This is a genomic window from Edaphobacter sp. HDX4 (assembly GCF_036877565.1).
Lineage (GTDB): Bacteria > Acidobacteriota > Terriglobia > Terriglobales > Acidobacteriaceae > Edaphobacter.
Genome location: NZ_JAEDXW010000022.1, coordinates 1 through 57,671 on the forward strand (window position 1 = coordinate 1; position 57,671 = coordinate 57,671).

At 59.4% G+C, this 57,671-nt stretch carries 46 protein-coding genes (1 of these 46 running past the window's edge); 18 read left to right on the forward strand and 28 right to left on the reverse strand.

Annotation, left to right across the window (positions count from 1 at the left end):
- Positions 1–235: hypothetical protein (locus JAO29_RS18380; RefSeq protein WP_334269722.1), on the forward strand; the 235-nt coding region annotated here is incomplete at its 5' end.
- Here JAO29_RS18380 and JAO29_RS18385 read toward each other — a convergent pair.
- The 5 genes from JAO29_RS18385 to lpxC form a co-directional block, all read right to left on the reverse strand.
- The gene (locus JAO29_RS18385) at positions 214–2,100 is read right to left on the reverse strand and encodes a tetratricopeptide repeat protein (RefSeq protein ID WP_334269723.1); all 1,887 of its coding nucleotides are present in this window, start codon (positions 2,098–2,100) and stop codon (positions 214–216) included. The two genes, JAO29_RS18380 and JAO29_RS18385, sit on opposite strands and share 22 nt — an antisense overlap.
- 92 nt (positions 2,101–2,192) lie before the next feature.
- On the reverse strand, positions 2,193–5,633 hold the full coding sequence (locus tag JAO29_RS18390) for an Ig-like domain repeat protein (protein WP_334269724.1): 3,441 nt from the start codon (positions 5,631–5,633) through the stop codon (positions 2,193–2,195).
- Positions 5,634–5,816: 183 nt separating this feature from the next.
- Entirely contained in the window at positions 5,817–7,058 is a 1,242-nt protein-coding gene (locus tag JAO29_RS18395) for a lipase family protein (protein ID WP_334269725.1), read from the reverse strand.
- Positions 7,059–7,301: 243 nt separating this feature from the next.
- Positions 7,302–7,766, reverse strand: coding sequence for a 2-amino-4-hydroxy-6-hydroxymethyldihydropteridine diphosphokinase (gene folK / locus JAO29_RS18400; protein WP_334269726.1), 465 nt, complete (start codon positions 7,764–7,766; stop codon positions 7,302–7,304).
- Positions 7,767–7,783: 17 nt separating this feature from the next.
- The gene (gene lpxC, locus JAO29_RS18405) at positions 7,784–8,704 is read right to left on the reverse strand and encodes a UDP-3-O-acyl-N-acetylglucosamine deacetylase (protein ID WP_334269727.1); all 921 of its coding nucleotides are present in this window, start codon (positions 8,702–8,704) and stop codon (positions 7,784–7,786) included.
- 135 nt (positions 8,705–8,839) lie between these two features.
- Between lpxC and JAO29_RS18410 the strand changes: the two genes are divergently transcribed.
- From JAO29_RS18410 to JAO29_RS18435, 6 genes are all read left to right on the forward strand, one after another.
- Entirely contained in the window at positions 8,840–9,976 is a 1,137-nt protein-coding gene (locus JAO29_RS18410; RefSeq protein ID WP_334269728.1) for a M20 family metallopeptidase, read from the forward strand.
- 496 nt (positions 9,977–10,472) lie between these two features.
- Positions 10,473–11,405 carry an energy transducer TonB gene (locus tag JAO29_RS18415; RefSeq protein WP_334269729.1) on the forward strand — a complete coding sequence of 311 codons (933 nt, stop codon included), beginning with the start codon at positions 10,473–10,475 and terminating at the stop codon, positions 11,403–11,405.
- A gap of 348 nt (positions 11,406–11,753) precedes the next feature.
- Positions 11,754–12,548, forward strand: coding sequence for a DUF3050 domain-containing protein (locus JAO29_RS18420; RefSeq protein ID WP_334269730.1), 795 nt, complete (start codon positions 11,754–11,756; stop codon positions 12,546–12,548).
- A gap of 356 nt (positions 12,549–12,904) precedes the next feature.
- Positions 12,905–13,459 carry an RNA polymerase sigma factor gene (locus JAO29_RS18425; protein ID WP_334269731.1) on the forward strand — a complete coding sequence of 185 codons (555 nt, stop codon included), beginning with the start codon at positions 12,905–12,907 and terminating at the stop codon, positions 13,457–13,459.
- Positions 13,456–14,142 carry a hypothetical protein gene (locus JAO29_RS18430; RefSeq protein WP_334269732.1) on the forward strand — a complete coding sequence of 229 codons (687 nt, stop codon included), beginning with the start codon at positions 13,456–13,458 and terminating at the stop codon, positions 14,140–14,142. Before JAO29_RS18425 ends, JAO29_RS18430 begins: the two co-directional genes overlap by 4 nt.
- A complete protein-coding gene (locus JAO29_RS18435) occupies positions 14,139–14,891 on the forward strand; it encodes a secretin N-terminal domain-containing protein (protein WP_334269733.1) in 753 nt (250 codons plus the stop codon). Before JAO29_RS18430 ends, JAO29_RS18435 begins: the two co-directional genes overlap by 4 nt.
- A 258-nt stretch (positions 14,892–15,149) precedes the next feature.
- On the opposite strand, the gene JAO29_RS18440 is transcribed toward JAO29_RS18435, so the two are convergent.
- Both JAO29_RS18440 and JAO29_RS18445 read right to left on the reverse strand, forming a co-directional pair.
- Positions 15,150–19,652 carry an NHL domain-containing protein gene (locus tag JAO29_RS18440; protein ID WP_334269734.1) on the reverse strand — a complete coding sequence of 1,501 codons (4,503 nt, stop codon included), beginning with the start codon at positions 19,650–19,652 and terminating at the stop codon, positions 15,150–15,152.
- 310 nt (positions 19,653–19,962) lie between these two features.
- The gene (locus JAO29_RS18445; RefSeq protein ID WP_334269735.1) at positions 19,963–21,039 is read right to left on the reverse strand and encodes a Rieske 2Fe-2S domain-containing protein; all 1,077 of its coding nucleotides are present in this window, start codon (positions 21,037–21,039) and stop codon (positions 19,963–19,965) included.
- 142 nt (positions 21,040–21,181) lie between these two features.
- Here JAO29_RS18445 and JAO29_RS18450 point away from each other — a divergent pair, with 142 nt between their 5' ends.
- Together JAO29_RS18450 and JAO29_RS18455 are read left to right on the forward strand one after the other, a co-directional pair.
- A complete protein-coding gene (locus tag JAO29_RS18450) occupies positions 21,182–22,411 on the forward strand; it encodes an acyltransferase family protein (RefSeq protein ID WP_334269736.1) in 1,230 nt (409 codons plus the stop codon).
- A gap of 15 nt (positions 22,412–22,426) precedes the next feature.
- Positions 22,427–24,364, forward strand: coding sequence for a phospholipid carrier-dependent glycosyltransferase (locus tag JAO29_RS18455; RefSeq protein ID WP_334269737.1), 1,938 nt, complete (start codon positions 22,427–22,429; stop codon positions 24,362–24,364).
- Between the two features lie 69 nt (positions 24,365–24,433).
- Here JAO29_RS18455 and JAO29_RS18460 read toward each other — a convergent pair whose 3' ends face one another.
- From JAO29_RS18460 to JAO29_RS18515, 12 genes are all read right to left on the reverse strand, one after another.
- Entirely contained in the window at positions 24,434–24,772 is a 339-nt protein-coding gene (locus JAO29_RS18460) for a cytochrome C oxidase subunit IV family protein (protein WP_334269738.1), read from the reverse strand.
- A 21-nt stretch (positions 24,773–24,793) separates the two neighbouring features.
- Positions 24,794–25,555: a cytochrome c oxidase subunit 3 family protein gene (locus JAO29_RS18465; RefSeq protein ID WP_334269739.1), complete on the reverse strand. Its 762-nt coding sequence runs from the start codon at positions 25,553–25,555 to the stop codon at positions 24,794–24,796.
- Complete coding sequence (locus tag JAO29_RS18470) at positions 25,548–27,221, reverse strand: cytochrome c oxidase subunit I (protein ID WP_334269740.1); 1,674 nt, start codon at positions 27,219–27,221, stop codon at positions 25,548–25,550. The genes JAO29_RS18465 and JAO29_RS18470 overlap by 8 nt, the downstream gene beginning before the upstream one ends.
- Positions 27,218–28,261, reverse strand: coding sequence for a cytochrome c oxidase subunit II (gene coxB, locus JAO29_RS18475; RefSeq protein WP_334269741.1), 1,044 nt, complete (start codon positions 28,259–28,261; stop codon positions 27,218–27,220). The genes JAO29_RS18470 and coxB overlap by 4 nt, the downstream gene beginning before the upstream one ends.
- A gap of 9 nt (positions 28,262–28,270) precedes the next feature.
- Complete coding sequence (locus JAO29_RS18480) at positions 28,271–29,179, reverse strand: SCO family protein (protein WP_334269742.1); 909 nt, start codon at positions 29,177–29,179, stop codon at positions 28,271–28,273.
- An 85-nt stretch (positions 29,180–29,264) separates the two neighbouring features.
- On the reverse strand, positions 29,265–29,966 hold the full coding sequence (locus JAO29_RS18485) for a hypothetical protein (protein WP_334269743.1): 702 nt from the start codon (positions 29,964–29,966) through the stop codon (positions 29,265–29,267).
- Positions 29,956–31,290 carry a hypothetical protein gene (locus JAO29_RS18490; protein ID WP_334269744.1) on the reverse strand — a complete coding sequence of 445 codons (1,335 nt, stop codon included), beginning with the start codon at positions 31,288–31,290 and terminating at the stop codon, positions 29,956–29,958. Before JAO29_RS18490 ends, JAO29_RS18485 begins: the two co-directional genes overlap by 11 nt.
- 34 nt (positions 31,291–31,324) lie before the next feature.
- On the reverse strand, positions 31,325–32,017 hold the full coding sequence (locus JAO29_RS18495) for a c-type cytochrome (protein ID WP_334269745.1): 693 nt from the start codon (positions 32,015–32,017) through the stop codon (positions 31,325–31,327).
- 82 nt (positions 32,018–32,099) lie between these two features.
- A complete protein-coding gene (locus JAO29_RS18500) occupies positions 32,100–32,642 on the reverse strand; it encodes a DUF3341 domain-containing protein (protein WP_334269746.1) in 543 nt (180 codons plus the stop codon).
- Positions 32,642–34,072: an NrfD/PsrC family molybdoenzyme membrane anchor subunit gene (gene nrfD, locus JAO29_RS18505; protein WP_334269747.1), complete on the reverse strand. Its 1,431-nt coding sequence runs from the start codon at positions 34,070–34,072 to the stop codon at positions 32,642–32,644. Before nrfD ends, JAO29_RS18500 begins: the two co-directional genes overlap by 1 nt.
- Positions 34,073–37,300, reverse strand: coding sequence for a TAT-variant-translocated molybdopterin oxidoreductase (locus JAO29_RS18510; RefSeq protein ID WP_334269748.1), 3,228 nt, complete (start codon positions 37,298–37,300; stop codon positions 34,073–34,075).
- The gene (locus tag JAO29_RS18515; RefSeq protein ID WP_334269749.1) at positions 37,297–38,223 is read right to left on the reverse strand and encodes a cytochrome c3 family protein; all 927 of its coding nucleotides are present in this window, start codon (positions 38,221–38,223) and stop codon (positions 37,297–37,299) included. The genes JAO29_RS18510 and JAO29_RS18515 overlap by 4 nt, the downstream gene beginning before the upstream one ends.
- Before the next feature lie 452 nt (positions 38,224–38,675).
- Here JAO29_RS18515 and JAO29_RS18520 point away from each other — a divergent pair, with 452 nt between their 5' ends.
- From JAO29_RS18520 to accD, 6 genes are all read left to right on the forward strand, one after another.
- The gene (locus JAO29_RS18520; RefSeq protein ID WP_334269750.1) at positions 38,676–39,401 is read left to right on the forward strand and encodes a DNA-3-methyladenine glycosylase family protein; all 726 of its coding nucleotides are present in this window, start codon (positions 38,676–38,678) and stop codon (positions 39,399–39,401) included.
- Positions 39,402–39,546: 145 nt separating this feature from the next.
- Complete coding sequence (locus JAO29_RS18525) at positions 39,547–42,117, forward strand: DUF3536 domain-containing protein (protein WP_334269751.1); 2,571 nt, start codon at positions 39,547–39,549, stop codon at positions 42,115–42,117.
- A 23-nt stretch (positions 42,118–42,140) separates the two neighbouring features.
- Positions 42,141–43,121: an alpha/beta hydrolase gene (locus JAO29_RS18530; protein WP_334269752.1), complete on the forward strand. Its 981-nt coding sequence runs from the start codon at positions 42,141–42,143 to the stop codon at positions 43,119–43,121.
- Between the two features lie 146 nt (positions 43,122–43,267).
- Positions 43,268–44,545 carry a serine hydroxymethyltransferase gene (glyA, locus tag JAO29_RS18535; RefSeq protein WP_334269753.1) on the forward strand — a complete coding sequence of 426 codons (1,278 nt, stop codon included), beginning with the start codon at positions 43,268–43,270 and terminating at the stop codon, positions 44,543–44,545.
- Between the two features lie 171 nt (positions 44,546–44,716).
- Positions 44,717–45,202, forward strand: coding sequence for a DUF4126 family protein (locus tag JAO29_RS18540; protein ID WP_334269754.1), 486 nt, complete (start codon positions 44,717–44,719; stop codon positions 45,200–45,202).
- A 54-nt stretch (positions 45,203–45,256) separates the two neighbouring features.
- Entirely contained in the window at positions 45,257–46,099 is an 843-nt protein-coding gene (accD, locus tag JAO29_RS18545) for an acetyl-CoA carboxylase, carboxyltransferase subunit beta (protein WP_334269755.1), read from the forward strand.
- Between the two features lie 3 nt (positions 46,100–46,102).
- Here the strand turns inward: accD and JAO29_RS18550 are convergent, their stop codons facing one another.
- The 3 genes from JAO29_RS18550 to JAO29_RS18560 form a co-directional block, all read right to left on the reverse strand.
- Entirely contained in the window at positions 46,103–46,603 is a 501-nt protein-coding gene (locus JAO29_RS18550) for a hypothetical protein (protein ID WP_334269756.1), read from the reverse strand.
- A gap of 87 nt (positions 46,604–46,690) precedes the next feature.
- Positions 46,691–47,392, reverse strand: coding sequence for a lipid II flippase MurJ (locus tag JAO29_RS18555; protein ID WP_334269757.1), 702 nt, complete (start codon positions 47,390–47,392; stop codon positions 46,691–46,693).
- Positions 47,302–48,216, reverse strand: a complete 915-nt coding sequence (locus JAO29_RS18560) for a lipid II flippase MurJ (protein ID WP_334269791.1) — start codon at positions 48,214–48,216, stop codon at positions 47,302–47,304. Before JAO29_RS18560 ends, JAO29_RS18555 begins: the two co-directional genes overlap by 91 nt.
- A 200-nt stretch (positions 48,217–48,416) precedes the next feature.
- Here JAO29_RS18560 and JAO29_RS18565 point away from each other — a divergent pair, with 200 nt between their 5' ends.
- Entirely contained in the window at positions 48,417–49,262 is an 846-nt protein-coding gene (locus tag JAO29_RS18565) for a class I SAM-dependent methyltransferase (protein ID WP_334269758.1), read from the forward strand.
- 27 nt (positions 49,263–49,289) lie between these two features.
- Positions 49,290–50,393, forward strand: coding sequence for an ATP-dependent DNA ligase (locus JAO29_RS18570; RefSeq protein ID WP_334269759.1), 1,104 nt, complete (start codon positions 49,290–49,292; stop codon positions 50,391–50,393).
- Between the two features lie 31 nt (positions 50,394–50,424).
- Here JAO29_RS18570 and JAO29_RS18575 read toward each other — a convergent pair whose 3' ends face one another.
- From JAO29_RS18575 to JAO29_RS18585, 3 genes are all read right to left on the reverse strand, one after another.
- Positions 50,425–51,366 (reverse strand): isoaspartyl peptidase/L-asparaginase family protein, encoded by a 942-nt coding sequence (locus JAO29_RS18575; RefSeq protein ID WP_334269760.1) that lies wholly within the window; start codon positions 51,364–51,366, stop codon positions 50,425–50,427.
- A 113-nt stretch (positions 51,367–51,479) separates the two neighbouring features.
- The gene (locus JAO29_RS18580) at positions 51,480–53,981 is read right to left on the reverse strand and encodes a TonB-dependent receptor (protein WP_334269761.1); all 2,502 of its coding nucleotides are present in this window, start codon (positions 53,979–53,981) and stop codon (positions 51,480–51,482) included.
- A gap of 61 nt (positions 53,982–54,042) precedes the next feature.
- Entirely contained in the window at positions 54,043–54,792 is a 750-nt protein-coding gene (locus JAO29_RS18585; protein ID WP_334269762.1) for a phosphatase PAP2 family protein, read from the reverse strand.
- A gap of 203 nt (positions 54,793–54,995) precedes the next feature.
- Between JAO29_RS18585 and JAO29_RS18590 the strand changes: the two genes are divergently transcribed.
- Complete coding sequence (locus tag JAO29_RS18590; protein WP_334269763.1) at positions 54,996–55,286, forward strand: KTSC domain-containing protein; 291 nt, start codon at positions 54,996–54,998, stop codon at positions 55,284–55,286.
- Positions 55,287–55,312: 26 nt separating this feature from the next.
- Here the strand turns inward: JAO29_RS18590 and JAO29_RS18595 are convergent, their stop codons facing one another.
- The 3 genes from JAO29_RS18595 to JAO29_RS18605 form a co-directional block, all read right to left on the reverse strand.
- Entirely contained in the window at positions 55,313–56,452 is a 1,140-nt protein-coding gene (locus JAO29_RS18595) for a hypothetical protein (protein ID WP_334269764.1), read from the reverse strand.
- 177 nt (positions 56,453–56,629) lie between these two features.
- Positions 56,630–57,280, reverse strand: coding sequence for a CDP-alcohol phosphatidyltransferase family protein (locus JAO29_RS18600; protein ID WP_334269765.1), 651 nt, complete (start codon positions 57,278–57,280; stop codon positions 56,630–56,632).
- Positions 57,281–57,336: 56 nt separating this feature from the next.
- Positions 57,337–57,671, reverse strand: the 3' portion of a protein-coding gene (locus JAO29_RS18605) for a GreA/GreB family elongation factor (protein ID WP_334269766.1). It continues 139 nt past the right edge of the window; only the last 335 of its 474 coding nucleotides appear in the window; its start codon lies beyond the right edge, outside the window; its stop codon occupies positions 57,337–57,339.

The following is a 57,671-nucleotide window of genomic DNA, read 5'->3' on the forward strand; positions in this document are numbered from 1 at the left end:
AGCGAAGCGGCACAGCCGCGCAGTCGAAGGATCTGCGGTTCCACCCATCACCGAGCCGTCACCCGATCACCAGTCACACGCTCCCAAAAAAGAAGAGGCACCAAGGGCGCCTCCGGAGAGCGTTACATCATGTGGATTCTTTATAGGCCCGCCACCACAACCTGTCATGGTCACGATGACCCATCTTTTTCTCCACCTTTCGATTGAGTTCCGCTACTCCCCATCCGCCGCCTGACCGGCCATCCATGCGCGTGCCGCCTTCAGTTGCGGCAGGTCGGCATCTGCCTTGGCCCATGCCCGCAGCAATCGTGCATAGTCCGCCGTCGCGTCGCTCCGCCGATCCGCCGCCACATCGGCCTGCGCCACTCCATAAAGCGCGAAACCCGATTCGGGGCGCTGCTTCAAGGCCGCCTCATACGCCTGCTTCGCTTCGTCGTTACGCTTTGCCCGCAGCAGCGCATCCCCACGAGCCTCTTGTACCGGACGAATGTAAAACGGCGGCTCGCGATACCCCAGCTCCTGCTCAGCATCAGCTGCCTTCGTGAACATCCGATCGGACTCCACCCCGCGCCCCTCCCCTAGCAGAACGCTCGCACGCAACTCCATCGCCGCGACATCCAGATAGCTGTACACCGGCATCGTCATCGCATCCTTCGACATCGACATCACAGCCATCCCGGGCATCTCCTCCGGAACCGGAACCGGCTTCTGCTTCACCATGGCGTCCATCGCGTCGCTCATCGCCATGGCCGTCTTCTCATCTCCCCGGTTAAGAGCTTCCATGCCTCTCGTGTAGTTCAGCATCGCCTCCCGCAGCTCCGCCAGGTTCTTCAGCGCCGCGTCCGGTGAGCTTCGCTCCAGAGCTTCCGTAGCACTCCCCCACGCTCCCGCCCGCAACAGCACCGGAAGCGCCACGCTCAGCCGCGTCATCCCATCTCGCGGAGTCTGCCGGTAGAGCGTAGGCCCAACCTCGCCTCGCGCATGCGTCAGCTTCTCTGACGTCTCCATCGCCTCGCGAAACCGTCCCGCCTCCATCTCATCCGCAACCAGGTACATCAGGTTGTGCACGTAGTTCCAGTCATTCGCCACGGTTACATGCTGAGTCTGCATGTACGCCTCATCCACTCGCATCGAAGCAACAAACGATTCACGCGCCGACTCATAGTCCCCGGTCCTGTAGAAGATGTGCCCCGGCATGTGCACCATATGCCCGGATGCAGGAGTCAGGACACCCAGCTTCTCCGCACTCTCGAGCGCCAGCTCCGGATGATTCCCGGGCTCTACGGCATGAATCCAGTAGTGGTTTGCCGCCGTATCGTCCGGATGCTCCTTCAGGATCGCCTGAAGAATTCGTTGCCCCTCCGCGGTTCCTGCGCGCGGCTCGCCCTTCCTGTCGAAGCCGTCCCGTAACGACTCCGCCAGAAAGATTCGCGACTGCACATCCTTGGGCTCCAACGCCACCAGCTGGCGATACAGCTTGGTCTCTTCGGAATCCACATGCGGCGCACTCTCCGCCGCCACAGGCTTCTTGGCTGCATCGGGCTTGGCGCGCATCTGCTTCAACGCCTCTTTCTGCTCCGCTACCGCAGCCACAGGCTTCTTGGCTGCATCGGGCTTGGCGCGCATCTGCTCCAGCGCCTCTTTCTGCTCCGCTACCGCCGCTTCAATGTAGAGCTTCTCCGCCTTACTCGCATGCTTTTCAATCGCAACCGCACGACTCAGCGCACTCTGCGCCGCTGGAACAGCAGCGCTCCGAAAGGACTCTGCCTTGTAGAGGCCCCAGTAACACATCGCGCACTTCGGATCGACCCGCACCGCCTGCTCAAATGCCCGCGCCGCCTCGTAGTCCCAGAAGTCGTGCAGAAGATTCAGCCCTTGCGTGAACCACGCTCGAGCCTCCTCGTTCGCCGCCGTAATCTTCATCGAGCTGTTCCCTATGCCGGTCATCTTCACCGGCACAGGCAGCTGCTCCGGCGTCACGACTTCCGCAGCCGTCTCGCCGCCATGGCACATCGGCACCTGCTGCGCTCCGGCGCTCCCTACCCATACCCCGGCAGCCAACCCGCCCAGCAGAAACACTCTTCCGATCCAACACCCCATAAGTCCTCTCGCCCCCAAGCCATGCCTGACCCACCAGCATAGACCCCGAACGGCGCTCTACGAAATTCGCGCGACGAGAGGAACGCCGCGAGTTATTTCACCGTCAGGTGCAGCGTCGTCGTATGCGACAGCGCACCCGAGGTCGCCGTGACGGTAAAGTCATACGTCTGCCCCGACGATTGCCCTCCAGAACCCGCATCCTTACCGCTGCTGCAGCCGGTCAACCCTGCCATCCCGATCATCGACGCAATGACCATGACGATCAAAACGGCGGTGGTAGCCACGCGGGACCGCGATCGTCGAAGCCTGCCCCCGAATGGCAGCAGGATCAGCCCAACAACCACCGGCGAGGCCTCCCAGTTCAAAGGAGCGAACCGTGGCTGCATCGCCGCCTTCGCTCCCGCGGTCACCGTGATCGTGACATTTGCCGCTCCGGAGCCTGCCGGAATCGTCGTTGGTGAAAACGTCGCTGTCCATCCCGACGGCAATCCCGCTGCGGTAAAGCTGACAGGCGCGGCCAATGCGCCTCCATCGGGCGGCGCAAGCATCAGCGTGTAAACCGCACTCCCACCTGCAGACACCGTAGCCGAGGTCGAACTTCCACCTGTCGGCGCCACGGTGAAATCTTCCATCGTCACCGCCACCGCGCTGCTGGCCTGCGACACAAAATTCGGGTCTCCTGAATAGACTGCCGTGATCGAGTGCACTCCCACGGCCAGCGACGAGGTAGTGTAGCTCGCCGCTCCGGAACTCAGATTTGCTGTGCCCAGCAGTGTGGTCCCGTCATAGAACGAAATCGTCCCTCCCGGTGTCGCCGCAGAAGACGAGACGGTTGCTGTAAACGTCACGGCATTCGATACCAGCGCCCTGTTGGTGGAAGCCACCAACAGGACCCCCGGACTCCCCTTCGTCACCTCTAGCGTGACCGTCTTCGACGCTGTCGTGTAGTCGTCCGGCGAGACAGGAGTGAATGTCGCCGTCAGCGTCTGACTCCCCGGGCCCAACACCGTTCCCGCCGCTGGCATATAGGTGAAGCTTCCCGTCGCAGTCGACTGTGCATTTAGCTGTGCAGAGCCAAGCAGCGTGCCGTACGAGATCGGGGCTGGAATCGCCCAGCTGATCTCCGGCGTAGCCTGCACTCCCGTTCCCGACAGAGACAGCGTCTGCGTCGCATAGCTCGGGCCGGCAGCGTTGAGTGTATCGTCCGTCAGCACCAGCGAGCCCTGAATCGCTCCTATGCTCGACGGCCTGAAATCGATAGAGAGCTGGCATGATGCACCGGCTGCGAGTACTCCCGGGACCGACGAGCTTGCCTCGACCACCGGGCATCCCGACGACGAGTTCGTATTCAGGGTAAAGCTCGAAGAAACGCTTGGATTGTCTCCCGTGTCCGAAATCGGAAAGCTCAGTGCCGCATTTCCGATGTTCTTCAACGTGACCGTCTTGGGGCTGTCTGCGCTGGCTGAGTTAAAGGGGGCAGTCGTAAAGCTCAGACTCGGCGCCGTTGCGGAATCGACCTTCCATACCGCAGTGGTGGAATAGTACAAATTGCCCGCACCGTCGAAAGCTATACCCAGCAGATTTCCTCCATTGATAGAAATCCCACTCTCGACGTAGGAGTTGCCTGAAGGTTCTTCTTTCAGGATGAAAGAACCCGCTGGTAAGTACAGATTTCCGCTGGCGTCGACTGCAATGCGATCCACGGCAGACGACGTGGGAATGATGCTCTCGGTATACCCGCTGCCATTCCAGGTCTCTTTATAGATGCCATAGCCGTTTCGCGGAATGTAAAGAGTTCCGCTCGCGTCCACCGCGATTCCTATAGCTGCAATGTAGCTGAAGATCTGGCTGCGGGAGTAAGAACCTCCCGTGTACGTCTCTTTCTCGACTCCAATTCCTCCGCGTCCTACGTAGACATTTCCTGCACCGTCCACCGCCAGCCCCATCACTGTGCCCAGGGTCCCATCCACGATGCTCTGGGTATACCCGCCGCTCCCTGTCGGCGTCTCCTTGTACACCCTGTAGGCATCCTGATCGCAGATGTAGACGTTCCCCGCACCATCGACCGCTACATTCGTCGGATAACTCAGCCCCGTCGCGACGACCGACTCCGTATAGCCGCTTCCGTTCCATGTCTCCTTGAAGACAGCATTGTTTGGATGGTTTTCAGAGAACGCCTGCACAAGATACACATTCCCCGCTCCGTCCACAGTCATCGTGTAAACCGTGCGATGGAACGGAAGCTCGCTCAGCGCCCCGGGAGGAAAGCTCACCTGCGGTCCAACCCCGCTGCCCTGGAGATAGGTCGTGCCGATTGCATCTCCGGATCCATTCGTCAGAACTACGGCGCCGTATCGCACACCCGGAAATTTTGGCTTGAACGATACCCCCATCGTGCAGGTATCACCGGCATTGTAGGGGTGACCCCAATTGCAGCTGGAGCCGTTGCTTGTAAAATCCAGGTCCGGCGTCCCCTGGGTTACGATCTTCGGCGTACCCGGGCTGCCAGGAGTATCGAAGGTAAAGTACAGCGTGGCTGAAGGCGCGGCAGTTCCGACCTTCGATGAGCCGAAGTTCAAAGCCGAGTTCGGCGGCAGTTCCTTCAGGATAAGATTCGTGTCCGGTATCGTCTGCAGAACATAGACGACTCCACCGCGGTCCACCGCCAGCGAGAGTGCGTTGTTCAGATAGCCCGTCGGGAGGACGCTCTCGACATAGCTTCCACCGGAAAGCGTCTCCTTCAAGATCCGGTTATGTGCGGTGTCGGCGATATACAGATTCCCGGCGCTATCCGCCGCGATGTCCCATGGAGAGGCAAGCCCGGTCGATACAATCACGCTCTCGGTATACGTTCCGCTGGAGAAGGTTTCTTTCAGGATCCGATTGTTACCCGTGTCGGCGACATAAACATTCCCGCTCCCATCCACCGCCACACCGTGTGGAGAATTCAATGCACTCGCGACGGTAACTTCGGTGTAAGTATCCCCGGCGGGTGTCTCCTTCAGGACGCGATTATGCCCGGTATCCACGACATATACGCTCCCGGCGGCGTCCACCGCCAGCGCGCCTATATTTGTCAGTGCGCTGGTTGGAACAGCGCTTTGGGTGTAGCCCGAGCCCGTGGGCGTCTCCTTCAACACGCGGCCCGTGCCGCCATCCCCGAAGTAGACATTCCCGCTCGAATCTACGGCAACCTGCTGCGCCTGCACCGAGGCCGAGGCAATCGTGCTCTCCGTATAGCTTCCATTGGAGTAAGTCTCCTTCAGTACCCGTGCATGATCAGCGTCGGCAACGTAAACATTCCCGCTGCTATCCACGGCGATACCCGCGGGCTGGTCCATGGAGCTGGTTGCAATCGTCGTCTCCGCCCCGATCAGGTGAACCGTCTGGGCAACACCGGCTTCGCATAAGCCGCACAGCACGGCTAGCAGCGCAAATTGGAATACTGGCTTGGCTGGTTGCGACAAACGACCGCGGAAGATGACGGTCACGAGAACATCTGCAAGGCGGATAAAGCGATCAAAGAAAAACAAGGTAGACCTGCTCCTGTAACTTGCTGTCACTGACAACACACACCAATAGAACCGATCGCGTCCTGATGTGGGCGAACGGCTCCCGTCTCCGGATAGCGGCGGATATGGGAAGTCACTGATTTACAACGATGGCCAAAGATACCATCCATCCCGGCACGTCTCTGCATAGATCGGCGACAGTCCTTACTTCATCGCAGCCGAAGGTAACGTTGAACAGTTTCCACTCGCAGGCTTCCCCGCAAACCGCTCTCCCAGCCACTGCTCCGCATCATCCGCACCCGCTACCATCGACCCATTGTGATCGAAACCCGGAAATGCGCGGTAGTCCACCACATTGCCATCGGCGCAAAGCTTCCGCACCGATGCATCCGTATCCACCGGTCGCACAGTCACGTCATCGCCGCCCTGCAAAATCATCGACGGCACCGGGATCTTCAACAACGCCGGCTCATTGCGGGCCGCCACCGTAAGAAACGGACCCAGAACAGGCTGCGGCAGAAACTGATCCTTCGCGATCGCCGTCGACCAGTATCCCGTCGTCAGCGAATGGGTCATGCATCCCACCATCAGATCCGGCAGATGGCTGATCGCCTCCGCCGTCAGGATCTGCTTGAGGTCGATCTCCGGGTTGTACTTTGCGTATGACTCGAGCACATAGAGCAGATACGGCAAACCAATCTCAAACTTGTCCGATTGAACGATCGAGCTCAGGCGAGCCGCGATGTTCGATGCCGGAGCAAACGCAGCATCTCCCACCAGCGTCAGCTCCGGCGCATACTTCGGCCCCTCCATCGCCGTAAATAGATCCGCCTGTCCTCCCTGCGAGTGCCCCATCACGGCATAACGCTTTCCAAGGGACGGCTCAATCCGGCGCGCCGCGCGAATCATGTCGAGCGCATTCTGGCCATTCGGAACCCCCTGCAGGAAGGGATGAAAGCCGCCGACACCAAGACCCTCATAGTCCGTCGCCACCACCGCGTAGCCGCTCGCCACAAACCGGTTCAGCAGCCTCTGAATATCTGCAATGTAAGGATGCTCCGGGCCGTCGACCGTGTCCCGCGAAGGCCCGCAGATCGCTGCCATTCCCGTAGTGCCATGCGTCCACGTGATCACCGGCCAGCCGCCCGCAGGAGCCTTCCCCTTGGGAAGGGACACAGTGCCGGAGACCGCCACCGGGCGGCCCTCCGGATCGACAGACATATAAAGCACCAGCGTATTCTGTGCCGCCGCTGGCAGAGCCATCGTGCCGTCCAGCGGGCGCGCCCAGATCACGGTTCCCCCCGGCCCGGTAGGAAGCTGCGCCGGAGGAACATAAAACGCGTCTCCCGCAGGGCCAGCTTTCACAGGCCGCGCGCACAGCGAAGCCGCGCTCAGCAACAAAGCAACACAGCCTGACAGAAGGAAGTTACGACAAGGTAAAGCCATATTCAGTCCTCTCGGGAGAAGCGCGAACATGCGCGCGCACATACAAACCGCAGTTCAGCGGCAATCATGATCGTTTGTCGGGGTGAACAGTCTAGAGATGAAAACCCTGCATGATCAGGCACTATACCGGCCAGAGCAGGCACAGAAGTATGGCTCTTAAGAGGAATGGATAGGCAAGCCCCGGCCGGATACTCTGATGACGATTACCTTCTCATCAGTCGGCTCGCCCTGGATCCGGCTCACTCATTGCAGTCCCCGCAGCATCTCCTCTACGCTGGCTCCCAGCACCGGATGGGTCCACTCCCCGGCAATCTCCGCCAGCGGCTCCAGCACGAATCTCCTGTGCTGCATCTCCGGGTGCGGTAGCGTAAGCTTTGGGGTATTCACGATTTGGTTTCCGTAGAACAGCAGGTCCAGGTCGATCACCCTCGGCCCCTTCGCGATCACCCGCTCACGCCCCATCTGATGTTCGACCTGCAAAAGCGCCCGCATCAGCTCCGGGGGAGCCAGATCGCTCTCCAGCAGCAGCGCCCCATTCAAAAATCGCGGCTGATCCGTGTATCCCACCGGCTCGGTATCGAAGAAGGACGAGACCGCCTTCACCTCACCCAGATTCCCCAGCCTTCGTATCGCCTCACGAAGGTTCCCTTCCCGGTCTCCAAAGGAGGAGGTCAGGTTAGACCCGAGCGCAATCGCTGCCAGTGCCATTAACCAGTAAAACCCTCTTAAGCGGTTACGGGTTCGAGGCGCCTTGCGGACTTCCCGACCTCGGCTTCCGGCGTCTCGTCATAGCCATGAACCATCTCCCACGAGGAGCGGTCCTGCAGCAGCCGCTGCACCAGGGCAGTGTGCATGGCATGGCCGGCGCGCTCGGCCACGACCCTTCCCTCAATCCGGCGTCCGGCCAGCGCGAGATCTCCAATCAGATCAAGAACCTTGTGACGCACAAACTCGTCTGGAAACCTCAGCGGCCCATTCTCCACACCCTTGCACGAAAGAATAATGGCGCTCTCATCCGAAACCCCGCGAATCAGCCCCATATTCCGCAGCATCGCCTCGTCTTCCTTGAACCCGAAGGTCCTCGCCGGAGCGATCAGCTTCGCGTAATCTCCCTCCGCAAGATCCACCCGCAGCGTCTCATATCCAATCGGCTCAGGAAAGTCGATGGTGTAATCGATCGCGTAGCCCCTGCCCGGGTAGATCCCGATAAACTTGCCGGAGTCCTCCACCTCAACCGGCTTAAGCACTCGCATGTACTCACGCCTGCGTCTCTGCTGCTTCAGGCCCGTCTCTTCAAACGCATGAATATAAGGGAACGAGCTTCCATCCAGGATGGGAACCTCAAGATTGTTGATCTCGACGATCACATTGTCCACGCCGTAGCCAATCAGCGCCGACAGCAGATGTTCCGTCGTTGAGATCAGCACGCTGCCGCGCATCAGGCTGGTCGCGTAGCTGACCTTGGCGACGTTGCGGCCTGTCGCCGCAATCTCAAAGTTGTCCAGATCGGTTCTGCGGAAGACGATGCCCGAACCCGCAGGCGCCGGAACCAATCGCATCGAAACTGGTGCCCCGCTGTGGAGACCAACTCCACAGAACTCAATTGCCGATCTGATCGTTCGCTCGAGATGAGGGGCCGATGCCACGAATAAGGGTCTCCGGTACAATCCGCTAGTTAGGCTACAGCAAGGTTAAACACTTTTAATGTGTCAAAAAAGACACATCTCCACTTCCGCAGCGCAAGCTTAAACTTTCTAAACATATAAAGCTAAAAGAGATACATGAGTATCAGCGACATCGCCGCCAAAACCCAGGGGAAACTTCCATGGTTCCTCCAGCATCTCGAAGAGCTCGTGCGCGTCGAGAGCCCAAGTGAAGATCCTGCTGCAGTTAATGCCGCTCAGCAGCTGACCGCGGGGTGGGCCGCGGCCCTGGGGGGGAAGACGAAGCGTTACCCCCAGAAAAACTTCGGCGATGTCTACGAATTGCGTTTTGGACCGACACGTTCCCGCCAGAGACCCGTCCTCATCCTCGGCCACCTCGATACCGTCTGGCCGCACGGCACCCTCAAATCCATGCCCTGGAGCAACAAGGGCGGCAAGCTCTCCGGCCCCGGAGTCCTCGACATGAAGGCCGGCGTCGTCATGGCCCTCACCGCCGTCTCCGTTCTGAACGAACTCAATCTCCTGCGCCCTGTCACCCTGCTTCTCGTCTCTGAAGAAGAGATCGGCTCCCTTGTCTCGCGCCCCATCACCGAGCGCTTGGCCCAGCAGTCCTCCGCCGTCTTCGTCCTCGAACCCGCCCAGGGTCTCGCCCTCAAGACCGCGCGCAAGGGCGTCGGTCACTACGATCTCCACGTCACGGGCATCGGCTCACACTCCGGAGTCGACTTCGAACGCGGCCACTCCGCCGTCCTCGAGCTCGCCCGGCAGATCGAGCGTATCTCCACCTTCACCGACCTCTCGCGCGGCCTGACCGTCAACCCCGGCGTCATCTCCGGAGGAACGCGCTCCAACGTCATCGCCGCCGAGGCCCACGCCGAGATCGACGTCCGCATCGCCCGCGCCGCCGACGAGAAAAGAGTCGACCGCCTCTTCCGCTCCCTCAATCCCTTCGACAAGGCCTGCAAGCTCACCCTTACTGGCGGTCTCAACCGCCCACCCATGGAGCGCAAGGCCGGGACCATCGCCCTCTTCAAACAGGCCAAGCGACTAGCGGCCGATCTTGGCTTCTCCCTCGAGGAGGCATCGACCGGAGGAGGCTCAGACGGCAACTTCACCGCCGCCCTCGGCGTCCCCACGCTCGACGGCATGGGAGCCATCGGCGCCGGAGCCCACGCCGCCCACGAGCACATCCTCGTCGAGCACATCGTCCCCCGGACCGCGCTGCTCGCCGCGATGCTCGCCACCACCGGCTAGTTCTTCCCTCTGAATTCAAACCTGTATATTGCGTATCGAGGCTAACGATGAAGCGGCGCCAGGGCGGAGAAGCCATCTCCACGCCTCCTGTTGCGATTCAGCGCGTGCTTTCGGCCAGGAGTGCGAGGGCTCGCATCACACCTCACGTCCTTCGCGCGGTGATACCGCCACATATATCGCATTGCATGCCGGTTCCGTGAAGTTCTCTGAGAGATTACCGTCTGACTCACCTAAAACACGGTAGTTCTGGAGTAAGGTGCGATCCTATGGTTTCCGCCTGGTCCTTTAGGGTTATTCCTAACCCTCAGTCAGAGTAGATAGCCTTTTTAGAGTTACTTAGTGAACATAGGGGTCTATCTTGAGGCGTGCTCTTTGCCTACTTCCATTGCTGCTACAGCTCTATATTTCGCATGGCATCGGCCAGACAAACCCACCTGGTGCAGAAAATCCGCTGTCGGCTGCTAATGCCCTTCCGCCAGCAAAATCCTCCGAAGCGGTGGACAGTCTATTAGGTGCTGCGTATCGCAGAAATGTGCTCGCATCGTCTCCCGGTCCCTACCACTTTGTAGCCTCTCTCGAGACCTTCGATCCTGAAGGAAAGCCGGAAGGGGACGGCACAATTGAACGTTGGGTGACTTCTGATGGCCGCTCGAAGACCGTCACCCATTTTGGCAACCACATGATGACGAGTTTCGAGGATCACGGTAAGAACCTCTATACCGATGATGGTTATGTCGGGTCCATCATGTCCTACTATGCGCGTGGGTTTCTCGACCAGCCAGCACTGCCATGGTTTGGCACTAACCGCCGAAAACTGCAAACTAGCACGGCTTCCATGCAGGGCGAAGTGCTGGATTGCGGCGCATATCGGTTTTGGATCGAGCCACCGGGATATCCGCCGATGCCGATGGATGACTTTTGCGTCTCACAAACCACGGGCAACATGGCTTTACGTCAAATGCAGAACTTCAACATCCGGTACGAGGACTACAGTTCATTTCTCAAACAAGCGATCGCCCGAAGAATCACAGCCTCCAAAGGTGCACACGTTCGTTGCCGGATCAAGATCGATCTACTCGATCAGGCGGCTCTGGATGAGGCGCAGATCACCCCACCTCCTGATGCTTCACACACCTCTCTCGAGCCGAATATCTGGGCCACGGAGCCTGCCGAGACAACTCCGGTATCCACTCCTAGAATTTTCCCGCCAAATCACCTGGCAGTATCGCATGCAAAGGGTTTGGCTGAGCTATTTGTCTTAATTTCTCGAACAGGTACAGTCATCGACGTAGAGCCTCTCTTCGCGTCCTCGGTCGATATAGAGAAGTTTGCAACCCAGATGGTGAGGACCTGGCGTTATAAACCTGTACTGCGAGGTGGGAAGCCACTCGAAGTGATTACGCTTACACACTTGCCACTTCAATTCTGATCGATTCGTCTCAAATCTATGGCTGGGCAATACAGGCTAAAACGTCAAAAAATATCGTGGAGACACACTTGCCGGGTGCCCCATTCATGGCGCAGCCTCATCGCGGCATGAGTGGGACATTCGGGCGAAGCGCGAAGCCATTCCACCCCACCAAACATCAGTCATTTCGACCGAAGCGCAGCGCACTGGGAAGAATCCGCTTCTCCACCCATACCGCTCCTCAGCCGCGCCCGCCAGCGAAAGGTGTCACCCTGAGCGAAGCGGCGCAGCGGAGCAGCCGCGCAGTCGAAGGATCTGCGGTTCGTTCGCGCAACCGCACCAACCGGTCCTCCACGCGATAATAAAGACGTGCAGACCACCGAAACATCGCTCTCCGTCGCCGCCATCCAGATCCGCATCGCTCCTCTGCAGCAGCGCCTCCAGACGCATCCTCTCTACGCCTCTATCCGCACCCTCCCGCAGATCCGTCTCTTCATGCAGTCGCACGTCTTCGCGGTCTGGGACTTCATGAGCCTGCTCAAATCCCTCCAGCGCACCCTTACGTCGGTCGACGTCCCTTGGGTTCCCACGTCCTTTCCCGAAAGCCGTCGCTTCATCAACGAGATCGTTCTCGGCGAAGAGACCGACCAGTACCAGGGCCGCACCATCAGCCACTTCGAGCTCTACCTCGACGCCATGGAGCAGGCCCGGGCCGACACTGGCGCCATCCGCCGCGTCGTCGACCTCGCCCGCACCGGCGCCCTTAGCCTCGAGGCCGCCCCACCCGCCGCCCGCGAGTTCGTCGAATCCACCTTCCGGATCATCGGCACTGGGTCACCCGCAGCGCAGGCCGCCGCCTTTGCCTTCGGTCGCGAAGATGCCATCCCGGAGATGTTCCGCGCCTTCGTCCGCCACTTCAGCAGCGAGCTTGGCGGCGAACTCGACCTCCTCGTCTGGTACCTCGAGCGCCACATCGAGGTCGATGGCGACGATCACGGCCCCCTCGCGCTCAGCATGGTCTCCGATCTCTGCGGCGACAATCCCGACCTCTGGGCCGAAGCCACGCAGGCCGCCGAGGACGCCATCCACGCCCGCATCCGCCTGTGGGACGGCGTACTCACCGAGATCACAAACGCACCACCACCTCATCCGGTGTCATCCTGAGCGAAGCCCGAAGGGGCGCGATCGCAGGATCTCGGCCCAAATTGGTACTCAGCGCCCCTGGATCGATCAGCCGCTCCTTCGTCTCAACAGCACCGCTCTCCCACAGAAGTGTCATCCTGAGCGAAGCGGCGTAGCCGCGCAGTCGAAGGATCTGCGGTTTCTTCCTTCCATCCTCTTGTCCCATGACTGCGAGCCTAGTGCCCCCCCTTTGCAGCGCAGCAACCAGGTGGAATCGAGATGAGTGCGGCCTCCTTGCATGAGTGGGCTCCTTAGCGAAGCTCGGGCCGATCGCGGTCCCCTGAAATAATCGTCGAGCGAACAGCGCACCTCTCCGTCTGTTCTGGTAGATGGGACCTATGGCCGCGATCGAGGAATACAGTCTGGTGTTGTCGTCCGCTAAGAGTGCCGGTTCAGAGATCGACCTCACCGCGCTCGTGGAGACCTACTCCGCGCTGCTCTTCCGCGTCGCCTACTCCATCCTGCGCTCCCGCGCCGAGGCAGAAGATGCCGTGCAGGATACCTTCGTTCGCGTCCTCCAGCACCGCCGCTCTCTGCCCGAGGTTCGCGAGATGCGTGTCTGGCTCATCCGCATCGCCTGGAACCTCGCGATCGACCGTCGCCGCCGTACGCGACCCGAGTCCATGGATGCCGCCTTCGCCGAGAGCCTCATTGCTCCTGGCATCTCCGCCGAAAGGGCTCTCGACGAGGCCCAACAGTTTCAGGCCGTCCTGCGCGAGCTTGAACGTCTGCCGAAGAACGAGCGCCACGTCCTCCTGCTCTCCTCGCTCGAAGAGCTCGACAGCCGCGAGATTGCAGCCGTCCTGGGAAGAACCGAATCCGCCGTACGCGCCCTGCTCTTTCGCGCGCGAACTCGCCTGCGCGAACGGCTCGAGAAAGGAGCCAGCCGATGAAATACTCGCCACAAAAACACGTCGGCGATCACGGCATCGACGATGCCATCGATAGAACACTGGCCGGTCTGCGCGACACTCCCGTCCCCGAAGGAATGGAGCGCCGCATCCTCAAAGCATTAGAAGAGAGTGGCAGTGACCGCTCCCGGCCCCGACGGTCTCCGATCTTCCCCTGGAAGATCGCTGGCGCCTGCGCCACAGTCGCTGCCGTGGCGCTCTTCTTCATCCTCATGCCTGGCCGGCAGCACACACCGCGCGGACCTGCAGGATCGCACTCGAATCCGCAGCCCACAGCCAGAACTGCGGTGAACCCACACCGCGCAGCCACCATTCCTTCGACTGCTACCAACCTTGCATCGAACACGCGTCCCCATCCGCCACGAGAGCAGCGGCTCCATCGCACTACAGCTGTCACTTCGACCGGCGCCGAGGCCACAGAACCCGACCACAGCCACGTCAACCTTCCTCCACCACCGCTGCCGCTTACGAGTGAGGAGCGGATGCTTCAGCAGATTGCACACGCTCGTGCGCCGTTTGAGCTCGCCATGCTGACCCCTGATCGAAGAGCAGCTCAACAGCAGCGCGAACGCGCCGAATTCGACCAGTTCTTTGCTCCGTCGGAGGCAGCGATGGAAGCCGAAAAACTCAATAGCTCCCAAACCCCTGAACGAGGCAAACCATGAGACCCGTCCCCGGAATCTGCAAGATCACTCTTATCCTGTTGATCGGCGCAACCGCAGCATGGGCCCAACCCGGCCCTCCTCGTAACGAGCCGACGACCTTCCAGACCTTCTATCTCAGAAATGCACCGCGAATCCAGGATGCCAGCGAGATTCTTGTTGCGGTGCGCAATATCGTCACACCTGCGACGAAGCTCACCATCATTCCGTCGCAAAATGCTCTCCTCGTGGATGGGACCTCCGACCAGGTCACGCTAGTGCGGAAGATTCTCGACGATATCGATCGTCCGCAGCATACTTACCGCATCCTCTACACGCTTATCGATATGGATGGCGCCAAGCGTATCGGAGAGCAGCATTACTCCATGGTGGTTGCGCCCGGTCAAAGAACCATCCTGAAGCAGGGCAGCCGCATGCCCGTCGTGGTCAACAGTCCGAAGAACCCGACCGATTCCGAGATCACCTACCTTGACGTGGGAATGAACTTTGAGGCGACCCTCAGCGAAGTCAGCGGCGGAGTCAGCCTTAAGTCGAAGCTTGAACGATCCAGCATCGCTGAAGAGAGATCTGGCATCGGACCGCAGGATCCCATCGTTCGCCAGTCTCTGGTAGAAGGAACCGCCTTCCTGACGCCGGGCAAACCACTGACCATCGGCTCCATCGATATCCCCGACAGCACCCGCCATCTCGATGTTGAGGTCACAATGGAGCCGCTCACCTCCGATTCCTCGAGAAAGGCCGTCAAGCCCTGATCCCTCGCAATCCCTAGAAAACCAGGCGGATAGACTCTGCCGATTCATTCGGCTCCGCCTGATAGCCTTAAGAAGATCAAAACTATAGGGACCCCGGCTTCTGCCGGGGTTCACCTTTTAGACACTCAGGAACAGAGGTCCAAGGCTAACCCTATATTTTAGAAGACTTTGCACAAAAACCGGGGGAGGGGTGGCAGCCCAAAAGAGATGCCCGGCAGAATGACTTCTGCCGGGCGGTCAGTTCGGACTAACTGTCAGTTAGTTCGTGACATTGAGGGTGAAGCTAGCTGTGTGAGACAACGATCCTCCGTTGCCTCCTGTTGCCTGAGCCGTGACAGTGACTTTTGCCGCGGTGGCATTGGTCTGTGGACCCGAAGATCCGCATCCAACCATTCCAATCATGGCTCCTGCTGCGAGAACCACCATCAGCACATGCGCCTTGCGCAGATTGAACCTTCTACGCTGCCAGAACAGCAGACCGCCAAGCAGAGCTCCCGGAAGGAAGAAGTTGGCCGACACCAGCCGCTGAGTCGTGATGGTCAGCTGCGAGGTCTGAACCTTGTTCGATCCGTCTGCGGTAAGCGTAGCCGGAGCGAACGTGCAGGTGACTCCCACCGGTAGGCTGCCGCAGCCGAAGGTTACGGTTCCGGTGAAGCCACCCACCGGGGTGAAGGTGAAGGTTGCCGTTCCAGTATCGCCAGCCTTGACCGTCAGCGTGCTCGGGTTCGCAGTGAGCGAGAAGTCCGCGGGCACGGTATTGACGACCGAGATCTGGATTGTGGTCGCTGTTGTCGTGGGCTGATAGTTGCTATCGCCCGAGTACGTAGCCTGGACCGAGTAGCTTCCTATGGCCAGGGTTGAGGGAACCTGCAGCGTAGCCTGACCGTTGGACAGCGCAGCCTGCTGCGGGTTTCCGCTGCCAACCTGGTAGCTGATCGTTCCGGTAGGAACGGCCAGACCGGTAGCTCCGCTCTGCGCCGCAACGTTCACGGTGATGGTTCCAGTCTGTCCGGAACCAACCGAGACCGGTTGCGTTGCAGGTCCAGTCAGCGTGGCTGCCGCCTGCCCAACGGTCAGGGCAACAGGAGCCGTCGTCTGGCTGGTGGTGAAGTTGCTGTCACCGGCGTACACAGCGGTGTAGCTGTGGTCGCCCGCAAGAGGAGCTGCGATGTTTAGAGTTGCGGTCGCAGCGACTCCCGCCGATTGCTCTGAATAGTGAGCCTGCAGGCCGCTACGGCTGCTGCCAACGACGATGGGATCACCACCGAGCGCTGCGGTTCCTACGAGCTTGGTTCCGTCGTAGAAGCTGACACTTCCGGTCGCCGGGCCGATGGAAGCGGTAATCGGGGCCCTGGGTTGAGCCGGCGAACGCACGATTGCCGGCCGGTAAGTGGCGTTCGGCGTGACAGTAGCGCTCAGCGTTACTGCCTGACCATACGTCGCACTGGAGGAAGGCGTTGCCGTCAAGGCGGTGGTCGTCGTGCCGGCTGTGTTGGTGAGATGGAAGATCGCAGGAGTATCTACTCCCTGAACGCTGGCAACAATCTGGTAGCTTCCAGCGATGCCATTCGCGGCAGAGAAGAAGTAAGCCGTGCCATCAGACTCTGTCGTGCGAGTACCAGAGCTCGCGGTAACTCCCGCTCCCGAAGGCGGAACTGTGAAGTTGACCGTGGCATTGGGAACCGGATTGCTGTATTGATCCAGTACCTTCGCCTCGAGTTCTTGCTGGAAGTAGCCGCCAATGACGACCGACTGCCCGTCGCCACTAACGACCGTGATAGAGGTGGGCGTACCGGCGTTGACCTGTACTGTTGCCTGCCCCATCACTTCAATGTTGGCCGTGTCGTAGACCGTGATGATCTGCGAGCCCGCGGTCTTCAGCGTCACCGGGAAGGTGTGCACGCCATTGTCCGCGGTAGTAAAGGTGTAGTCCTCCGGCAGGCCTGCGACCGCATCGCTCGACTTGAGATGAACGGTTCCAGTGTAGGAGGTGAAAGCCTCGTTGCTGCTGTCAGCAGCCGTCACCGTCACGTTGAAGGGGGTTCCGGCATCGGAGTTGACCGGAGCACCTGTAACCAGGAAGTGATCCATGCCAGGGAGTGCATTGCCCATGACCAAGATGGCCTGTGGAAATGCTTCACTGCCGGCTGCGCCGCTTATATCGGTCGCCAGCATAATATAACCCTGCTGCATGCCTGCTTGTGTCGGGTGGAACTTCACAGCTACATTGCAGGAGCTTCCGGTGTTCAGCGTAGTCCCACCTGTGCAGAGCTGCGAAGCATTGTCGTCGCCGGGGAATCCGTCAGGATAGCTTGGATTGCTTCCGGTAGAAGGAGTCAAGAAGGTCACCGATGCGTTACCGACGTTCTGCACGGCAACCGTCTTGGCGCCATCACTGCTGTCATGGCCAACCGCAGTTTGGGAGAACGTGAGCGCTGCTCCGCTCACAACGGCCACGGTTACCTTATTGGCGTCCGAATCAGAGGTAGCGAGATAGAGGCCGTTGGTGGCAATGCTATCCACGTTACCCGAGTTGTTGACGATGGAAATGCCACTCACTGGATCAATCGAGAAGTCAGTGGTCTGGACGAGGGAGACAGTTCCATCCGTCGTGATGCGGAGGATTTTCTTGTTTGTGGAGTCGGCGATATAGAGATTTCCGACTGGATCTACAGCGACTCCCTTGGCATGACCCAGCGTGAGGCCACCCGTGCTCATCACCGATGCGGTTCCATCGACGGCAACCTTCACTACATGGTCGGTATCAGCGATAAAGACGTTGCCTTTGGAGTCAACGGCAACTCCCTCGGGGCTATCGAGAGTAATGCTTCCCGTGTTTAGAGCGCTTGCACTACCCGCGGCTGTGATCTTGACGATACGGCTGTTTCCCTTATCGGCAACGTACAGGTCTCCTCTATCAGTCGCAGCGATGCCCGATGCACCACTAAGGCCGTCCCCGAGGGGCACTTGAATCTGCGACGCGGTACCAGAATACGCGACCCCGCTGATGAGGTCCCTGTGAGAGGGAGTGACTTTGACTACATACGAGTCGTATGCATCGACGATATACAGATTTCCCTGAGCGTCCGTCGCCAGTCCCGTCGGCGCCTCTGTTGGAATACTGCCTGTACTGAGCGTTGTAAGCGCATTGAGATTAACAGCTTCCTGAATTCGTCCCTGATCGGCGATGTACCCGTTGCCGTAGTTATCGAAGGCCAGAGCTGTGGGGTGATTCAGACCGGAGGAAAGGGTCAGGTTCGCAGGGTTCGGATAGGTGGGTGAGTACGCGATCTGCGCCCCGGTTGCCTCCCCGGCGAGAGCCAGCGTGTATTGCGTATTGTTCGTGTCGACGAACGCCAGTGGAGCCGTGCGGTGCCCCGGAGAATTGGGATTGAAGGTGACACTGAACATGCAGACTGTTCCCGCCGTAACACCCGAGAATCCGTCCGTAAGACAACCGCCAGTGGGGATGATCTTGAAATCAAGGGTTTGCGCACTGCCATTGTTGCTGGCAAGGCCGACGGACTTGAAGACCATATCCCGGTTCACGACAACGGCGACATCGGCTGTGATGCCTTGACCGACAGGAGTTGCAGCAAGTGTCGCAACCGTCGGATGGCCGCTTATGGCGCGTACAACGTGGTTGGACTCATCGGCAACGTAAATGACTCCTTTGCTATCAATCGCGAGTCCAGCCGGGCTATTGAGCGATGCCGCAAGAGCAAGACCGCCGTCGCCAGAGGAGCCTGCAGTGCCATTTCCCGCGAAGGCTGTGATCACGCCGCCGGTGCCAATCTTGCGGACGCGCTGAAGTGTGGAATCGGAAACATACATGTTTCCCGAGGCGTCGAACTTTATATCGGTGATACTTCCGACCTGGGCATCCAGGGCGCTCCCATTGTCTCCGGCAGAGCCGCTACCTGTGGTGCCATCGCCAACCACTGTCTTGATGTATCCGGTGCTCGCAAAGACTTTGCGTATCCTGTGATTGCCATTATCGCCAATATAGAGGTTTCCAGAAGCATCCAAGGCTATAGCGACGGGTCCCCAGATATTGGCTGAGGTCGCTGCGATTCCATCATTGTTGTATGCAGTCGTACCGGTGCCTGCAACGGTGGTGATTTTGCCATCCGTTCCGATCTTCCGGACACGCTGGTTGCCGTTGTCCGCGAAATAGACGTTGCCGCTCGCATCGACAGCGAGACCGAAAGGAGACTTCAGCATTGCAGCAGTCGCAAGACCACCATCTCCGCTGAAACCGGCCGTTCCGGTCCCGGCGAACGTCGTGATCATACCGTTGGTGTCAACCTTGCGGATACGCTGGTTGCCAAAGTCCGAGATATAAACATTGCCCGCAGCGTCGACCGCCACAGCCTCTGGAGTATCGATTTGTGCCGTAGTAGCGTGACCGTTATCTCCGCTGTAGCCGGCGGTTCCGTTTCCAGCAAACGTCGTGATCTTACCGCTGGTGTCGATCTTACGAACACGATTACCAAATAGATCAGGGACGTAGATATTGCCCGCCGCATCAATAGCGGGCCTGACAGGGTATATAAACTGCGCCGAGGTCGCTGCACCCTCGTCGCCGCTATCACCGGATGTACCGTTGCCAGCGAAACGGTTGATCGTGGCAGCAAACTGCACAACTGGCCCGCTGGCCGAGGCTGCGAAAGCCTGACCAGAGAAGATAGCTAACGCAGAGAGAACCAGAAGAAGAGAACGCCGAGCAAAACCACGACGTATGAATGAAGCAGAAGACATGTAGGCACTCCAAAGATGGACCAACAGTAGACACTGCCAATGCGGCATGGCCGCAAAGGGTCTTGCAAACAAAGAACGCTAGTTGTGGATTCAGGATGGGGCGTACATCAGCCTGAGGAAGGGCCGCTGCGCTAGAAAAGCGCCGTGAGGATCAATGAAGCTGCATTACCACTCCGCAGCGAGCTTCTGGAGATATGTCACCTAGACGACCGAACAGGCTGGATCATTTCATAAAGGACATCGAAGGCCGAATAACCCTTTCGTGCTATCGCACCTTCTTCACCCCTTCGAACCAGGGGTGAGTCCTCACTCAGCTACGCCAGTGGAGCGTCACCGGGCCGGTGAGAGGGTGCTCCCCGGTTCCCTTCAGACGTGCCTGTTTGAGGGCGAAATACCACTTCGCGGGCTTGTCTGCGTCATCGATCAGCATAAGTCCAGGATGAAATCGCAATCCCTGCGACTGCTCGATCATGGTCTGCTGATCCTGTTGCACGAATCGAGCGCCAAAGAAGCGAGCGATAGAAGTCACACCCGGAATGTTGTAGAAGACATTCCATGCGGCGATGACATCGATGCGGCAGGTGGAAGGTGTCACCGGAGTAACCGTCGTGAGGCTTGAGAACCATTTGGCTCCGGCGCGAATGGTCTCGTAACGGCGATTGGGAAGAACGAAGTCGATCGTGGTCGTGATGGGCTCGCCGTAGACGCCCAGCAGCTTGTAGGGAGCCGAGTTGGCGCTCGGAGCATGCGAAGACATGCGGAAACCCTGTGGAATAGGCTCGAAGTGCTTTTCCTTCTCGTGAATGCTCGCGCGGCTGCGCCACCACCACGCCTGATGCACAAAGGGACCGTGCGCAGGATCCATCAACCCGATGATGCCGTGGTCGACGTTGCAAGGGAGATCCGCGACCAGGTGCGCACTGCGATAGCGATCGGAAAACTTGGGAAGCTCTGGAACCGGCGGAAGCGAACCGAAGGTACGTCCGGAGCCGGGCTCCGGGACATACACCCACGCGTAGCCGTCGCGCTCCTCGCATGGATAGGCACCTGCATAGATCTTGCCAGGTTCAAGGCTCTCGAATTTTGTGAGTGAGGGGATCTCGGTGCACTGCCCACTGCAGGGCTCAAACTTCCATCCGTGGTATTTGCACTGAACGTTTTCGCCATCGAACCAGCCTGCGGAGAGAGGAATCCCACGATGCGGGCAGAGATCGCGCATGGCGAACAGTCGGCCATCACGCTTGCGGCCCAATACCAGCGGAACTCCAAGCAGGAGAGCCTGGGTCATCTTGCCTGCCCGCAGTTCTCCGCAGCGCAGAGCCGGGTACCAGTCCCCGAAGATCAGCTCGGCCGCAGGGCCCGGGAGGATGGGAAGCTCCGGGGTCATCCGTGACGTCCGTGTGCACGTCGGCATTCTGGATGTTGGGGAAGTAGCATCGCCACCCCATCATAAAGTCTGGTGATGAGCATGGTGCCGGGATTGTTGAAATGGTTGACCCTCCTGAGGGCCTTCGATAGCCTGAAGCTATATGACAGAGGGAAACCCGGGCCACTCCACCTCAACTGTCGCACTTTTAGAGCCAGTTCCCTCCCACGAATCCTTTGAGCTCCCGCCGCCAGAGAACAGGCTTTACTTCCCTGCGATCGACGGCCTGCGCGCGGTCGCAGCCTTTCTGGTCTTCCTTGAGCACTATTACCTGTATCGGCGCTCGGCGTATCTGCACTGGGGCTGGGTTGGAGTGGATATCTTCTTCGTCCTCTCCGGATTTCTCATCACGGGCATTCTTTACGACACCCGCGATGCCCGTCACCGCGTCCGCAACTTTTACGTGCGCCGTATGCTGCGCATCTTTCCTCTGTACTACGGCGTCTTTCTGGTTGTTCTGCTGCTGACACCATTCTTCCACTGGTCCTGGAGCAGCTATTGGCTGTTATGGCCCGTGTACCTGGGCAACTTCGGCCATCTGCTTTCACCCGCGACCCGGCTATCTTCTGTTGGGGATCTCGAGCACCTCTACTCCCGGTTTCCCAACATCTTCCTCAGTTTTGGACACTTCTGGTCACTCTGTGTCGAAGAGCAGTTCTACCTGATATGGCCTTTCGTCGTCTTCTGGGTTCGCGATCGCAAACGGCTCTTGTATCTGTGTGGCGCAGTCTTTGCTGCAATGCCCTTCATACGATTGGCTGCGAGCTTCCTGCTGCCCCAACGCTGGATTGCAGTCGATGCCCTGTACTTTGGAACCCAGTTCAGAATCGATGCTCTTCTTCTGGGAGGGATGCTGGCGCTGATTCTCCGTGGACCGGCCGCGCAGGCAATGCTCGGCAGGGCACGGCAACTCCTGGTTCTGTCACTGCTGCTTCTGGCTGGTGCATGGGTCACAGCCGCTGTCTTTCTGCATCAGGGCTTCGGTGCCGGACCTGAGACTCCCTGGATCAGGACCTTTGGGTTTAGCCTGATCGATCTAATCGCAGCAGGAATTCTCCTTTTAACGCTGCAACCCGGAAATCTTCTCTACCGCCTCTTTTCGCAGAAGCCTCTGCGCAAGATGGGAAGAATAAGTTACGGGTTCTATATCTTCCACGATCTTCCGCACGCTCTCTATGCACGAATGGCCGCAGCGCTGGTGGGCAGCCACGCCGTCTATATTCCGGCGGTCACGCCCGTGCTTGCGTTCTTCTGTACTCTGGTTGTGGCGGGGGGAAGTTTTCGCTACTTCGAGAGTTTGTTCCTGAATCTCAAAGACCGCTTCACCCTTTAGCGGCCGATCAGTCCTATGCAGGACGTCTCTACTGAACCCGGACCTCGTCAGACTCGGCTCATTCTCGGGCTGCTCTGGTTTGTCTTTTATGCAAGCTTTACCCTGCTTGCGCCTCCCTTGCTCGACGATGCGGACTCCGTTCACTCCGAGGTCGCGAGAGAGATGCTCCTGCGGCACGACTGGGTCACACTCTATGCAAATGGCATTCGCTATCTGGAGAAGGCGCCCCTGCTTTACTGGTCGATTGCGACCAGCTTCAAAACATTCGGAGTAAGTACAGCCGCGGCACGACTGCCGCTCGCTCTGACGGTGCTCGCCTTGGCGTTTGCGCTGGAGGTATTTGCCCGGAGAGCGTTTGGCTCACGGAATTCCTCCACAGGTACTTCAACAGCAGACAGGCTGGGGACGCGAGCCGGACTCTATTGCGGTCTGATCCTGCTCTCGAGCTTCGGAATATTCATCTTCACGCGGATCATCATCCCAGACGTGATGGTGTGTCTCTGGCTCACCCTTGCGATACTCTGCTACTGGCTAAGCGAAGCACAGCTGATCCCGAACGAGTTGCTGTGTTACGGCTTCGCTGCCTGCTGCGCTTTGAACGTGCTGACCAAGGGACTTATTGGAATCGTCTTCCCGGTGGGGATTGTTCTTGTACATCTCGTCACGACACGCGGGTGGCGAGGAGCTTTCGCAAGGGTCGGTCGGCTTCACCCGCTGGGCAGCTCGCTTATCTTTTTACTCATCGCGGTACCCTGGCATGTCCTCGCGGGCCTTGCGAACCCGACGCAGGGAAATCCCGGCAAGATCAGCTTCAGCGGCGGGCACTGGATCGTTCCTCAGCCTACGGACGGGAACGTCCACGGCTGGACGTGGTTCTACTTCATCAACGAGCATCTGCTGCGTTATCTCAACCTGCGAGTGCCCCGAGACTACGATACAGTTCCGTTGCTTCTCTTCTGGGGACTGGTGCTGGTGTGGCTGATGCCCTGGAGTGCCTTTCTCTTCAAGGCTCTCGCGACTGTTCCCTGGCGCCGAGGCTTCAGTCGTGCCTCGCTCGATTCGCACCAGTCCACCCTGGTCCTACTTGGAATATGGGCGGCGTTCCCCATACTCTTCTTCTCGTTCTCGACGAGGCAGGAGTACTACGTTCTGCCTGCGCTTCCCGCAATGATGCTGCTGGTCGCTGGCTGGCTGAGCAGCGAAGCCGATGAGGCAGAGAGCTTTCGGGTTCCCAATCCTCTCGTCACGGCGGGGCAGCAAATCTCATGGGTACTGCTCATCTCCGGCATGGTGGCGACGGTAGCGGCCCTGTTTTTTATCGCGCATAGTGAGGCGACGAGCCCTAACCTCGATCTGGCAAATCTTCTGCAGAAAAATCCCGGAGACTACGCTCTCTCCTTCGGGCACTTTCTTGACCTCAACGCGAAAGCGATGGGAGCCTTCCGGCGCCCTCTGGGCATGACCGCATTTTTTCTTTTTATCGGAACGGTCGCGTCCTTTCTGTTACGCCGGGGCTACCGGCCGCACGCTGCAAATCTATGGCTGGCATTTGGCACCTTCGGGTTCCTTCTTGCAGCTCACCTCGGGCTGCAGATCTTCTCTCCGGTCCTGACCTCGAAACAACTTGCCGATGCGATCGCACCCGTTCTAAAACCTCAGGACATCGTGGTCATCCATGGCGAGTATGAGTCCGGAAGCACGCTCGGCTTCTACCTGGAACGAGATGACATCCACATCCTGGAAGGACGCAGTTCAAACCTCTGGTACGGGAGCTTCTTCCCGGATGCGCCCCACATCTTTGAGACGGAGGCTTCGCTGAATGAGGAATGGAAGGGACCGCATCGCGTCTTCCTGTGGCAGGACACCAGCCAAGCTTTGCCCACACTCTCTGGGAAGAGCTACCTGCTGATTCAGAGCGGCGGCAAGGAGATCCTCAGCAATCATCCCAACTGAGGGAAACGGCAGCGGGAGCAGAAAAAACGCGGCCCGCTGGGCCGCGCTATCGTTTGAAACATTTGACAGCTACCAGAGACCCCATGCGCGGCTCACGTAGTCGCTCAGCGTCATACCGATCAGGATCAGGAAGGTGAAGAATCCTGCAGCGACTGTCATCTTGATCAGCTTGGACTGAAAGATCACGTGCATGAAGAAGAGGATCACGATGGTTCCCTTGATGCAGGCGATGCCAACCGCAAGGATCGGGTTCAGGATGTGCAGGTCGACAAAAGCGGCAGCCACGGTCAGACCCGTGAGGACCAGCAGGGACACATACACCGCAATGTACGTCCCGGGCTGAACGATGCGATGCTCAGCGTGCTCCGGGTTCGTTACATTGGACGGGTCATGGTGTTCAGACGACATGATCTTCTCCTTGCGGTGCGGCTACGTGCCGGGATGTCGGTTGATGAGATAGAGCAACGGGAACAGGAAGATCCACACGATATCGACGAAATGCCAGTACAAGGCAAAGTTCTCGATAGGAGCGACGTATCCTGCCGTAAAGTCTCCTCGATTGGCCCTCGCGGTAAGCCAGAACAGCAGCGCGATCCCGATGATCATATGCAGGGCATGCATTCCCGTCATTGCGAAATAGAGAACGAAGAAGATCTGGGTTTTCCGCGCCATGTCCGGAGACAGAGGCTCTTCGATCGGCTTGCCGGTCTTCGGGTTCACAGGAGGATTAACGAACTCCGAGATGTCGAAGCTTGCCCCAGGGATATGGTGCTTCTCCCACTTTTCCTTGTACTCCACGTACTTGACGCCAAGGAAGACGCAGCCTGAGACAATCGTCAGGATGAGGAATAGAACCAGGAGCCCCTTCTTACGAACCTCGGCAGCCCAGACACCCAGAGCCATAACGAATCCGGACGTGATGAGGACGGCCGTATTCACCGTTCCGAGGGGGATGCTGAGTTGGTTTGAGGCCGCCACGAAGGCAGGGTTATACCAATTGCGATACAGCAGATACGCGAAGAACAGGCCACCGAAGAACATGATTTCGGTGAGCAGGAAGAGCCACATGCCGAACGTGCCGGCCTCCCGTTGCTGCTGCTCCGTCTCGAAGTGATGACGATGCTGAGGCAGCGAGACGTGGTGGTGCTCCTCCGCGTGAATGTCGTGTGTTGCTACGATCGTGTTATCCAACGGTCGTCACCTCTTGTTCCGTCTTTTGAGCGAGCCACTCGTAGTCGTAGGCCTCGTAATCCACGATCGGTGTCTCGATGAAGTTCTCTGTCAGCGGAGGCGACTGGATCTGCCACTCAAGACCAGTTGCCTGCCATGGATTGTTGCCGGCGATCGCGCCGTACTTCAGTGACCAGCCCAGATAGATCAGCGGCATGAGGAAGCCGATACCAAGAACTGTAGCGCCTGCCGTCGACAGCACATTGAGGACCTGATACTCCGCCGGATACGCGTGGTAGCGACGAGGCATTCCGAGGTAGCCGAGGATGAACTGCGGCAGGAAGGTCAGATTGAAGCCGATGAAGCTGGTCACCGCGGAGAGCTTCGAGATCGACTCCGGATACATGCGGCCCGTCATCTTCGGCCACCAGAAGTGGATTCCGCCCAGGAAGGCCATCAACATGCCACCCACCATGACGTAGTGGAAGTGAGCGACGATGAAGTAGGTTTCCGTGAGATGAATGTCCATGCCCAGCGAACCGAGGAACACACCCGTCAATCCGCCGATCGTGAACAGACCGATGAAGGCGAAGGCGTAGAGCATCGGGGTCTCGAAGGTGATCGATCCCTTCTGCAGCGTAAAGGCCCAGTTGAAGACCTTGATCGCCGAGGGAACAGCCACCAGCATGGTCAGCAGCGAGAAGACGAGTGCGGAGTAGTTGGAGACACCCATGATGAACATGTGGTGCTCCCAGACGAAGAAGCCGAAGACGGCGATAGCTACGGAAGAGAACGCAACCGCTGTGTATCCGAAGACGCGCTTGCGGCTGAAGGTGGAGATGATCTCCGAGATCACGCCCATGCCCGGCAGAATCATGATGTACACAGCCGGATGTGAGTAGAACCAGAACAGATGCTGGAAGAGCAGCGGGTCGCCGCCCAGGCTCGGGTCGAAGACGCCGATGTGGATCGTGCGCTCGAGAACGACCAGGACCAGCGTGATCGCGAGAACTGGGGTTCCGAGAACCATCAGGATCGAAGCAGCATAGTTTGACCAGACGAACAACGGCATCCGGAACCAGGTCATGCCCGGTGCGCGCATCCGGTGAATGGTGACGATAAAGTTCAGTCCGGTGAAGATGGACGAGAACCCTGCGATGAAGATCGCCATTCCTGCCGTGACCACGTGGGTGTTCAGATAGTGGGTCGACAGCGGCGTGGTGAAGGTCCATCCCGTATCGACGCCACCCAGAACCAGAGCCGCCAGCGTGAGGGTTCCGCCAATCAGATACAGGTACCAACTGAGCAGATTGATCTTCGGGAAGGCCAGGTCCTTCGCACCGATCATGATCGGGATCACAAAGTTCCCTATGGTCGCCGGCACCGAGGGAACCAGGAACAGGAACACCATGATGATGCCGTGCATCGAGAAGAGCTTGTTGTACGTATCCGATGCGACCAGATCGGGCTGGGGCGTCAGCAGCTCCAGACGGATGAGGCCGGCAAAGGCTCCGCCGATAAAGAAGAAGAACGTGATCGAGATCAGGTACAGCATCGCGATCCGCTTGTGGTCGCCTGTAAGCAGCCAGCTGAGAAGACCATCTTCCGCGTTGAGGTAATTCCTCTTGGGAATGGTCGCCGTCCTCTGATCCGGAAGGTTGACGATGGTTGAACTGGTAGTACTCATGGCTTCACCACCCCTGGCGTCATGGGCGCCGCTTGGTTGGATTCTGACGTGGTCAGCGTCTGCTGAACACGGTAGTTGGTCTTGAGGGATTTCAGATATTCCACCAGATCGATCAGGCCCTCTTCACTGATCTGCCCCTGGTAGGTCGGCATGATGGGCGCATAGCCTGCGGTCACGTGCTGAGATGGGTTGAGGATTGCATCCCGAATGTAAGCGTCGTTGACAAGAACCTCAGATCCGCTTGCCAGCCGAAGCTTGGAACCGTAGACACCCGCCAGGTTGGGGCCGCGAGCCGCAGCATTGCCCGTATGGCAGGCATTGCAGCCCATGCTGGCGAACAGGCGCTCTCCATTTTGTGCGAGCGACATTCCGCTGGTCGAGCTTTCAGTCCACTTCTTGTATTCGTCCGGAGTAAGGACGGTAACCTCACCGATCATTCCCGAGTGTTTGGTTCCGCAGTACTGGGTGCAGAAGATGTGGTACGTTCCGGGCGTGGTCGCCTGGAACCAGACTGTCGAGTAGCGGCCAGGAATGACCTCGCGCTTCACGCGGAAATCAGGAATCGAAAAGCTGTGAAAGACGTCCTGCGAGATCATCGTCAGCTGGATCGGAACACCCTCGGGGATGTGCAGATTGTTAATCTCATGCTGACCGCCCGGATGTTCCGCCTTCCACATCCACTGCTTGCCCACAACATAGATATTCATCGCGTTGGTGGGTGGATTGTAGATACGGAAGTAGAGCAGGGCTCCCCATACAAAGCAGATGAGAAACAGCGCCAGGGGAATGATGGTCCAGGTTGCTTCAAGAAGCGTGGAGCCTTCCACCTGTGTGGCGACGGGACTGCGATCCTTGCGGTAGCGGATGGAGAAGCCGAATACCAGAGCACCCACCAGGGTGAGGCCGACAATCGTAATCAGTAGAAGAAAGAAGTAAAGCGCGTCTGCATAAGGCGCAATCGTCGACGCCTCGCGCGGAAAGAGCGCCGAGTTCGTGAGCCACTTCACCAGAAACTGCCAGAGTACGGGACTGATATGCATCGTTACCCTTTATCCATTCTCTTTCTTCGTCAAATCGTGATCGCGTCCGATCTTCAGGTCCCTGCGGAACATGAGGAACATGAAGCCACCCAGGCCAGCCATCGTCACCACGCCTCCCAGCTGAACCACTCGCGCGACAATCAGCGAATGTTTATTCGTATGCGGATCGTAGTGATAGCAGTAGGTCAGAATGTTCGCGACCGGAGAGCCAATCTTGTTGCCGGAGGCCTCAACCAATCCCAGCAGGATGTCTTTCGGTGAGTACTCGACGCCGAGGTAGTACTGCGCAAGCTTGCCGTCCGTAGTCACCACTTCGATGGCGCTGGCATGCGCAAACTGCGTCAGCCTTCCATCCGGTCCGGGAACACGGACATAGCCGAAGCCAGTCGCGCCGGTGAGCTTGTCGATCGCAGGACGCTGTCCTGTCAAAAAGTGCCAGCCGTTCGCCGTCTCCGGCCTGCCGTACCGCTTGACGTAATACGCCTTCTTCTTCGCCGCAAGCTCCGGGGTCTCACTCGGATCGATGGAGACGACGATCACGTCGAAGTCCTTACCGGGCGTCAGCTTCACCATCTCGAGCGCACCCGCAAGGCCGTCGAGCTCCTCAGAGCACAGCATTGGGCAGTTGTAATAGACCAGGGTCAGGATGGCTGGACGCTTTCCGAAGTAGTCTCCCAGCCGTACGCTCTTACCTGTGTCATCGACAAACTGGGCATCGAGCGGAAGCTGCTGATCCAGCCGCTGTGTCACTCCAACCTTTTCCAACACCTGGGGCAGCTGGTCGCCTGCGTTCTCGCCCATCTGCTTATCGCCATAGCTGGAGACCTGGGCTGCCACCGGCGAGCACAGCAGGGCACATCCAAGCACGGCCATCGCCGCTGCTCGCCATCCGCCTCGTGTTGTGTTCTGCTTCGTCATCCCTGATTTCCTGATAGTGGCTGGGCTTTAGGGCCCTGGTTCTATTTTAGGCCGGTTTTCCCGGCCGATTCTGCGTCGTTTCCGATTACCGGACGGGTGTCAACTGTGCGTGCGCAGCCTCTTCCGCTTTGCCGAAGTCCATCTTCTGCTTCCGAGCTTCGATCTGGTCAAGCTCGTAGCCAGTGCGGGCGAAACCATCCGTCAGCGGCGCGTGAATCTCAGGGTCCGCATCGCCGACCATCTTCATCTCTGTTCCCGGCGGGTTTGCATGGACCGGCAGACCGCGTTGGGCGATCAACTGCATCGCTCGCTCAATCGGAATCCGGATCCCCGGCTGGCCGGGCGTGCTGCTGTAGTAGTCCAGAAGTAGATCTTCGCGCGCGTGCAGATCCGCCGTCGCCTGGTTCCCATCATCGGTATCAACGCGCGGCTCAGGAAAGGCGGAGGTTACAATCTGCAACTCTCGCTGCTCCATCTCGGGATTGCTGGCCAGGTTCTTATGCATGTCCTTTGGAGCCGACTGGCCGCCCGCCAACTGGCCGCCCCCGAGTTGTTGGCTATGCCATTTATCCGCCGGCCCATCTGACTTCTGCAGGGCGCTGTTGATGACCTTACCCATCAGGAAGCAAAAGATGAAGAAGACAAATACCGAGCCCGCGAGACCGGAGAGGAAGACTACGACGCCATTGACATTGACGTCCGTCGTCTCATACCCCGGTTCCTCCTGGGTATGGGGGTGAGGGTCGTGCGTGGCGGGTCTGTGCAGATCGTGATCGTTAGTGGGCATGTTCGGGCTCCAGCATCTCTTCGAGGTGCGGATCGTTGACATTCATCAGCGGCCGCTTCATTAGCTCGGTCAGGTAGTAGGCTCCCCAGATCGAAAGTACGGCGACCGGGACGGTAACGTAGGCTAGGATGCCGAGATTTCCCGAGAGATGGAGGTTGCCGGCAGCATCCGGGAAGTTGGGCTCGATCAGCCAGAACATATCGACACAGCGGGCAAAGATCATCCAGGATGCCAGCCAGATCATCTTCTGCTTGTTGCGCTTCAAATCGCGAGACAGCAACAGCGTGAAGGGAATCAGCCAATGGAAGATGAAGTCGAGCGAACAGATCACCCACCACCCGCCATGGATGCGCGCCAAGTACCACGGGATCTCGTCCGGAACGTTGCCCGACCAGATGATTAGGAACTCTGCAAAGCAGAGGTAGATGTTCAACATCGTAAACGCGAAGGCGAACTTGCCAAGGTCGTGCTGCTCGGTCACTCGCAGCAACGTCTTCATCGGCTGGAAGCGCGAGAGCAGAATAACGATCAGGATGCCGAGGGCAAGAACTTGATAACCCTGACCCACGAGAAACTGTAGACCGTAGATTGACGAGTACCAGGTGACATCGAGCGACTTGATGAGGAGAATCGCAAGATCCGTGAGCAGAATGACGTAGATCAGGATGCTGATACCGGAGAGGTTTTCGAACTTGATGCGCCAGTAGTCGAAGCTGGACTGCGTTCCCGCATGAGGGTCCGCGTCGCGCTGGAGCGACCAGCGGTTCAGCAGGGTCATGATCGTCAGCAGAATGCCGAAGACGATAACCGTCTGGACGATGGCGGATACCGGACTCAGCATCGCGTGCTTGGCGTTAGCCGTCAGCATCTGCTCCTGCGTCATCAGGCCATGCCTGTAAGCCTGAAGCGTAGCCTGTGCATTCGGATAAGCCGCCCACTGGTACAGATGCTTCATAAAGACCAGGACGGGGATCACCATCAAGGCCACCAGCCACAGCGTGCGCGACATGGCTTCGAGGGGGCGACGAAGCACCAGGCCCCACTTACCACCAGAGACGTACTGCAGCATCAGCATCGCCAACCCACCGCCGGCAAAGCCAAACGAGACCATAAAACCCATCAGGTATGCCCGAAGGATATGGCCCGGGCCTCCCTTCACGAGGAGGAAGGCGAGCGAGATCAGCGTTGCGGCGGCGCCGACGATCAGCAGACGGGTCCGCCAGGCCTTGATGGCCTCCTCAGGCGCGGCGAGCGAGGAAGGAAGCACGCGCGGCCCGTGGTCGTGGTGTCCTGCGTCTCCGTGATGTTCGTGTCCAAGTGACATGCGTTTTCAGGCCTTCATTCGGAAGCTTCCGAGGTTATTGCTTGGGTGCTGCTCCAGAGTTTGCCGCGGGCTGTTTCGCTGCGGGCTGATTGGCGGCCGGTTTCCCAGAATCTGCGGCGGGCGCGGGAAGCACCAGGGGTTCGCCGTTCGGCGTTCCCGTAACTGCCGTCTCTGGAACACTCCACTCCTTGAGGAAGCCGGCCGGCAGACCCTCGCGTTCGGCGACCTGCGACAGCGGCTCCACATGAGCACCGGAGGCGACATCCGCCTGTGTCGCATTCTGGCTCAGCTGCAGTGCCCGAATGTAAGCCGCGATCGCCCAGCGGTCGACCGGGGCTACCTGCGCGGCATACTCCGGCATCGCTCCGTAGCCATTCGTAATTACGTGGAAGAAGTGACCAAGAGGTGCAGCTTCCAGGCGGGCGGTATGGAAGTTGCCAGCCTTGGCGTATCCACGCTGCACAATCATCCCTTCGCCGTTTCCGACGCGAGAGTGGCAGGGAGTGCAATAGATGTTGTAGCGCTCCTGTCCGCGCTCAAGGACCTCGCGGGTCACCGGGAAGGGAAGTCCATCACCTTCCTTGCCATCCGCCATTCCCGTGTAAAAGTATGAGTCCTGGTGCAGCTGCTCACGAGCCACCGTGTTGTCCACCTGCGGACGCACGGAGCGTCCGTCAGCATAGAGCGTCGTGCCGCGTTGCGGGAAGAACTTTGGCTGGTCATGCATGTCCTGGCGGCAGCCGATCGTCGCCAGCAGCGCGATCGTTGCAGCAAGGGACAGCTTCAGCCTTCCGTGCGTGCTCTGGGTATTAATGATCCACCTCCACCACGGAGACCGCGTGAAACTGCTCGAGAAAGGCCCGGGTCTCGCCCGGCGAAAACTTCGGATCGTTCGCTTCCAGGCACAGGAAAAACTTGTCGGTCGTCGCGCCGTTGCGGAAGTTCGGCGCATTGAACAAGGGATGATAGAGCTGTGGTAGGCCGTTCAGGGCGATCATGCCAAACCCGGCGGATAGACCGGAGAACAGGATGGTCCACTCGTAGGCCGGGATGATGAACGCCGGCCAGGAGAACAGGGGACGCCCTGCAATATTCAGCGGGTACGCCCAAACGGAGATCCAGGTCTCCATCAGGAAAGCTGTCGTGACTCCGAGCAGACCGCCCAGAAGGCAGACCAGAGGCACACGATTCTTGTGGAAATGCAGGGCCTCGGCAGCTTCTTCCACCGGATAAGGCGTATAGCATTCCATGCGGCGATAGCCGGCGTGGCGCGCCGCTTCGGTCGCAGCCACCAGTTCCCCGGGAGTATTGAACTCCGCGAGCAGGCCGTAGATTCCTTCTCTGCGCGGCATTACGTCGTCTCCTCAATGACCGTCTCGGCGTCGGGTCCGCGGCGGGTAATCTTCGTCTGCGGCAGCATCATCCGGATCTCAGACATCGGAATCATCGGAAGGAAGCGCACGAACAGCAGGAAGAGGCAGGTAAACAGGCCCCAGGTCCCAATGAAGAGCATGTAGTCCCACTTGGTCGCGACATAGGTTCCCCAGCTGGAGGGAAGGTAATCGCGGTAGAGCGAAGTCACAACGATGACAAAGCGCTCGAACCACATACCAATGTTCACGATGAACGAAAGGACAAAGAGGTAACCGACATTGACCCGGAGCTTACGCGACCAGAGCGTGGTCAGCGGGATCGCAATGTTGGTCAGAATCAGTACCCAGTATCCCCACCACATCGGCCCGAACATGCGGTTCCACATCATGAAGAACTCCCAGTGGCTGGCCGAGTACCAGCTCATGAAGACCTCCATGCCGTAGCCGTAGGCGACGATCGATCCGGTCGCCAGCATGACCTTTGCCATGTTGTCCAGGTGGCGGAGAGTAACCAGGTCCTCCATGTGGTAGAACTTGCGGATCGGAATCGCCAGCGTCAGCACCATGGCGAAGCCGGAGTACACGGCGCCTGCAACGAAGTAGGGCGGAAAGATAGTCGTGTGCCATCCCGCCAGGGCCGCCACCGCGAAGTCGAAGCTGATGACTGTGTGCACCGAGAGCACGAGAGGCGTTGAGAGGCCGGCCAGAAGCAGCGAAGCCGTCTCGTAACGGATCCAGTGACGCGTCGAACCGCGCCAGCCGAGCGAGAGCATGCCGTAGAAGTAGCGAGCCAGTGGCAGCGTCGCGCGATCGCGCAGAGTGCCGAAGTCCGGGATCATTCCGATATACCAGAACACCACCGAGATCGTTGCGTAGGTCGAGACCGCGAAGACGTCCCAGGCCAGAGGCGAGCGGAACTGCGGCCAGACGTTCATCGTGTTGGGATACGGAAAGAGCCAGTAACCCAGCCACGGACGGCCGACGTGGAGTAGTGGGAACATACCGGCGCAGACAACGGCGAAGATCGTCATTGCCTCGGCGAACCGGTTGATCGAGTTTCGCCAGGTCTGCTTGAACAGCAGCAGAATGGCCGAGATCAGGGTCCCGGCGTGCCCGATACCGATCCACCAGACGAAGTTGATGATCGCGAATCCCCAGGCTCCGGGCATCGTGATACCCCAGATGCCGACACCCTTGAGGAACAGCCAGGTCACCGCAATGGCCACCAGGGTCGCGACGCCGCCGGCCACCATCAGGCCGAAGAACCAGCCCAGGGGCGTGTTCCCGGTCAGAACCAGACCGGCGATCTTCTGCGTCACCGATTTGAAGTTGTGCCCCGGAGCGATAACCGCATACTCGCCGGTCCGCGGATCAATCATCGGGTCATTGATGGGTTGTTTGGTCGCCATTTATGCCAGCTCCGGGTTCGGGTTGATGACGCCAGCCGTATAGGTTGTGCGTGGACGGTAGTTCAGGTCGCCCAGAACAGCGTAGTCGCGCTCGGCGGCCTTGCGTTTGGAGACCTTGCTCGCCTTATCGTTGATGTTGCCGAAGACGATGGCGTCGGTCGGGCAGGCCTGCTGGCAGGCCGTAACGATCTCGCCGTCGCGAATCTCGCGATTTTCCTTGTCGGCCGTGATCTTGGCCGCCATGATGCGCTGCACGCAGTAGCTGCACTTCTCCATCACGCCACGCGAACGGACCGTCACATCCGGATTGCGCATAAACTTGAGGCTCTCAGTCTCATAGTCCGAGTACAGCAGGAAGTTGAAGCGGCGCACCTTGTACGGGCAGTTGTTCGAGCAGTACCGGGTACCCACGCAGCGGTTGTAGACCATCATATTGAGGCCTTCCGGAGTGTGGACGGTGGCTCCTACCGGGCAGACCTGCTCGCAACCGGCGTTCTCGCAGTGCTGGCAGGCCATCGGCTGGAAGTGCGCCTTGGGGGCATGCAGGTCGCCTTCGAAGTACGTGTCGATGCGCAGCCACTGCATGTTGCGCCCGATCTTTACCTGCTCGCGACCGACTACGGGGATATTGTTCTCCGCGTAGCAGCTGACGATGCATGCATTGCAGCCAACGCAGCTGTTCAGGTCGATCGCCATGCCCCAGGCGTTCTGTATCTTCTGTGACGAGCGATCGATGTGATCGTAGTGCCAGGCATCGGGGAACATGCTCAGGTTGACTTCTTTTTGCGACTTCCAGCCGGGATCGCCGTGCGCCGGGTTCTCGCCTTGCGGACCGTACCCAACTTTATTAACTAGCGTACCGCTGGCGCCTTCTTCGGCGAACTTCGGATTCTTCTCCGCTTCCTCCACCGTGGCGTAGCGGATGATCGATCGCTCCATCGCTTCGTGTCCAGCCAGCGAGAAGGTGCCCTGCGTGTCATACTCAGGCCGCTCAAGGTCGTGCTGAGCAAACGAGCCGCGGTGCTCAGTATTGTGAACCTTGGTGACGCAGAGGTCATAGAAGCTTCCGGCGACCTTCTTGCCTGTGCCTCCGAAGCCGGTAAGCACAGCCGTCGTCGAACGAAGCTTGTAGGCGTTGAACCCGACTCCCGAGCCCACACGACCCGCCTCGACGCCGCGGCCAAAGCCCAGATGAACCGTAATCGTGTCGTCGGGATGGCCCGGAACCATCAGGATAGGCGCCGTCACCTTGCGGCCTGCAAGCTCGAGCTCGATCAGGTCCGTCTCTTCCGCCTTCAGGTCCGCCATGGTCTTCATGCTGACCAGAGCGGCGTTATCCCAGCTCAGGTTCGTTACCTGCTTGGGCAGCTCCTGCAGCCAGCCGACGTTGCCGTAGCGACCGTCATAGAGCGAGCTGTCGGGCCGGAACGAGATCTCATAGCCCGATGTGGAAGTTGTCGGTGCCGGGAACGCCGTCACGCGAGCCGGAACGCCGGCCTTCGGCGTGAAAGCCGTATCTGCAACCCAGCCATCGTGGAGCGCCTTGCGCCAGCCTGCCGCAAAGTCACCCTTGATGTAAGTCTTCGCATTCGCAACCACGGCATCGTAGGCCGAGGCCTGCGGATCTGCCAGCAGCGCCTGCAGGATGTCGTGCGAGCTCTTGCCGCCGTACATCGGATCAATCATCGGCTGAATGATCGTGATCGTTCCGTCATACGCGCGAGCGTCCGACCAGCTCTCAAGATAGTGAGCCTTGTTGACGTGCCAGGTAGAGATCGAACCGGTCTCATCGAGATGAGTTCCAAGATGAACGGTCGTCGGAACCTTGGCCAGTGCGTCCGGGAAGTTGAGGTCTGCGGGAGCCGTATAGACCGGGTTGACACCCAGCATGACCAGCCACTGGACCTTCCCGGAGTTCATGTCGGCCACCAGCGACTTCAACTCAGGCAACTGCTCGGTCGGCATCGGATTGACGGTCTCGGTATAAACGACCGTCTTACCGACGGCGCCGATCAGCGTATTCAGAGCATAGGCCGCGGCGTGTACGGAGGCAGGAGCCTGCTCGCCGGGAACGACGACCGCTTTGCCATTGGACTTCTTAAGATCGCCAAGCAGGGCGGTGAAGAACTTCTGCTGGTCTGGGTTGAAACCCTGGGGGGCCGAACCGAAGACCAGAGCATCTGCGAACTGTGCAATCTGGCTCGGCTTCAGGCCAAGCCTGTGCTCTGCCTTGAAGCCGGTCACCGTCGGCATCGACTCCACTACATAGAGCCGGTTCAGCGTCTTGCCTTCTTCGTAGCGGTGCCGTTCCGCATATGCGGCCGCCATGGGAAGGAAGCCGGGATGTGCGATTCCACCGAGGAAGTCGGCATCCAGCGACAGGATTACATCAGCGTTTTCGAGCTTGTACTGGGCATCGGCATAGCTTCCGAAGGCCGCCTTCGAGGCCGCCCGCGAGGAATCCTGATTGACCGGCTCCCACTGCACCAGCTTCGCTTGAGGGTACTTCGTCTGCAGCTGCTTCCACTGTGCTGCCAGCGTGGGCGAGGTGATCGTCTCGCTCAGGAAGTACAAGCCCTGACCGCCGGAGGTCTTATTCGCTGCCTGCTGGAAGGCAGTCTGAAACTCGCCGAAACTCGAGGTCTGTCCACGCAGACGAACGTGCTGCGAGCGGTCCGGATCATAGAGATCCAGAAGGGTCGCCTGCGTGAGAGCATCAGACCTTCCCTTCGACATCGGGTGCTCCGGATTGCCATCGACCTTGATCGGGCGGAAGGAGTCCGACTTGATCAGGACAGGAATGGCACCGGTCGGGAAGGGGTGAGCCGTAGCGAAGAACATCGGCTTGCCCAGAACCAGGTCTTCCGGCTGCTTGACATAGGGATAGATGGGCTCGTCGGGCTGCTTGGTGCATCCAGCCAGTCCGGCGAGAGCAAACGAAGCGCCCATCACCTTCAGGAAGCCGCGACGGGAGACGGGATCGACCCACTCGCCCGCACCAGCCTGCCGGGGGAACTCCTCGCGCATCAGCTCTTGAAAAGCGGGGGTCTCTGCCAGCTCATCCAGATTCTTCCAGAAGCGCCGTCCCGTCTTGCCGTCAAGCTTCGCCCGAACCTGCTCAATCGTCATCTTTGCCGGAGCGATCTGTGTCACCACCTGCGCTTCGGTCTGCATCGTTGACTTGGTATCAGCCATTGTCTGTTGTGTCCCAATCTCTGTCGTCTTCATCGGTGGCACGTCTCGCAGCTGGAAAGCTCATTCGGCGTGCGAATGTGATACTGCGCCGTCAGATATCTGCCCAGCTCTATCTGGCTGGTGAACTTCTCATAGCTTGCCGGCATTACGATCCCTGGAGGAACATCGCTTACCGTCTGGCCCTCACCCGTGTTTGCGTGGGGCTGCAGCTGGGTTCCGCTCTGCCCATAGCCCGCGGAGGAGTTCTTCTGCGATTGGACAGCGGCTGGATTCTGCATCATCGCCAGCTCCGGAGCAGCCTTGGTCGGATCATCCGTCGTGCAGGTTACAGAGCCTGCCGTTGGTCCGGCCTGACCTGTCGATGCGCACCATACCGGCTTCGTGGTCGAAGGTCCAGCCCACGCCATGTTGTAGATCTCCGAGGTCGGACGAAGGTTGACCGCGGGATTGCGATGGCAGTTGAGGCACCATTCCATCTGCAGCGTGTTCTGTTGATACATCAGCGGCATCTCGTCAACGCGGCCGTGACAGCTGGCGCAACCGATGCCCTTGTTCACGTGAATATCGTGATTGAAGTAAACGTAATCCGGAAGGTCGTGGACGCGGATCCACTGAATGGAAGCTCCGGTCGCCCAACTTTCGCGTACGGGCTCCAGGTAATCCGCATTAGTCCAGATCTGAGAGTGGCAGTTGATGCAGGTCTTCGTAGGAGGAATTCCCGCGTACGCAGCCTTTTCGACCTGGGTGTGGCAGTACTGGCACTGCAGCCCCAGCCCTTCGACGTGGTGCTTGTGGCTGAAGGGAATCGGCTGATCCGGCCGCTGCCCCTGCTTCGTGACCCACGGGGATCGTTGCAACTCGTTCAGGGCAACGCCGAGCGCGATGACGATCAGGCCCGTCAAAACCAGGCTCATGCGAGCCAGCGCGTTCGAACTGCGGTCAAAAACTTGCGCCATGAGTGCTTTCCTGCTTCCTCTCCACTTCGCCTGTCCTCAGGCCAAGAAGGGGTTCAAGGGTGTTGTGTATCTTGCTCACTGCACCGACCATCTCGTGCATCGGATCGTGCGGCATCCGCCTCTAGGGCCTCAGCCAGAAATTTTCTTCTCTCAGAAATTCTGAGTATAGCAGTGGAAAAAGCCGTTCCCAACCCCGATGGCCGATACTCGAAAGCGAAAATTCCGACAGCACTTCGATTATCGAAATCCACGAAACGGCAATCAATATAAAGCTGCACAACATCTCGTGCACTCACTTGCTGGGAGGGCTTTTGACCACAATATCTACCCTGCCCGAAAGGTATCGCCCTTGTAAATGCGTACCAATTCGGTCCTAATTGAAATTCTTTATCTCTTTTCCTTCCCGCCTCAACGCACATCCTCAGCGGCCCTCCTCTGTTACGGTCTTGCGCATGGCTCGAACGATCCACCGTCCCCGCAGACCTCCCTACGACCCCGATGTTGCCATCGCCCAGCTCTCGGCTGCCGATCCGAAGCTCGGCCGCCTCATCGAGCGCGCGGGACCTTTTACGCTTCGTCTGGCAAGCTCGCAATCCCCGTTTGATGCTCTCGTCAAATCGATCGTTTACCAACAGCTTCATGGCAGAGCTGCTGCCACCATTCACCAGCGTATGCTCGACAGCTTCCAACAGATCTGTGGCGTCGGGGTTCATCCTTCTGCACAGCATCTGCTGGACTGCCCAAACGAGCAGCTCCGCTCCGCCGGGCTCTCCAAGAACAAGATGCTCGCCCTGCGCGATCTCGCAGCAAAGACGCTGGATGGGACCGTCCCCACACTTGCGCGGATTCGTCGGATGAGCGACGAAGATGTCATCGAGCGCCTCACCCAGGTCCGCGGCATCGGACGATGGACCGTGGAGATGTTTCTCATGTTCCGGCTCGGCCGCCCAGACGTCCTGCCAGTCTCCGACTATGGCGTTCGCAAAGGATTTGCCCTCACCTTCCTCCGGCTCAAGCCCTCTGCGAAGGTCACCCCTGCCGATCTGCCGTCGCCTGAGGTCATGCGCCGTCGGGCCCGTCGCTGGGAGCCATGGCGATCCGTTGCAAGCTGGTACATGTGGCGGGCCTGCGATCTGGCGAATGGAACCGCTCTATCGCCAGGAGCAACCAACGAGTAACACGGTCGGCTCCGGATCGCGTCGATTCAGTGTCAAAACGATTTAAATCGTTACGTCATCCCTTTTGCTGGGGCGTAATGCCGCTTTCAGGGGAATCCTGGCGCCATACCAACCCGGCCATGCACAATCGTCTCTAAGGTGAAAGATGGCAACCTCCACACAATCTCCGAACGCGGGTGAGATCTCTGCTCCGCTTCAGCGCTATGTATGTATTCATGGCCACTTCTATCAACCGCCACGCGAGAACCCCTGGCTTGAGACGGTAGAGGTCCAGGACTCTGCTGCGCCCTACCACGACTGGAACGACCGCATTACGGCGGAGTGCTATGCGCCCAACGGTGCCTCCCGGATCACCGATGTTGAAAACAAGATCATCCGGATCATGAACAACTACACATGGATCAGCTTCAACTTCGGACCGACGTTGCTAAGCTGGCTCCACGACTTTGCCCCACGCACCTATCGCATGATTCTCGATGCGGACCACACCAGCGCTCAGCACAATGACGGGCATGGCTCGGCGATCGCACAGGTCTACAACCACATCATCATGCCGCTTGCCAACGAGGCGGATGCGCGCACCCAGATTCGCTGGGGAATCTATGACTTCGAGTTCCGTTTTGGACGCAAACCCGAAGGCATGTGGCTGGCTGAGACCGCTGCCAGCCGAGCCGTGCTCGATCTGATGGCGCAGGAAGGTATCCGCTTTACCATCCTCGCTCCGCACCAGTGCGCGCGCGTGCGCAGCCTCGAAGGCGCCCTTCCCACCGATCAGGCCGAGGCAGAAGAAGAGCGACCCTGGACCGAGACACCGAACTCCTCCGTCGATACGCGGCGTGCCTATCGAGTCAATCTGGATGCAGGCCGTTCCATCGACGTCTTCTTCTACAACGGCCCCAACTCACGCGCGATCGCGTTCGAAGGTCTTCTGAACAGCGGCGTGGACTTCGGTCGCAGGCTGCTGACGGGCTTTGGAGACGAATCCCTGGTCAGCGACAACGACTCCGCCCTGCTCTCTCATGTGGCGACCGATGGTGAAAGTTACGGCCACCATCACAAACATGGCGAGATGGCCCTCTCCTACGCGATCCACTGGCTTGAAGACGACCAGCACACCCCGATGATCAACTATGCCGCGTTCCTGGCAAGGCATCCTCCGACCTGGGAGGCCGAGATCTTCGACGACACCTCCTGGAGCTGTGCTCACGGCGTGGAACGCTGGCGCTCCGACTGCGGATGCAACAGCGGCGGACACCCCGGATGGAACCAGCAATGGCGCTCTCCGCTACGTCAGGCTCTCGACGAACTACGCGACGCTACCTGCCCGATGGCCGAGAAGCTCTCCGCGTCTCTCTTCACGGATTTATGGGAAGCTCGCAACGACTACATCCAGGTCATCCTGAATCGCTCCCGGTCTAACATTGACGCCTTCTTCGAACAGCACGCCACCCATCAGCTTACCCAGGCAGAACGCACGCTTGCGCTCGAGCTGATGGAGCTCCAGCGTCATGCCCAGCTTATGTACACGAGCTGCGGCTGGTTCTTCGATGAGGTCTCCGGCATCGAGACTGTCCAGGTGATCGCCTACGCCGCAAGGGTCCTGCAGCTGGCCGCGCAACTCTTCGGCAAAGAGGGTGAGGCCCTGGAGACGAAGTTCCTCGAGACCCTCGGCACCGCCAAAAGCAATCTTCCGGAGCTCGGCAATGGCGCCGAGGTCTACCGCCGTTATGTGACCGGGATGAAGATCGGCCTTGAAGAGGTGGGCGCCCACTACGCAATCAGCTCCATCTTTCGCTCCTATCCGGAGCAGGGAGAGATCTTTTGCTACAACGTCCGCCGCCAGAGCCATAAGGTCTTCAGCTCCGGACGCGGACGCGTCGCGCTGGGAGCGGCATGGGTCGATTCGCGTATCACCGAGGAGACCGAAGAGATCTGCTTTGCCGTGCTGCACCTTGGCGACCAGAATCTCTCCGCTGCGGTCAAACGCTACGACTCCTCCGACCCGCAACAGATCGCAGCCTTTGAAACTTTCTCTCATGAAGTAGCCGAGGCCATGAGGCGCGCCAATCTGCCGGAGGTCATTCGACTGATCGATCACCTCTTTGGCGGGATGGATTACTCACTGCTCTCGCTCTTCGCCGATGAGCAGCACCGGATCCTGCAGGCAATCCTTACGCAAACAGTAGCCGAGATGGAAAACTCGCTCAGCAAGATCTACCTGGACCACACCTCTCTGGTCGACTTCCTGAATGAGTGCGGAATGGCGCCCCCACCGGCACTGGAGGTCGTGGCCAACTACGCCATCGGCTCCATGCTGCGGCGGGCCATCGAGGCTGACAACTTCGAGGCTGACTCAGTACTCTCGCTTGGCCAGCGTGCCAAAGCGGAGCACATTACCCTCAACGCCACCGAGCTCGGGTACGCGGCCGGGCAGCGCATGAAGCGCGCGATGGTCCAGCTGGAAGCGGCCGCCGGGGCAGACAGCACCGTCATGAGCAAGGCGCTGTCCGACGCTCTGGTGATGGCCGAGACCTTCCGGCAGCTGCCCTTTGAGACCAACTTCTGGCAGGCGCAGAACATCTGGAACGACCTGCTGCGCCGCAGCGATCGAAGCTACTGGACGGAAGAGTGGCTCCAGGAGTTCCGCAAGCTGGGCGAAGCCATGAACATTGGCGTAGACCAGCTCGTTACCGAAGAAGGTGTCAGCGTCTTTTAGTCCGAAAGGTAATCTATTCATTCATGCCCACGGTTGATTTAGAGACTCAAGCCCCCCACCCGCAGGTCGCCGATCTGCTGGCCGGTATCCTTCGCCCTGATCCCACCGGTGGCGTTCCCACCGTCGACGGGGTCCGCTACACCACCCAGAGACTCAGCGAGATTCTGGTCGGTCCCGGTGAACCCGTCCTTCGCACCTGGGACAGCAACGCTCCGTCCCCGCACGGATCGGTCCCGCTTCGCTGGTACGAGTCGCCCGATGCCGCCCGGGACTCTCTCCTCGTTTACGTTCACGGCGGTGGCTGGGTCGCTGGAAATCGTGAGACGCATGACACTGCGAGCCGTGCGTTGGCACTGAGAACACGCTTCATCGTCGCGACCGTGGACTATACCCTGTCTCCCGAAGCCCCACACCCCCAGGCCATCCTTGAAGTCGCCGACGTGCTGCATCACGTTCGATCACTGGCCCGCGAGTTCGGCCTCGAGATTCGAAACCTTGCCGTCGCCGGAGACAGCGCCGGCGGTCATCTCCTCGGCGCAGCGCTGCACCACCTTGCTGCGTCCAAGTCATCCCTGCCGGATGCCGCGGTCTTCGTGTACCCGATCACCGACGTATCGCTCGACTATCCCAGCTATACCCGCTTTGGCGAAGGCTTCGCCCTGACCGGCGACCGCATGCGCTGGTACTGGGAGCAGTACCTCGGAGAGGATCTCGGCCAGCTGGGCGATCGCCGCCGCGATCCCTACATCTCGCCGCTGTACTCTCCGCATCTCGATCGCTTCCCGCCGTCGCTCATCATCACCGCGGGCCTCGATGTGCTCCACGATGAAGGCGAAGCCCTTGCCGAACGGCTCCGCCAAAACTCGGTCCCGGTCGAACATATCGACGTTCCAGGGCATATCCACGGCTTCCTTCGTTATCGCAAAGTCCTCACCGACCCCGTCGATGGCCCCGATGCCATCATGGTCCGGATCGGAGATTTTCTAGGAAAGCACAGTACTTAGCTGCAACAGGGTGGTACCGGGCAGGGCGCCCGATCTCTCCGGTACCACCGCCCAGCCCCTCGCCCACTCCCCACCCAGACGGGTAAACCCCGCTCTAGGTCCTATTCCCTAGCACAGCGCCCTGAGGCAGGACATAAAATATCCCTATGCCCATCGACCAGAACGCGCCGCTCGCCTTAGCCGATCCTGAGATCGCCACACAGATTGAGAACGAAGTCATCCGGCAGCACGAAGGTCTCGAGATGATCGCTTCGGAGAACTTCGTCAGCCGGGCTGTGCTCGAGGCGGCAGGAACCGTCTTCACCAATAAGTACGCCGAGGGCTATCCCGGCAAGCGCTACTACGGCGGCTGCGAGTTCGCCGATGTCGTCGAAAACATCGCTCGTGATCGCGCGAAACAGCTCTTCGGCGCAGAACACGCCAACGTGCAGCCGCACTCTGGCTCGCAGGCCAACGCCGCCGCCTACATGTCCATCATCTCGCCGGGCGACACCGTCCTTGGTCTCGACCTCGCCCACGGCGGTCACCTGACTCACGGTCACAAGCTCAACTTCTCCGGCAAGCTCTACCGCATCGTCGGCTACCAAGTCCGCAAGGATACCGAGACCATCGACTACGACGAGCTCGAAGCCCTGGCCCTGCGCGAGAAGCCCAAGGTCATCGTCGGCGGAGGCTCTGCCTACCCACGCATCTTCGACTTCCCGCGCATGCGCGCCATCGCCGACAAGGTCGGAGCCTACCTGATGGTCGACATGGCTCACTTCGCCGGTCTGGTCGCAGGCGGAGCCCATCCTTCGCCCGTCCCGCACGCACACGTCACCACCACCACCACTCACAAGACGCTTCGCGGCCCCCGCGCCGGACTCATCCTTTGCCAGCAGGACCTCGCCGCCAATGTCGACCGCTCCGTCTTCCCCGGCCAGCAGGGTGGACCTCTGGTGCACATCTTGGCCGCCAAGGCAGTCGCCTTCAAAGAGGCGCTTGACCCGGCCTTCTCCACCTACGCTCACCAGATCGTGGCGAATGCAAAGGTTCTGGCCGAGGCTCTCGCGGGTGAAGGCTTCCGTATCGTCTCGGGTGGCACGGACAATCACCTGATGCTTGTGGACGTCTTCCAGAAGGGCATGTTCGGCTCCGAGGCCGAGAATGCGCTGGGAGAGGCGGGTATAACGGTCAACAAGAACGCCATCCCATATGACTCGAATCCGCCCATGAAGCCTTCGGGAATCCGCATCGGAACGCCCGCCCTCACCACCCGCGGCATGAAAGAGGGCGAGATGCGGCAGATCGCTGCCTGGATCGCCCGCGCCCTCGATCAACGCAATGATCCGGCGGCCTTGAGAAAGATTCGCGGTGAGGTCACCGAGCTTGCAGAGCAGTTCCCGCTCTACGAGTTCCTCCGTCAGGCCCAGCCGGTCGCCTAGCGCGGTCTCTAGATCTCACCCGGTCCGCTCCGCGCCCTATGGTGCGGACCGACTCATTTTGACCCTTCTCACGTGCGGTCGAGACTTCATACGCTTCCCGCTCGTCCATCCTCTAAAGACAACAGCCTCGTCCAAGGTAAAGTGTCTACGACCAAAGAAGGAGTTGTCTTCATGACACTCGAGGTCCTCACGTGGCTCCTTGCCGTGCCTCTGCTCGGTTTCATCACCGGCATGCGTACGCTCACGCCCATGACGGTCCTGTGCTGGTTTGCATGGCTTAAGCTGCTTCCCGTCGATCCGTGGGCCTCATGGGCCGCCACCCTGCCCGTCGCCATCGCCTTCACCGTGCTCGCTGCCCTCGAATACACGCTGGACAAGTTCGGAAAGCTGCCCCGGCCGACCCGCCCCTGGGCGCTCTTCGTCCGCCTCTTCTTCGGGGGCCTGCTTGGACTCATCGTCGCCACTTCGCTCGATGCCCCGAACAGCGAGGGCGTCATCCTGGGCGTCCTGGGTGCGCTGGTGGGAGCCTTCGCCGCCTACCAGCTCCGGCATCAGCTCACCGGCAGAATCGGATGCAAAACCTGGCATGTCACCGTTGGCGAAGACGTATTCGCCATCGCCTGCGCAATCCTGTGCATGGGCATTATTACCGGCTGATCCGAACGAACGACTACAATAGTCCAGGCATCCCCGGAAGGCACACAAGAAGGCATGAGCTGGTTCAAACGCGAAGAGAATGAGATCGTCAACGACTCCGAACGGACCGTCCGCACCGAAGGTCTGTGGGTGCGTTGCCCCAAGTGCCACCAGGTCATCTTTAAGGCCGACCTTGAAGCCAATCTCCAGGTCTGTCCAAAGTGCGGATATCACTTCCGGATCGGGGCACGGCCCAGGGTCGAAAGCCTTCTTGAACCGGGCTATCAGCTCGTGGACCTAAGCCTTCGCTCCACCGATCCGCTGGAGTTCACCGACCTGAAGCCCTACAAGGGAAGACTGGCCGAGGCCCAGAAGAAGACCGGCCTCAATGACGCAATCGTTAATGCCATCGGTGATCTCGGACCGCACCCGGTGGTCCTCTCCGTCATGGAGTACAGCTTCATCGGCGGCTCCATGGGCTCCGTCGTCGGCGAAACCATCGCCCGCGCCGTCGACCGTTCGCTCGAGACCGGCCACCCTCTCATCATCATCTCCGCCTCCGGCGGCGCCCGCATGATGGAGGGCATCGCCTCGCTGATGCAGCTGGCCAAGGTCTCTGCCGGCCTCGCAAAGCTGGATGACGCGAAGATCCCTTACATCTCCGTCATGACCGACCCGACTACGGGCGGGGTCACAGCGAGCTTCGCCATGCTGGGCGACCTGAATATCGCGGAGCCCGGGGCTTTGATCGGCTTCGCCGGACCCCGCGTCATCGAGCAGACCATCCGCCAGAAGCTCCCTGAGGGCTTCCAGCGCTCCGAGTTCCTCCTCGAGCACGGCTTCCTCGACGCTATCGTCGGTCGTAAGGAGATGAAGCAGTACCTCAGCCAGGTTCTCTCCTGGATGAAGTCCTCCTAAGAGCTAGGCCAGCCGCTGAAACGGCCGCACGGCAGGAGACTGCCCGCGCGACGCATTCAGGAAGCTCTCCCGTTCGCTTCGGGCTTTGTCGTTAGCCCCCCAAGTGGTCTCTTTAGGCCGAACCGGGCCTGCCCAGGACTCTGCCTCGATCATCGCCACCGTCTCGCGGTCGTAGCCCATGCGTTCCAGAATCGGCGCCTCGTCGCGGTCCTGAGCTGAAGCGACGAAGCTCTCCTTCTTCTCCGCAAGCTTCTCCACAGCGGCTACAACCTCCTTCGTCTGCTTCAGTTGCAGCCCGGCCACCATCGAGGCGGTGAAGTTGTCCATCAGTCGCTGCACGCACTTTTGTCCGCATAGATGTTTCATGTTCTTGCGGGAGCCCTTCGGAGACTCCCACCCTCGCAGCCGCAGCTCGCCCCCGATCTCATCGGCCACAAACCAATGACTCGTGGGCTCAACCCTCTCGGCTCCGCACATATCGCAATTGATCGCCTGCCGGATCATCTCTCCCTCTCCCCGTGTGCCTTAACGACACAGGGCTTTCATCGGCAGGAAAAGAATGGGGATGAGCAACAATGAAACACTTTCTGGTTAGCCCCGCCGAAGTAGGCGTTGCAGACTGCTGGGCACAACGATTCCCATAGCTCTGCAGAAGACCAGGTAGAGAATCGCGTACAGCGGCAGCACTATCGCTCCAGCCAAGAGCGAGGCGTAGTGTTGCGCATGGAGCAGCGGAAGAAAACCCTTCACCCCATAACCTATGAGCGCAGCGATTATCGCCGCGGCCCACAACCGCATCGTGCGCGAATGCTGTGGCGGAACTTCGCCAATTCTCTGATGTAACTTGCGCCGCAATAATGAAAACTCCACCCAGCCAGCCAGCCCCGCAGAGAACGTAAGTCCAGCTACTCCCCACAGGCGATCCACCCCCAGCAGCCTCGGCAGGGGCAGCGCAAACAGATATCCCAGCGCAATGGTGAGAGCTACGCGAACGATGGCAAACTTCAGTGGAGTGCGCGTATCCCTGAGTGCATAGAACGCGGAAGAATAAAGCCTACCGGATGTCGACGCCAGCAGCCCCACCGCCGAACCGGCCAGCACACTCCACACCAGGGTGACATCGCTCTTCCCAAACTGTCCCGTCTTGTAGATGGCGGCGACGATGACATCCCCCAGAATGAGAAAGCCCACGGCCGAAGGCACTACAAAGAATGCGATGTTCTGAAGCCCGTTCGCCAGTCGTTGCCGAAGGATTTCGGCGACCTCATCTGACGTACCCAGAGCGCTCGACATCGCCGCAGCTCAGCTGCTGAGACCGCCATGCCAAACAAACTGACTGGCAGAGTATTCAACGTCTGTGCATAGGTGAATGCAGAAATTGCGCCGGTTGGAAGAAAACTCGCTAGCGTGGAATCAACAAACGAGCTTACCTGAACCACGCCTCGGCTGAAGAACACAGGGAAGAAGTTGCGAATCACAGTCTTGACAGAACCGCTGCGAAGCCTGATCCGAAGCGCTAACGGCCGCAATAATCGCAGAACCGGACCTAGCTGAGCCAGAAACATCAGACCGCTTCCGACCACCGACGCCATGGCAATCACAACGGCCAGATGCTCTTCTCCTGTGCGACCGCGGTCCCACAGATACGCAACGATCATGGCTGCATTCCAGATCACGGGCGCGGCATAGGAGAGCAGAAACTTTCTGTGACTGTTGAGGACTCCCAGGCACCATGCTGAAAGGACTAGCAACGCCGCCCCGGGGAAGAAAATTCGCACCAGACGAATGGCCAGAACGCGTGTTTCGCCCCGAAAGCCAGGCACGATCACATCGATCAGGAGAGGAGTGGCAAAGATCCCGAGCAAAACCAGGATCGACGTGACTGCAAGAAGAAGAACGAAGATCGCTTCGGCAACCTCGGAGGCTTCTTCGTGGCGCTCCTCGGCGCGTAGCCTGGCGTAGACCGGGATAAACGAGGCCGATAGAACCCCTTCACCAAAAAGGTTCTGGAGGAAGTTCGGAATCCGCAACGCCGCTCGAAACGCATCGGCGACATAGGAGTTCCCCAGATAGTGCGCGCAAAGCCGGTCCCTTACCAGCCCCAGTAGGCGGCTCATCAAGATACCCACGGCCACGGCAGCAGCAGATGAGCGAGCCAGAAAGCCTGTGGCACCAGGCGTTATTGATTTAGAGGGAGAAGCAGTCACCGTATCTTCAAGTTTACCGGCCCAAAATCCTTTTTACGCTGCAGGAGAAAGAAGAGTTAACAACGTCTTTGCAGTCCCGTCGCATCCTTACCCGCTAACCTATAGACAGCATGGAAGCCGCACGTCCCTCCCGCACCGCCCTCCGAGTCGCCATGCGCCGAGCCGCGCATCAGATCTACGACGCGCCACCGCTCGTCTTCACCGATCCCATGGCGGTGCCCATCCTCGGTCGCGAGTACCTCCCCGAGATCGAGCGCACGCAGTTCAAGCTCAACAAGCCGCACTCCATTGCGCTGCGTGCTTTCATGGTCGCGCGAAGCCGGTACGCGGAAGATCTTCTGGCCCAGGCAGTAGCCCGAGGCATGCAACAGTATGTGCTGCTCGGCGCGGGGCTCGATACCTTCGCCTACCGCAACCCGCATCCGCAGCTGCATGTCTTCGAGGTCGACCATCCCGCCACCCAGCAGTGGAAGCACGATCTGCTGGCAGCCAACAGTATCCCGATTCCGTCCAGCCTCACTTATGTCCCGGTCGACTTCGAACACCAGCAGCTCGCCACCCAGCTTGCCGCCGCGGGATTCGACAGCTCGCGTCCGGCCTTCTTCGCCTGGCTGGGAGTCGTCCCCTATCTCACCAGCGCCGCCTTCCGCGCCACCCTCGCGTTGATCGCATCCTCCGCGCCGTGCAGTGGCGTCGTCATGGACTACGGCCAGCCCCGCTCCGCTCTGCCTTATCTCGAGCAACTCGCACACGACTCGCTTGCCTCGCGTGTCCAGCTTGCAGGCGAGCCCTTTCAGCTCTTCTTCACACCGCCTGAGATTGCCGCCGAGCTTACCGCCTTCCACAACATCGAAGATCTCGGCAGCCACGAGCTCAACGAGCGCTACTTCCGTCACCGCAGCGACAATCTGCGACTGCTCGGCAGCGCCGGTCGCATCGTCAGCGCATGGATCTAGCGACGCCGTCCGGTATACCATCGCAGGGTGAACCTGCCTGTTCCGCCACCGGTTGCTCCCATGCTGGCCAAGCGCGTCGACGACATCCCTGATGGCGACTCGTGGATCTTCGAGCCGAAGTGGGACGGATTCCGTACCCTCGTCTTCCGCGACGGCGACGACCTGATGCTGCAGAGCCGCGACCAGAAATCGCTCAACCGCTACTTCCCCGAGCTCTTTGATCCGCTGAAGTCGACGCTGCCGGAACGCTGCGTCCTCGACGGGGAGATCGTCATCGCCGCGAGTGCTGGTCTCGATGGTGCCCGCGGCCAACTTGATTTTGACGCCCTGCAGCTTCGAATCCACCCCGCCGCCTCGCGCATCAAGCTGCTGTCCCAGCAGATCCCCGCCTCCATCGTCTTCTTCGACCTGCTCGCCGTCGGAGATGACGACCTCACCGGCGAACCTTTTGAGAAGCGCCGCGCAACGCTCGAATCACTGCTTGCAAAGGCGAAGCCGCCCATCCACATCACCCCGGCCACACGCGATCTCTCAACGGCGCGTGACTGGTTCAAGCGGTTCGAAGGCGCGGGCCTCGACGGCGTGATAGCGAAGCCTGTCGACGGAATCTACACTCCCAACAAACGCACCATGCTGAAGGTGAAGCACGAGCGCGACTGCGACTGCGTCGTCGCTGGCTTCCGGTGGCACAAGGACGCAGAGAACGAAGCCGTCGGCTCGCTCCTTCTCGGTCTGTACGACGCCTCAGGCTCGTTGCAGCACGTCGGAGTATGCGCCAGCTTTACCCAGAAGAAACGCCGCGAGCTGGTAGAGTTCCTCGAACCTTATCGCAAGAACGCCCTGAAAGACCACCCCTGGCGGGCGTGGAACGAGACCGAGGCCAGTGGAGGCGAAAACCAGCGCATGCCCGGAGGACAGTCTCGATGGAGCCAGGGCAAGGATCTCTCCTGGCAGCCGCTGCGCCCGGAGCTGGTCGTCGAGGTCGCCTACGAACACATGCAGGGAACGCGCTTCCGCCACATGGCCCAGTTCCGCCGCTGGCGCACCGACAAGCCACCCGAGGCGTGCACCTACGAGCAGCTTGAGGTCGTCGCACCGCACGAGCTGGCCAGCATCTTCGCCAGGCCGTGACCGAGGCTGACCCCCAACCCCGGCGAGGCAATCATCCATTCCGCGTGATGCCGAGCTGAACTCCATCCGCCGTCCTCAGCCCCCAGGCCATGCGAGGAGTATTGTGCGCCAGCCCAAAGCGGCCCTTTCCGTCCAGCAGAATGATCCCTCCGTGCCCGCCCAGCCTCGTCTGGAGATAATCGATCGCAGCCGTCGCTGCGTCCTGCGGTGATGCTCCCGCAGTCACGCGATCCACGGCCCACTTTCCCAGCACCAGCTTCATGATCGGCTCGCCCCATCCCGTCAGCGAAACCGCCGCCGATTCGTCGTCCGCATAACACCCGCAGCCGATCAGCGACGAGTCACCTACGCGCCCCGGAGCCTTCGAGAGCGTCCCTCCCGTGCTCGTCCCTGCGGCGATATGGCCGTACTGATCGAGCGCAACGGCTCCCACGGTATCGTGCGAACTGATCGTTGGATCATCCATGATCGGTCCGGAGAAGGTGGTATCCACTGCGCCTTCCAGCTCTGCCTGCTGAAACGCCATCAGCCGTTCGCGCTCGCGCGGAACAATCAGCTCGGTGTTATCGATCAGCCTCATACCATGCTGCATGGCGAACCTTTCCGCCCCTGTCCCGACAAAATAGATGTGCGGACTATGTTCCAGCACCAGCCGCGCCGCGCGAATCGGGTTCTTCAGCCGCTCCACGCACGCCACTCCACCCGCGCGCAGATCTTCACCATTCATCATCAGGGCGTCCAGTTGCACGCGACCGTCACGCGTCAGAAAGGACCCTCGTCCGGCATCAAAGATCTCGTCGTCCTCCATGACGGCCACGGCAGCTTCGACGGCGTCCATCGCGCTGCCTCCGCGCTCCAGCAGGCCATAACCTGCTGCCAGCGCGTCCGCGATTCCGGCTTCATGCGCCGCGATAGCTTCGTCCGGCATAGCCCAGGCGCCGCCGTGAATAAGGAGAAGGGGAGAACGCTGCATTTCAATTTGAATTGTATGGAATCACAGCTCGGCCGCCGGCAAACGATGTTGTAAAAAAAATGGGAGCAGCTGTTATCGCTGCTCCCATCAGGTTCCGCTAAATCAGAGTGCACTTACTCCCGGTGAGGAGACAGTCCAATTACGAATGAAACCGTTACACTGCGCCCAGCCAGCAGACCCAGCGTGTCCCCCGGATCAGCCTTATAGGTAGGCCCGGTAAGCGCAGGCGTCAGGCTGGTGATGCCGCGTTGGTCGAACAGATTGTTGAAGCTCAATCGCAGCTTGCTCTGATCGAAGAACGAGCCCTTACGCATCGTGACGTTGAAAAACAGGTTGGTCATGTTGAACGCGTCAATCGGAACGTACTGATTGATCACCGTGCTTCCCTTGCCGCCATCGTTCCACATGGAGCCCACACGCTTGTTGAAGATGCCGAAGTCCAGGTACTTCTGCTGGTACGTCAGTCCCAGGCCCTCGGTATTGCCGGGCGTGCTCGCCACCCAGCGGTCGTAGTTCGGGTTCACCACTCCACCCACGCTCTGCGACGAGTATCTCGCACTCCCTGCGGTTCCGTTGGCATACAGGCTCAGGCCCTTGTAAAGGTACAGATTTCCCTCAGCCTCAATTCCCTTCGCGGTCGTGCTGCCCGCCTGCGAGTAGGACGTCGCACTCGGATTGTTCGGATCCGGCGACGACGTGTAAACGTTGTCGAAGTTGATGTAGTAGTAGTCGCCATTCAGTGTCGCGCGGCGCAGCTTGATCACGGTGCCGGCCTGATAGCTCTTGGCACCCGTCGGCTTGGGCAAGGTCGAGACCACGGCACCCGTCACGTCGAACACTGAGCTTGGCGGAATCACCGATCCGGTCGAGAACTGGCCGTAGACGCTCCAGTTCGATTTGATCCGGTAGTTCGCATCCACCGACGGCAGGTAGCTGTTGTAGCCCGCCGAGTGTCTCGTGTACGGCGCGCCCCCGAGGTCTCCTACTGTCTTGCCGTTATCGGCGTACTGCTTCAGGTCCTGGGTGTAATGCGCCCACTTCATACCCGCCGTCAAGGTCAGCGCAGGTGTGGCATGATACTCAAACTCCGCATACGGCTGGTACGAGTTCGTCCAGAACTTCTCATGGAAGTTCGGCAGCACATCATCCGTGTGAGTAAGAGGATCGGACGGAGTCTGGTAGCGATTCGTCGCCGCCCACTCGTACCACATGCCCGTCCGGAAGACGCCGTACTTCGAAACCTTGCTCAGCGATGTGATCTCACCATACTTGCGATAGCTGTTCAGCTTGTCCACCGCGCAGCTTCGCACCCCTTTGACCGGAGCGCAGTTCTTCGTGTTGATCGGGCCTGCCTTGGGCTGGGTCGCATAGTACTGCGCGTTGTAGTAGCTGTATGTATAGGGCTTGGTATCAAGCGACCAGCCTTTCCCCAGCTGCTGCTTGTAACCCACATACTCGAAGTCCGTCGGAACATAGTAGGTGTTGTACTTCTGATAGTTCTGCTGCGTCGGATCGGTGTTCTGCAGCAGGTAGTTGTAACCGAATTGCGCCACCTGCGCCGTCGTAGGCCCCTTGATATTCGGCGTGTTCGCATTCAGCCGGATCACACCTGCAAATCCCGTCAGCATCTTTGTATCGGAAAATTTCAGCTGATACTTCAGCGAACCTGCGGTGCGGCTCTGGTTGTTTAATGTCTGGAATCCGTCCGAAGTCATCTTGTGAACATCGATCTGCAGGTTGTTTCGCTTTGTCTCTCCACCGAAGTTTCCCGACTCGAAGCTGCCGTCATACAGAATCGTGTTGAACGATCCGTAGCTCACGCCTCCCCGGATGTTGCGGACGTCCAGCATCTCCTTCGAGAGAAGGTTCACCGATCCGCCAAAGGGGGTGGGCCCCACGGTAGAAGCCGTTCCGGGACTGCGGTCAAAATCGACTCCACCCAGCCACTGCGATGGAAAGAACGCCCATGAATGATGCGACGGCGTATTGGTATCGTTCCATGGGATGCCATCGAAGGTGATGTCATAGAGACCGTCCGAGAACCCCCGGAAGAACATCTTCGCGTCGCCCAGTCCCACACCGTTCGAGTTGATGCTGAAGACACCGGGCGTCATCTGCATCACCTCAGTGTAGTCCGCTACCGGCGAGCTGAAGTTCTGGATGAATGAGGAGTTCACCTCGGTGCGTGCGCTCCGTGCCTCCAGCAGGCCATCCATCGGCGCATACTGCGCGGCCACCGAGTTGGAGTTATTCGCCTCAACCGTCACCTGATCGGTCACCGAACCGAGCTTCAGCGCCATGGTCACCTGCGCAGGCGCGTTCGCCGAGACAGAAACATCTTTCTTCGTACCCAGCGCAAATCCCGGAGCCGATGCCTCGATCGTGTAATTTCCTTCCGGCAGCACCGGCGAGGAAAAGTGTCCTCCGTCGTCGCCCGAAATCTTCGTCACCGCGTTCGTCGTCTCATTTCTCAGCACGATCGTCGAGTGCGGAACCCCCGTCCCCTTCGTGTCAGAGACGCTTCCGGAGATCGTTCCGGCCTGTTGTGCCACCAGCGTGGCCGTTGATATCGCCGACAACACACCCAGATGCAAAATAGCTTTCTTCCAATTCATCCCGTACCTCCAATTTTTTGAGAACTTGGTCGTCCTTCTCTCGGAAAAGACAGACACTCTTCTATCGGTTCATCTGCAGCGCTTGACGGGTCTCCGCCCGTGCGGCTGCCAGTTCCTGCTGAAAGCGAGGATTCTCGAGCATCGTGCCGAACATCAGGTACGCTATGCGCCGGCTCGCCTCTAGGTCGCTCGCTGTGTGAACGCCGCATACCAGCCGGTTGTGCGCGTAATCATCAGCACGCTCCAGGATCTCTGCTCTCTTCTCGGGCACCATCTCCACCAGCGTCAGCGCCAGGAGATAACCGGACAGCGTATGTCCGCTCGGGTAAGAGTTATGCTTCGTTGTTAGCTTGCAGACCGGATGAAGCGTCGTGTCCACCTGGTAGGGCCGCGGTCGCTGGTACATCTCTTTGAGCACATCGCTTGCGACCGGCTCATCGCCGTGCACCTGCTTCGACGGCGCAGCCGTCGCCGCCAATGCCTGCGCGTTGAAGCCGCTGCCCAGCGCCGTGCGGTAGATGAAGATGTCCTCTTCCGCATCATCGGCCTGCGCCGCCTTCACCTGCTGCGCCGTGCGAGAGTCCTGAATGCGGTGTAGATCCTCAAGCTCCGCCTTCGCGGCGCTTGATCCTGCAGCCGGAGGAGGAGCAATGACTGTCGCTAGCGAAAGCCTGTCCACTTCAATAAAGCTCGCAACACGCACCTTCACCGGCGTCACCGCCGGAGCTTCCTTGGCGTCCTGAGCATGAAGCCAGGCACACGCCAGGCACACAGCGATCGCTGTTCCACCTGCAAAGCCAGAATGTTTCATCGTGCTTTGACACTAGGGCGGAACTGTGAATGCGCCTTTACGTTCTGTTGAATGCATTGTTTATTGCATTGAAGACAGGGAGGTTATCCTCACCTATTCCACAGAGCACTTAAGGTTGGCTTAAGGTAAATGTGTCGCGGTGTACAGGAAGGACTGTCCGGATCACCCGAAATCCGCATCGGATATTTAGAAAGGGATTAGCGATGCCTTCCAGCGTCATCTCGTCCATGCACTACGACTCTGGCGCCCGGACCCTGACGATGGTATATCGCGGAAAACGGGGAGTCTATCGCTACTACGATGTGTCCCCGGAAGAGTTCGATGCGTTTCGGGCCGCTCCGTCCAAGGGAACCTATCTCAACCAGATCTTCAAGGCGCGGCATCCTGTCTACGAGCGCCTCTCGTCCTCGCACGGAATTCACCTGGTCGAAAAGCCATCGCGACCTGCAGCGCAATCAGAGCAAGGTGACGACAGCCATCGTAAGCGTCGCTGATAAGCCTGGCTCCATACCTCTGCTGCTTACCGGCGCTTTACACTCCGCCACACCAATGTCGTATCTTCCAGCACCTGCAACATCATGTTTTCCGGCGGAAGGAATCGCTTCACTAGTCCAGGAAGCACACGGGTCAGCGGAGACTGTCGCATCACAATCAGGTCCGTCGTTTTCTCCGGGACAAAGGCGTGACTCATCGAGTGCGTCGTGCCACCTTCCATATACATCCGCTGGGTTCCGCGACCAATTTCGTGCTCAATCAGAAACGCCCGCATCGCCGTACCCAGAGACTGGGAGGGGACATCATCGCGATTCATCTGCCAGTACATCTCCATCTGGGCCTCGCAGTGGCGTCCACCGATCAGACTGAGCCAGCGGCCATCCCGGTCTCGCATACCGTACAGCAGGGGTGACTCTAACTCGCCAAGCAAGTCATATCGTGATCCGGCGACCTCGTCGGTAACGGCATAGGCGGAGATCCGGTTCATCGCGATGAAGTCTTCGCGTGAGATCTTAGCCTCAGGCACGAACTCTGCACCCAGTTGGTTCTCTGCGCGGCGGCGGTAGTAGCGCAGGTGGTTCCTTGTCCGGGTGCCTAACCGTGCCATCGTGGCATCAAGCGTCCCATCGAAGGGCAGATAACCGGCAATCTCACGCTCCCGGCTCGCCCAGCGACAGGCGTAGCTCTCTCCCTGTAGCAGCTGCTCCAGTGTCTCGTCTATCCGCGCATCCTCGTGCCGGAAGGAGATCAGGATGATCTGTGCGCCTCGCTCCAGCAGATGCTGGCATGCGGTCACCGCAAAAGGTGCCCGTCTGACAGGTGGAGATACAAGCGTGCGGCGACCTGTCGTGTCATCCGTTGCGAAGATACGGATCCCGTGACCGGCGACGTGGTGTTCATACAGCAGCACAGCGGCACCCAAAGCATCGGCGCCGCCCCCAGGGTGCTCCTCGGAGATCACCAGCGGCGTCTTCTTGCGGATCTGGGGCCTGGCCAGAAAATAATTCAGGTCGTCCATTGCGCCGGGCTGCCCGCCACGCCGGGCCAGCTCCATCAAAGAATCCTTCGCCTGCAGAATGGCAGTGGATCCGCAGATCACGCGGCCGCGAGCTGTCTCGCCGCTGGCCGTTCTGCCTGAAGTTCGTACAAAGATCGCAGAAGACATAGCTAACCCTAGCACCGGAGATTTTCTGTTCAGAGAATCCGAAACCACCAGTAGAAAACGTACGGAGACACTTAGAACGCCGGGCCATCCGCAGCCATCCTACACGCAACCTTCAGATGCAGAAAAACAGTAAAAAGAAAAGCGTTCTCCCGTCAAAAAATCCGCTCAGGTTACTGGCTACCGGGGAGATACGGCCTCGGCAGTCACTGCAACCTTCCGACGCTCCGTCTCCAGATACGTATAACGGATCCTGTGAATCACGGTAATGGTCGAGAACACCGCCAGCACCCACAGAGCGGCAGCCATAACTCCCCAGCGATTGCACAGCGCTCCCAGAATCACGCACACGATCCGCTCCGGCCGCTCCATAAAACCGACCTTGCAACTTCCAATTAACGCCTCGGCACGAGCCCGTGTGTAGCTCACCATCAGGCAGGCCGTCATCACAAACGCAACCAGCCCGACATAGAAGAGACGGTTACCGCGAGCGTAGTACACCAGCAGGCCGAAGAAGATCGCCACGTCCGAGTAACGGTCGATCACCGAATCGAAGAATGCGCCGAACACCGAGACCTGGTTCGTCTGTCGCGCCACCCGTCCGTCTACCATGTCGAAGATGCCGGCACCGATGATAATCAGGCCGGCATACAGAAACATGCGGTTCGCATGTGGCCCTCTCGCAAAGCCGAAAAAGAGAGCTGCGATGATGTTGATGATCAGACCAATAAACGTCAGCGTATTCGGAGAGATTCGGGAGAGGGCAAGGCCGTTCACGATCTTCTGTAACAGCCAGCCACTGCCTTTACCAAATGCGCCTGTCCAGGTCACCCTTATCCTCTTACCAATTCCTGTCGCGCAACGCCTCTACGTCGCGGACGCCCTTCTTACTCCGCTGTGTCGTGAATTGTAACCAGCTTCAGAATCTCTAGTTCGCGCTTCCCATTGGGAGTGACGACCGTTGTAGTATCGCCTACCTGCTTGCCCAGAATCGCGCGCCCGATCGGAGAAGTCGTCGATATTAACCCCTTCGAGACGTCCGACTCCTCGCTCGTCACCAGCTTGTACACGATCTCCTCATCCTTGGAGGAGTCGAACACCGTTACCGTGGCGCCAAAACCCACCTTGTCATGTGGGATGTTGGAGAGATTCACCAGGGCCAGCTCGCCCATGCGCTTCTTCAGTTGGCCCAGGCGCGCGTTCACAAACTCCTGGCGCTGCT

What these genes read in the sequence shown, in the direction of transcription:
- JAO29_RS18515 (WP_334269749.1), bottom strand. Translation starts at nt 38,223, where the DNA reads ATGGCGCAAGTTTTTGACCGCAGTTCGAACGCGCTGGCTCGCATGAGC.
- JAO29_RS18530 (WP_334269752.1), top strand. Translation starts at nt 42,141, where the DNA reads ATGCCCACGGTTGATTTAGAGACTCAAGCCCCCCACCCGCAGGTCGCC.
- JAO29_RS18595 (WP_334269764.1), bottom strand. Translation starts at nt 56,452, where the DNA reads ATGTCTTCTGCGATCTTTGTACGAACTTCAGGCAGAACGGCCAGCGGC.
- JAO29_RS18395 (WP_334269725.1), bottom strand. Translation starts at nt 7,058, where the DNA reads ATGGCTTTACCTTGTCGTAACTTCCTTCTGTCAGGCTGTGTTGCTTTG.
- folK (WP_334269726.1), bottom strand. Translation starts at nt 7,766, where the DNA reads ATGGCACTGGCAGCGATTGCGCTCGGGTCTAACCTGACCTCCTCCTTT.
- JAO29_RS18440 (WP_334269734.1), bottom strand. Translation starts at nt 19,652, where the DNA reads ATGTCTTCTGCTTCATTCATACGTCGTGGTTTTGCTCGGCGTTCTCTT.
- JAO29_RS18565 (WP_334269758.1), top strand. Translation starts at nt 48,417, where the DNA reads ATGGAAGCCGCACGTCCCTCCCGCACCGCCCTCCGAGTCGCCATGCGC.
- JAO29_RS18430 (WP_334269732.1), top strand. Translation starts at nt 13,456, where the DNA reads ATGAAATACTCGCCACAAAAACACGTCGGCGATCACGGCATCGACGAT.
- JAO29_RS18485 (WP_334269743.1), bottom strand. Translation starts at nt 29,966, where the DNA reads ATGCCCACTAACGATCACGATCTGCACAGACCCGCCACGCACGACCCT.
- nrfD (WP_334269747.1), bottom strand. Translation starts at nt 34,072, where the DNA reads ATGGCGACCAAACAACCCATCAATGACCCGATGATTGATCCGCGGACC.
- JAO29_RS18560 (WP_334269791.1), bottom strand. Translation starts at nt 48,216, where the DNA reads ATGAGCCGCCTACTGGGGCTGGTAAGGGACCGGCTTTGCGCGCACTAT.
- JAO29_RS18470 (WP_334269740.1), bottom strand. Translation starts at nt 27,221, where the DNA reads ATGAGTACTACCAGTTCAACCATCGTCAACCTTCCGGATCAGAGGACG.
- glyA (WP_334269753.1), top strand. Translation starts at nt 43,268, where the DNA reads ATGCCCATCGACCAGAACGCGCCGCTCGCCTTAGCCGATCCTGAGATC.
- JAO29_RS18435 (WP_334269733.1), top strand. Translation starts at nt 14,139, where the DNA reads ATGAGACCCGTCCCCGGAATCTGCAAGATCACTCTTATCCTGTTGATC.
- JAO29_RS18490 (WP_334269744.1), bottom strand. Translation starts at nt 31,290, where the DNA reads ATGTCACTTGGACACGAACATCACGGAGACGCAGGACACCACGACCAC.
- JAO29_RS18540 (WP_334269754.1), top strand. Translation starts at nt 44,717, where the DNA reads ATGACACTCGAGGTCCTCACGTGGCTCCTTGCCGTGCCTCTGCTCGGT.
- JAO29_RS18480 (WP_334269742.1), bottom strand. Translation starts at nt 29,179, where the DNA reads ATGACGAAGCAGAACACAACACGAGGCGGATGGCGAGCAGCGGCGATG.
- JAO29_RS18385 (WP_334269723.1), bottom strand. Translation starts at nt 2,100, where the DNA reads ATGGGGTGTTGGATCGGAAGAGTGTTTCTGCTGGGCGGGTTGGCTGCC.
- JAO29_RS18450 (WP_334269736.1), top strand. Translation starts at nt 21,182, where the DNA reads ATGACAGAGGGAAACCCGGGCCACTCCACCTCAACTGTCGCACTTTTA.
- JAO29_RS18410 (WP_334269728.1), top strand. Translation starts at nt 8,840, where the DNA reads ATGAGTATCAGCGACATCGCCGCCAAAACCCAGGGGAAACTTCCATGG.
- JAO29_RS18500 (WP_334269746.1), bottom strand. Translation starts at nt 32,642, where the DNA reads ATGCCGCGCAGAGAAGGAATCTACGGCCTGCTCGCGGAGTTCAATACT.
- JAO29_RS18520 (WP_334269750.1), top strand. Translation starts at nt 38,676, where the DNA reads ATGGCTCGAACGATCCACCGTCCCCGCAGACCTCCCTACGACCCCGAT.
- JAO29_RS18580 (WP_334269761.1), bottom strand. Translation starts at nt 53,981, where the DNA reads ATGAATTGGAAGAAAGCTATTTTGCATCTGGGTGTGTTGTCGGCGATA.
- JAO29_RS18590 (WP_334269763.1), top strand. Translation starts at nt 54,996, where the DNA reads ATGCCTTCCAGCGTCATCTCGTCCATGCACTACGACTCTGGCGCCCGG.
- JAO29_RS18525 (WP_334269751.1), top strand. Translation starts at nt 39,547, where the DNA reads ATGGCAACCTCCACACAATCTCCGAACGCGGGTGAGATCTCTGCTCCG.
- JAO29_RS18495 (WP_334269745.1), bottom strand. Translation starts at nt 32,017, where the DNA reads ATGCATGACCAGCCAAAGTTCTTCCCGCAACGCGGCACGACGCTCTAT.
- JAO29_RS18585 (WP_334269762.1), bottom strand. Translation starts at nt 54,792, where the DNA reads ATGAAACATTCTGGCTTTGCAGGTGGAACAGCGATCGCTGTGTGCCTG.
- JAO29_RS18555 (WP_334269757.1), bottom strand. Translation starts at nt 47,392, where the DNA reads ATGTCGAGCGCTCTGGGTACGTCAGATGAGGTCGCCGAAATCCTTCGG.
- JAO29_RS18425 (WP_334269731.1), top strand. Translation starts at nt 12,905, where the DNA reads ATGGCCGCGATCGAGGAATACAGTCTGGTGTTGTCGTCCGCTAAGAGT.
- JAO29_RS18575 (WP_334269760.1), bottom strand. Translation starts at nt 51,366, where the DNA reads ATGCAGCGTTCTCCCCTTCTCCTTATTCACGGCGGCGCCTGGGCTATG.
- JAO29_RS18550 (WP_334269756.1), bottom strand. Translation starts at nt 46,603, where the DNA reads ATGATCCGGCAGGCGATCAATTGCGATATGTGCGGAGCCGAGAGGGTT.
- JAO29_RS18460 (WP_334269738.1), bottom strand. Translation starts at nt 24,772, where the DNA reads ATGTCGTCTGAACACCATGACCCGTCCAATGTAACGAACCCGGAGCAC.
- JAO29_RS18445 (WP_334269735.1), bottom strand. Translation starts at nt 21,039, where the DNA reads ATGACCCCGGAGCTTCCCATCCTCCCGGGCCCTGCGGCCGAGCTGATC.
- JAO29_RS18455 (WP_334269737.1), top strand. Translation starts at nt 22,427, where the DNA reads ATGCAGGACGTCTCTACTGAACCCGGACCTCGTCAGACTCGGCTCATT.
- coxB (WP_334269741.1), bottom strand. Translation starts at nt 28,261, where the DNA reads ATGCATATCAGTCCCGTACTCTGGCAGTTTCTGGTGAAGTGGCTCACG.
- accD (WP_334269755.1), top strand. Translation starts at nt 45,257, where the DNA reads ATGAGCTGGTTCAAACGCGAAGAGAATGAGATCGTCAACGACTCCGAA.
- JAO29_RS18510 (WP_334269748.1), bottom strand. Translation starts at nt 37,300, where the DNA reads ATGAAGACGACAGAGATTGGGACACAACAGACAATGGCTGATACCAAG.